The 54,967-nt window shown below is 63.1% G+C and carries 57 protein-coding genes, 1 tRNA gene and 1 pseudogene (1 of these 59 running past the window's edge); 24 read left to right on the plus strand and 35 right to left on the minus strand.

The features are described 5' to 3' along the window. Positions 1–689 carry the beginning of an NCS1 family nucleobase:cation symporter-1 gene (locus tag EJ078_RS29260; protein WP_067319942.1) on the minus strand. Its footprint begins 769 nt before the window's first position, so only the first 689 of its 1,458 coding nucleotides appear in the window; its start codon is at positions 687–689; its stop codon lies off the left edge, out of view. Positions 690–984: 295 nt separating this feature from the next. Between EJ078_RS29260 and EJ078_RS29265 the strand changes: the two genes are divergently transcribed. The 3 genes from EJ078_RS29265 (at position 985) to EJ078_RS29275 (ending at position 3,404) form a co-directional block, all read left to right on the plus strand. After that, positions 985–1,287, plus strand: a complete 303-nt coding sequence (locus EJ078_RS29265; RefSeq protein ID WP_127216968.1) for a DUF982 domain-containing protein — start codon at positions 985–987, stop codon at positions 1,285–1,287. A gap of 346 nt (positions 1,288–1,633) precedes the next feature. Continuing rightward, positions 1,634–2,794 carry a hypothetical protein gene (locus EJ078_RS29270; protein WP_245457215.1) on the plus strand — a complete coding sequence of 387 codons (1,161 nt, stop codon included), beginning with the start codon at positions 1,634–1,636 and terminating at the stop codon, positions 2,792–2,794. Continuing rightward, positions 2,781–3,404 (plus strand): hypothetical protein, encoded by a 624-nt coding sequence (locus EJ078_RS29275; RefSeq protein ID WP_245322431.1) that lies wholly within the window; start codon positions 2,781–2,783, stop codon positions 3,402–3,404. Before EJ078_RS29270 ends, EJ078_RS29275 begins: the two co-directional genes overlap by 14 nt. Before the next feature lie 3 nt (positions 3,405–3,407). Here the strand turns inward: EJ078_RS29275 and EJ078_RS29280 are convergent, their stop codons facing one another. The 5 genes from EJ078_RS29280 to EJ078_RS29295 are packed head-to-tail and all read right to left on the minus strand — an operon-like array spanning position 3,408 to position 5,768. Further along, positions 3,408–3,851 (minus strand): GtrA family protein, encoded by a 444-nt coding sequence (locus tag EJ078_RS29280; RefSeq protein ID WP_127241036.1) that lies wholly within the window; start codon positions 3,849–3,851, stop codon positions 3,408–3,410. Then, positions 3,829–4,521, minus strand: coding sequence for a class I SAM-dependent methyltransferase (locus tag EJ078_RS29285; RefSeq protein ID WP_127216966.1), 693 nt, complete (start codon positions 4,519–4,521; stop codon positions 3,829–3,831). The genes EJ078_RS29280 and EJ078_RS29285 overlap by 23 nt, the downstream gene beginning before the upstream one ends. Beyond that, the gene (locus tag EJ078_RS29290) at positions 4,496–5,200 is read right to left on the minus strand and encodes a hypothetical protein (protein WP_245459006.1); all 705 of its coding nucleotides are present in this window, start codon (positions 5,198–5,200) and stop codon (positions 4,496–4,498) included. Before EJ078_RS29290 ends, EJ078_RS29285 begins: the two co-directional genes overlap by 26 nt. Next, on the minus strand, positions 5,083–5,556 hold the full coding sequence (locus EJ078_RS30615) for a glycosyltransferase (RefSeq protein ID WP_245459009.1): 474 nt from the start codon (positions 5,554–5,556) through the stop codon (positions 5,083–5,085). The genes EJ078_RS29290 and EJ078_RS30615 overlap by 118 nt, the downstream gene beginning before the upstream one ends. 44 nt (positions 5,557–5,600) lie before the next feature. Beyond that, complete coding sequence (locus EJ078_RS29295) at positions 5,601–5,768, minus strand: hypothetical protein (protein WP_208721693.1); 168 nt, start codon at positions 5,766–5,768, stop codon at positions 5,601–5,603. A 217-nt stretch (positions 5,769–5,985) separates the two neighbouring features. Here EJ078_RS29295 and dusA point away from each other — a divergent pair, with 217 nt between their 5' ends. Further along, complete coding sequence (dusA, locus tag EJ078_RS29300) at positions 5,986–6,984, plus strand: tRNA dihydrouridine(20/20a) synthase DusA (RefSeq protein ID WP_127403783.1); 999 nt, start codon at positions 5,986–5,988, stop codon at positions 6,982–6,984. A gap of 95 nt (positions 6,985–7,079) precedes the next feature. Here the strand turns inward: dusA and EJ078_RS29305 are convergent, their stop codons facing one another. Then, complete coding sequence (locus EJ078_RS29305; protein WP_066992721.1) at positions 7,080–7,784, minus strand: TIGR02281 family clan AA aspartic protease; 705 nt, start codon at positions 7,782–7,784, stop codon at positions 7,080–7,082. Between the two features lie 28 nt (positions 7,785–7,812). Continuing rightward, positions 7,813–8,043 carry a DUF1289 domain-containing protein gene (locus EJ078_RS29310; RefSeq protein ID WP_127217299.1) on the minus strand — a complete coding sequence of 77 codons (231 nt, stop codon included), beginning with the start codon at positions 8,041–8,043 and terminating at the stop codon, positions 7,813–7,815. Between the two features lie 162 nt (positions 8,044–8,205). Between EJ078_RS29310 and EJ078_RS29315 the strand changes: the two genes are divergently transcribed. Further along, positions 8,206–9,219 carry a nicotinate-nucleotide--dimethylbenzimidazole phosphoribosyltransferase gene (locus tag EJ078_RS29315; RefSeq protein ID WP_127403784.1) on the plus strand — a complete coding sequence of 338 codons (1,014 nt, stop codon included), beginning with the start codon at positions 8,206–8,208 and terminating at the stop codon, positions 9,217–9,219. Here the strand turns inward: EJ078_RS29315 and EJ078_RS29320 are convergent. Then, positions 9,216–10,736, minus strand: a complete 1,521-nt coding sequence (locus EJ078_RS29320; protein ID WP_127403785.1) for a HAMP domain-containing sensor histidine kinase — start codon at positions 10,734–10,736, stop codon at positions 9,216–9,218. The two genes, EJ078_RS29315 and EJ078_RS29320, sit on opposite strands and share 4 nt — an antisense overlap. A 75-nt stretch (positions 10,737–10,811) precedes the next feature. Between EJ078_RS29320 and EJ078_RS29325 the strand changes: the two genes are divergently transcribed. From EJ078_RS29325 to EJ078_RS29340, 4 genes and pseudogenes are all read left to right on the plus strand, one after another. Continuing rightward, positions 10,812–11,435: a thermonuclease family protein gene (locus EJ078_RS29325; RefSeq protein ID WP_127248258.1), complete on the plus strand. Its 624-nt coding sequence runs from the start codon at positions 10,812–10,814 to the stop codon at positions 11,433–11,435. A gap of 115 nt (positions 11,436–11,550) precedes the next feature. After that, complete coding sequence (locus tag EJ078_RS29330; RefSeq protein ID WP_127217308.1) at positions 11,551–12,162, plus strand: glutathione S-transferase; 612 nt, start codon at positions 11,551–11,553, stop codon at positions 12,160–12,162. Continuing rightward, positions 12,102–12,807 (plus strand): annotated as a pseudogene (locus EJ078_RS29335) (uracil-DNA glycosylase family protein). The gene EJ078_RS29330 and the pseudogene EJ078_RS29335 overlap by 61 nt, the downstream one beginning before the upstream one ends. Before the next feature lie 108 nt (positions 12,808–12,915). Continuing rightward, positions 12,916–13,407, plus strand: coding sequence for an Lrp/AsnC family transcriptional regulator (locus tag EJ078_RS29340; RefSeq protein ID WP_067319982.1), 492 nt, complete (start codon positions 12,916–12,918; stop codon positions 13,405–13,407). Positions 13,408–13,449: 42 nt separating this feature from the next. Here the strand turns inward: EJ078_RS29340 and EJ078_RS29345 are convergent, their stop codons facing one another. From EJ078_RS29345 to moaA, 12 genes are all read right to left on the minus strand, one after another. Then, entirely contained in the window at positions 13,450–14,022 is a 573-nt protein-coding gene (locus EJ078_RS29345) for a DUF3299 domain-containing protein (protein ID WP_127217518.1), read from the minus strand. Between the two features lie 67 nt (positions 14,023–14,089). Continuing rightward, entirely contained in the window at positions 14,090–14,794 is a 705-nt protein-coding gene (locus tag EJ078_RS29350; protein WP_127847382.1) for a DNA alkylation repair protein, read from the minus strand. A gap of 6 nt (positions 14,795–14,800) precedes the next feature. Then, positions 14,801–15,670, minus strand: a complete 870-nt coding sequence (locus EJ078_RS29355; protein ID WP_095800736.1) for an NAD(P)-dependent oxidoreductase — start codon at positions 15,668–15,670, stop codon at positions 14,801–14,803. A gap of 113 nt (positions 15,671–15,783) precedes the next feature. After that, the gene (locus EJ078_RS29360) at positions 15,784–16,608 is read right to left on the minus strand and encodes an ABC transporter permease (protein WP_067319992.1); all 825 of its coding nucleotides are present in this window, start codon (positions 16,606–16,608) and stop codon (positions 15,784–15,786) included. After that, a complete protein-coding gene (locus EJ078_RS29365; RefSeq protein ID WP_127216478.1) occupies positions 16,605–17,321 on the minus strand; it encodes an ABC transporter permease in 717 nt (238 codons plus the stop codon). Before EJ078_RS29365 ends, EJ078_RS29360 begins: the two co-directional genes overlap by 4 nt. Before the next feature lie 79 nt (positions 17,322–17,400). Continuing rightward, positions 17,401–18,186 carry an ABC transporter substrate-binding protein gene (locus EJ078_RS29370; RefSeq protein ID WP_067319995.1) on the minus strand — a complete coding sequence of 262 codons (786 nt, stop codon included), beginning with the start codon at positions 18,184–18,186 and terminating at the stop codon, positions 17,401–17,403. Between the two features lie 152 nt (positions 18,187–18,338). Beyond that, complete coding sequence (gene mobB / locus EJ078_RS29375; protein WP_067319999.1) at positions 18,339–18,854, minus strand: molybdopterin-guanine dinucleotide biosynthesis protein B; 516 nt, start codon at positions 18,852–18,854, stop codon at positions 18,339–18,341. After that, complete coding sequence (mobA, locus tag EJ078_RS29380; RefSeq protein WP_127216479.1) at positions 18,851–19,483, minus strand: molybdenum cofactor guanylyltransferase MobA; 633 nt, start codon at positions 19,481–19,483, stop codon at positions 18,851–18,853. The genes mobB and mobA overlap by 4 nt, the downstream gene beginning before the upstream one ends. A gap of 5 nt (positions 19,484–19,488) precedes the next feature. Continuing rightward, complete coding sequence (locus EJ078_RS29385; protein WP_127216480.1) at positions 19,489–20,409, minus strand: DMT family transporter; 921 nt, start codon at positions 20,407–20,409, stop codon at positions 19,489–19,491. Positions 20,410–20,530: 121 nt separating this feature from the next. Next, the gene (locus EJ078_RS29390; RefSeq protein ID WP_066989872.1) at positions 20,531–20,887 is read right to left on the minus strand and encodes a hypothetical protein; all 357 of its coding nucleotides are present in this window, start codon (positions 20,885–20,887) and stop codon (positions 20,531–20,533) included. A 115-nt stretch (positions 20,888–21,002) separates the two neighbouring features. Then, positions 21,003–21,497, minus strand: coding sequence for a hypothetical protein (locus tag EJ078_RS29395; protein ID WP_127216481.1), 495 nt, complete (start codon positions 21,495–21,497; stop codon positions 21,003–21,005). A 54-nt stretch (positions 21,498–21,551) separates the two neighbouring features. Continuing rightward, the gene (gene moaA / locus EJ078_RS29400; protein WP_095825398.1) at positions 21,552–22,547 is read right to left on the minus strand and encodes a GTP 3',8-cyclase MoaA; all 996 of its coding nucleotides are present in this window, start codon (positions 22,545–22,547) and stop codon (positions 21,552–21,554) included. Positions 22,548–22,740: 193 nt separating this feature from the next. Here moaA and EJ078_RS29405 point away from each other — a divergent pair, with 193 nt between their 5' ends. Next, on the plus strand, positions 22,741–23,094 hold the full coding sequence (locus tag EJ078_RS29405; RefSeq protein WP_066989863.1) for a DUF971 domain-containing protein: 354 nt from the start codon (positions 22,741–22,743) through the stop codon (positions 23,092–23,094). 83 nt (positions 23,095–23,177) lie between these two features. Next, positions 23,178–23,789 (plus strand): pyridoxamine 5'-phosphate oxidase family protein, encoded by a 612-nt coding sequence (locus tag EJ078_RS29410; protein WP_127216482.1) that lies wholly within the window; start codon positions 23,178–23,180, stop codon positions 23,787–23,789. A gap of 18 nt (positions 23,790–23,807) precedes the next feature. Here EJ078_RS29410 and EJ078_RS29415 read toward each other — a convergent pair whose 3' ends face one another. Further along, a complete protein-coding gene (locus EJ078_RS29415; protein ID WP_067320018.1) occupies positions 23,808–24,260 on the minus strand; it encodes a MarR family transcriptional regulator in 453 nt (150 codons plus the stop codon). A 47-nt stretch (positions 24,261–24,307) separates the two neighbouring features. Between EJ078_RS29415 and EJ078_RS29420 the strand changes: the two genes are divergently transcribed. Beyond that, a complete protein-coding gene (locus EJ078_RS29420; protein WP_127325324.1) occupies positions 24,308–25,216 on the plus strand; it encodes an alpha/beta hydrolase in 909 nt (302 codons plus the stop codon). 53 nt (positions 25,217–25,269) lie between these two features. On the opposite strand, the gene EJ078_RS29425 is transcribed toward EJ078_RS29420, so the two are convergent. After that, positions 25,270–25,671, minus strand: a complete 402-nt coding sequence (locus EJ078_RS29425; RefSeq protein ID WP_127216937.1) for a rhodanese-like domain-containing protein — start codon at positions 25,669–25,671, stop codon at positions 25,270–25,272. A 344-nt stretch (positions 25,672–26,015) separates the two neighbouring features. Between EJ078_RS29425 and EJ078_RS29430 the strand changes: the two genes are divergently transcribed. After that, positions 26,016–27,890 carry a murein L,D-transpeptidase gene (locus EJ078_RS29430; protein WP_127216936.1) on the plus strand — a complete coding sequence of 625 codons (1,875 nt, stop codon included), beginning with the start codon at positions 26,016–26,018 and terminating at the stop codon, positions 27,888–27,890. Here EJ078_RS29430 and EJ078_RS29435 read toward each other — a convergent pair. Continuing rightward, a complete protein-coding gene (locus EJ078_RS29435) occupies positions 27,882–28,358 on the minus strand; it encodes a hypothetical protein (protein ID WP_127216935.1) in 477 nt (158 codons plus the stop codon). The genes EJ078_RS29430 and EJ078_RS29435 overlap by 9 nt on opposite strands. 107 nt (positions 28,359–28,465) lie before the next feature. Beyond that, a complete protein-coding gene (locus EJ078_RS29440) occupies positions 28,466–28,723 on the minus strand; it encodes a PepSY domain-containing protein (RefSeq protein ID WP_066989847.1) in 258 nt (85 codons plus the stop codon). Positions 28,724–29,132: 409 nt separating this feature from the next. Here EJ078_RS29440 and EJ078_RS29445 point away from each other — a divergent pair, with 409 nt between their 5' ends. Further along, the gene (locus EJ078_RS29445; RefSeq protein ID WP_067320029.1) at positions 29,133–30,917 is read left to right on the plus strand and encodes an adenylate/guanylate cyclase domain-containing protein; all 1,785 of its coding nucleotides are present in this window, start codon (positions 29,133–29,135) and stop codon (positions 30,915–30,917) included. Between the two features lie 119 nt (positions 30,918–31,036). Next, positions 31,037–35,311, plus strand: a complete 4,275-nt coding sequence (locus EJ078_RS29450) for a cytochrome P450 (protein ID WP_128294501.1) — start codon at positions 31,037–31,039, stop codon at positions 35,309–35,311. Between the two features lie 16 nt (positions 35,312–35,327). Here EJ078_RS29450 and EJ078_RS29455 read toward each other — a convergent pair whose 3' ends face one another. Beyond that, entirely contained in the window at positions 35,328–36,014 is a 687-nt protein-coding gene (locus EJ078_RS29455; RefSeq protein ID WP_095830188.1) for a Crp/Fnr family transcriptional regulator, read from the minus strand. Positions 36,015–36,668: 654 nt separating this feature from the next. On the opposite strand from EJ078_RS29455, the gene EJ078_RS29460 reads away from it, so the two are divergent. After that, positions 36,669–36,839: a hypothetical protein gene (locus tag EJ078_RS29460; RefSeq protein ID WP_164750822.1), complete on the plus strand. Its 171-nt coding sequence runs from the start codon at positions 36,669–36,671 to the stop codon at positions 36,837–36,839. A gap of 85 nt (positions 36,840–36,924) precedes the next feature. Here EJ078_RS29460 and EJ078_RS29465 read toward each other — a convergent pair. After that, positions 36,925–36,999 (minus strand) — tRNA-Val (locus EJ078_RS29465). A gap of 126 nt (positions 37,000–37,125) precedes the next feature. Continuing rightward, complete coding sequence (locus tag EJ078_RS29470; RefSeq protein ID WP_066989841.1) at positions 37,126–37,806, minus strand: phosphoglycolate phosphatase; 681 nt, start codon at positions 37,804–37,806, stop codon at positions 37,126–37,128. 153 nt (positions 37,807–37,959) lie between these two features. Between EJ078_RS29470 and rpiA the strand changes: the two genes are divergently transcribed. The 3 genes from rpiA to gor all read left to right on the plus strand — a co-directional run bounded on the left by rpiA (position 37,960) and on the right by gor (position 40,817). After that, the gene (gene rpiA / locus EJ078_RS29475; protein ID WP_066989839.1) at positions 37,960–38,691 is read left to right on the plus strand and encodes a ribose-5-phosphate isomerase RpiA; all 732 of its coding nucleotides are present in this window, start codon (positions 37,960–37,962) and stop codon (positions 38,689–38,691) included. Next, positions 38,678–39,313 carry a DUF2059 domain-containing protein gene (locus EJ078_RS29480; RefSeq protein WP_127403544.1) on the plus strand — a complete coding sequence of 212 codons (636 nt, stop codon included), beginning with the start codon at positions 38,678–38,680 and terminating at the stop codon, positions 39,311–39,313. Before rpiA ends, EJ078_RS29480 begins: the two co-directional genes overlap by 14 nt. Before the next feature lie 115 nt (positions 39,314–39,428). After that, positions 39,429–40,817 carry a glutathione-disulfide reductase gene (gor, locus tag EJ078_RS29485; protein WP_127217256.1) on the plus strand — a complete coding sequence of 463 codons (1,389 nt, stop codon included), beginning with the start codon at positions 39,429–39,431 and terminating at the stop codon, positions 40,815–40,817. A gap of 52 nt (positions 40,818–40,869) precedes the next feature. Here the strand turns inward: gor and mgtE are convergent, their stop codons facing one another. The 5 genes from mgtE to EJ078_RS29510 form a co-directional block, all read right to left on the minus strand. After that, positions 40,870–42,234 carry a magnesium transporter gene (gene mgtE, locus EJ078_RS29490; protein WP_208720975.1) on the minus strand — a complete coding sequence of 455 codons (1,365 nt, stop codon included), beginning with the start codon at positions 42,232–42,234 and terminating at the stop codon, positions 40,870–40,872. A 368-nt stretch (positions 42,235–42,602) separates the two neighbouring features. Then, complete coding sequence (locus EJ078_RS29495; protein ID WP_164757291.1) at positions 42,603–44,492, minus strand: ABC transporter ATP-binding protein/permease; 1,890 nt, start codon at positions 44,490–44,492, stop codon at positions 42,603–42,605. Positions 44,493–45,009: 517 nt separating this feature from the next. Next, positions 45,010–45,964 (minus strand): IS630 family transposase gene (locus EJ078_RS29500; protein WP_127403542.1). Its coding sequence is split into 2 segments (ribosomal slippage): positions 45,010–45,624 and positions 45,626–45,964, totalling 954 coding nucleotides; the frame shifts between segments, so codons are not numbered across the junction. A gap of 82 nt (positions 45,965–46,046) precedes the next feature. Beyond that, complete coding sequence (locus tag EJ078_RS29505) at positions 46,047–46,727, minus strand: DsbA family protein (protein WP_127217508.1); 681 nt, start codon at positions 46,725–46,727, stop codon at positions 46,047–46,049. A 41-nt stretch (positions 46,728–46,768) separates the two neighbouring features. After that, on the minus strand, positions 46,769–48,589 hold the full coding sequence (locus EJ078_RS29510; RefSeq protein WP_127403541.1) for an extracellular solute-binding protein: 1,821 nt from the start codon (positions 48,587–48,589) through the stop codon (positions 46,769–46,771). A 284-nt stretch (positions 48,590–48,873) separates the two neighbouring features. Between EJ078_RS29510 and EJ078_RS29515 the strand changes: the two genes are divergently transcribed. After that, a complete protein-coding gene (locus EJ078_RS29515; protein WP_095777677.1) occupies positions 48,874–49,503 on the plus strand; it encodes an invasion associated locus B family protein in 630 nt (209 codons plus the stop codon). Between the two features lie 73 nt (positions 49,504–49,576). Here EJ078_RS29515 and hspQ read toward each other — a convergent pair whose 3' ends face one another. Next, positions 49,577–49,900: a heat shock protein HspQ gene (hspQ, locus tag EJ078_RS29520; protein WP_066989816.1), complete on the minus strand. Its 324-nt coding sequence runs from the start codon at positions 49,898–49,900 to the stop codon at positions 49,577–49,579. Between the two features lie 225 nt (positions 49,901–50,125). Further along, entirely contained in the window at positions 50,126–51,337 is a 1,212-nt protein-coding gene (locus tag EJ078_RS29525) for a UbiH/UbiF family hydroxylase (RefSeq protein WP_245322432.1), read from the minus strand. A 98-nt stretch (positions 51,338–51,435) separates the two neighbouring features. Between EJ078_RS29525 and EJ078_RS29530 the strand changes: the two genes are divergently transcribed. From EJ078_RS29530 to EJ078_RS29545, 4 genes are read left to right on the plus strand one after another with little or no spacing between them, the layout of a single operon-like run. Continuing rightward, positions 51,436–52,323 (plus strand): DUF2182 domain-containing protein, encoded by an 888-nt coding sequence (locus EJ078_RS29530; protein WP_127216536.1) that lies wholly within the window; start codon positions 51,436–51,438, stop codon positions 52,321–52,323. 11 nt (positions 52,324–52,334) lie between these two features. Then, positions 52,335–52,949, plus strand: a complete 615-nt coding sequence (locus EJ078_RS29535; RefSeq protein ID WP_066989810.1) for a DUF1326 domain-containing protein — start codon at positions 52,335–52,337, stop codon at positions 52,947–52,949. Then, positions 52,946–53,764 carry a phosphatidylcholine synthase gene (pcsA, locus tag EJ078_RS29540; protein ID WP_066989933.1) on the plus strand — a complete coding sequence of 273 codons (819 nt, stop codon included), beginning with the start codon at positions 52,946–52,948 and terminating at the stop codon, positions 53,762–53,764. Before EJ078_RS29535 ends, pcsA begins: the two co-directional genes overlap by 4 nt. A 41-nt stretch (positions 53,765–53,805) precedes the next feature. Further along, positions 53,806–54,783, plus strand: a complete 978-nt coding sequence (locus EJ078_RS29545) for a quinone oxidoreductase (protein WP_127216537.1) — start codon at positions 53,806–53,808, stop codon at positions 54,781–54,783. The last annotated feature ends 184 nt before the right edge of the window (positions 54,784–54,967 follow it).

Genomic DNA, 54,967 nt, shown 5'->3' on the forward strand with positions numbered 1-54,967 from the left:
CACGAACCCGGCTCGCCTGGCACGCCGGCATCCTTGGTCTTGTCGAGCAGCACGTCCATCGGAATATCGCTGGTGAAGGCGAAGGTGCCCGACTTGACGCAGAGATAGATCGCCAGGATCAGCATCATCACCCAAACGGCGGGTCCGGCCCAGTCCTGGAAGCGCCGCACCGTTTCCATACCCTTCTGGATGATCAAAAGCTGCAGCGCCCATATGACGACGAAGCAGATCACCTCCAGGGTGGAATGGCCGAGCAGATGCGAGGTCCGGTTGAATTCGTCGAACCACTGCAGCCGCGTCAGCAGCGCGACGATTGCGCCCGACGCGGCGGCCGTCTGGGCGCCATACCAGAAGCAGGCGACGACGGCGCGCACCAGCGCCGGAATGTTGGCACCCCAGATGCCGAAGGAGGCGCGCGCAAGCACGGGGTAGGGAACGCCAGTCTTCACGCCGGCATAGCCGACAAGGTTCATCAGGAAGTAGATGATCAGCGAGCCGATGCCGATGGCGATGATGAAGTTGACGAAGCCGCCGCAGAACAGAAAAAGGCTCGCGGCGAGATAATAGCCCCAGAGGCTGTGGACGTCGGAAGTCCAGACGTTGAAGATTGAAAACGGCCCCCAGTTCCTGACTGTTGCCGGAGCCAGATCCTCGTTGTAGAGGTCCGGCGAAGCGCCTTGTATAGTCATTGCAACTGTCCCCTTTTGCAAAACGCGGCGTCCCCGCGTTAACTGGTGAGGGTAAGCCTGACGCTGGGGAACCTACAAGCAATCCATTTGCCGGCTTTGGCCTTAAAGTCATTCAATGAGAATCGCGCTTCTCGTCGCGCCAAAACAGGAATCGCCTTTACTTGAGTCGGCTTGCCAATCGCGCCCTGTCCGGTTCCGAACTTTTTCGACCAGCAACCAAAATTGTGTGGAACCAAACCCCTGGACATGCGTTTATGCGGGTTCGGCCGCTTTGCGGTCGACCGGGAGGATAGTGATGGATCGCTTGCATTTCTTTACCCCAGTGCGGATCGCGCGTGGGCAGGGATACCCCTTGGAGGAAGTCGACAGCGTCTCCGAAGCGATGGTGTTCCTGCGGAAGTGGCCAACGGGGAGGCGCGGCCCCGTTTATCAATGCGCCGTGAATTGCTGCTCGGCAGCTATGGCTGGCAAGATGTCGGCTGAGGAGGCGAGAAAGGCTTTTGTCGGCTTTGCCCGCATCACTCGGATTCTCGACGACGAGATGGCGCTGCCTCTGGGTGGCGTTTCGACGGACAATGTCTACGCTCTAAGGCGCTAGCACGTTCGAATCCTTCGGCAGCATGAGACGTCGGCCTGAGGCCGACGTCTCGGTGGTGTTGTGTGCTTACTGGCACGAGTTGCTTCGTTTCAATTCTCCCTGAAAGAGCGTGTGAGGGAGGCTTCCACCGGGGCCAGCGGCTGGTCGTGTCACACGCCGGGCTGTTCCATCGCCTGCCGGCGGCGCTCTACCGGCAGATTGTCCACCGGATGCCATGCCGGCTGGAATATCGTGCAGCGGAACTAAAAATCCCACCGCCCTTTAGGTATGCAGCGTTGGACCGAGAGGCGTGTTGGCGAGGGATGCCGGCACGACGCGGATGCCATCCGGGCGGTTGGAGGCGGATTTGGCAGTTGATGTGGCGCGTGCGAAGAGCGGCATTCGCCTCACGGTGATCGCGGTGGCGGCAGTGCCGCTGCTGTTTTTGTTGAGCGGTCTTGTCATCCGCTACGCCGCATTCGCATCGGTGTCGCCGGATCCGAGCCTAGCGGCCTATGCCCGCGCCTTCTGCAAATGGGATTGCTCCTGGTATGTCGGCATTTCCGAACAGGGCTATGAGCGTTTTCCCATTCCTGGCCGCAGCAATGTCGGGCGCTGGGGGTTCTTTCCGCTTTATCCGATGCTGGTGGCGGCGGTCCGCACGATTCTGCCCTTCTCCACGATCGCGATTGCGACGGCGGCATCGCTGGCGTGCGGCTATGTCTCGTGCCTGGTGGCATGGCCGCTCATGGACAGGAACATGCGGGCCTATGTGCTTTATTGCGCCTTCCTGCTGAGCGGCCCGTTCTCGTTCTATTTTGCCATCTTCCTCACCGAGCCGCTCTTCGTGCTTTTGACGTCCTGCCTCTTCCTGGCGCTCAAACGCTCGAACCATCTCGCCGCGGGGTTGTCTTGCGCGCTGCTCTCGGCAACGCGGGTCGTCGGCGTGCTGGCCGTGTTCGCGATCGTCATTCGCATGTTTGAGGAGCATCGCGCCAAGGGCGGGTCGGCCATCGGCTTCCCACGCTGGCTGCTCGGCCGGCCGGATCTCATCATCGCCATACTCATCTCGCCCGCCGGCCTGTTCGCCTACATGCTCTACCTTTACGTCACGGTCGGGGACGGCTTTGCCTTCGTGCATGTCCAGCGCGCGTTCGGGCGCGTGGCCGGCAACCCGCTGCTGTTCCTCTGGGCGGGGCTGTCCTATCACCCCGGGGCCGATTGGTGGCCCAGTGCGCCGCAATGGAGCGCGTCGACGGCAATCGTGGGACTGGCGCTGGCGGCGGTGCTCTCGGCGCGCAGGCAAATTGGCGCGGCCCTGTTCTGCGCCATGGCCATCATCCTGCCTTTGACCTCGAATCTGGCTTCGATGGTCCGCTATGTCGTCGGCCTCGCGCCGCTGACGATGCTGACGGCGGTGCTGTTGTCGGGCTCGAAGGCGACATTGGTCGCTGCGCTGATTGTCTTCCTCTTCACCTGCTACTTCATGACCGTGGCCTGGCTTGGAGGCTATCTTGCGCTGGTCTGAGCTGACGGAATCGACCAGGCCGGTAATCCTGGGTGCCGGCTACGCGCTGGCGGGCGCACTTGCGGCAGCCGAGATCGCCATCCTGGCGCTTGCCCTCAGCCCGAATGTCAGCGACGATTACCGCGCCTATTACATCGACAAGACCACCACATGCCTCAACCGGGACGCCGTGGGGCGCTACACGCCAGGCCGGACCGTATCGTTCCGCTCCGACGGCGCCCGGGAAGCAACCACCATGATGGTCTGCGGCTGGTCGGGGCCAGTAGCGGACGGCACCCATTCGCTGGGCGAGAGCTCTCGCCTGCGCCTTACCCTGCCGCCGCTCCGCGACGGGCTTCGGGCAACGCTGGAAATGGCCGCCGTTATTCGCCCGCCGCAGACCTGGCAGAGGATCGTCGTGTCGGCCAATGGGACCGAGGTGTATCGGGGGACGCTGTCGGGCGATGTGGCGACAACTGTGTCCTTCGTCATTCCGCACGCCGTGCTGGCTGGCAAGGCGACACTGGACATGGCCATCGAGTATCCCGACGGCATTCCGCAAAGCGCCGATGCGAGCAACATCTACAACCGCGCCATCAAGCTGAGATCTTTTCGGTTGGACACGCTTTGATCCTCAGGAGGGCCCGTCATCGCGCAGGCGGCGCTCTGCAAAGACCCAGCGATCGAGCACAAGAAGGTTAAGCGCTGGGATGGCCAAGGAAGTGAGGAGAACGGGAACGGCAAGCGGCAGGCCGAATGTCACCGTCAGCAGGTACGGTGCCGCGTAAGCCATAGCGAGGCCAGCAATGGTCAGCAACACGAAACGCGGCGCCTGCGACCGGTGCGAGCCGGCCGACATGAAGGTGAAGGATTTGTGCGCCAGATAGGAAAACAGGGCGGCGGCCGCGTAAGCGGCGAGCGAGGCTTCGACGGGCGCGAGCCCGAGCCAGTTCGATCGGGCAAAGATTGTAGTCAGGACGGCATAGAGGATTGTGGCGACAAGGCCGACCGAAGCGAAGCGCCCTAGGAGCTTCGTGCCGGCGACGCGACGATTCTCAGGCGCGGGCGACACAGGCATACTGCGCTCCGAGCGGCAGCCAAGCGAGCGCGCCTTCCAGCTTCCGGGCAAGCGGCTTGGCCGACGGCAGGAGCAGAAAATGCTCGCAGTGCACGTCGCGGAAGCCCGCCTGCTCAAGCAGCGATGCCGCCTTGCCAGCGCGAAGCAGGACGGCGTCCTTGTCGAACGGACATCTCAACACCGCCATACGGGTCAGCGGGTTGTAGGGATTGTGCTCGATGATGCAGCCAAGTCCGCCTCGCCGAACGACGCGCCGCATCTCGCGGAAGAAATCCAGCCACGACTGAGGCGGCACGTGGTGGACGACGCAACTGGCGAAGGCCAGGTCGAACATGCCATCCGCGTAAGGCAGGCGTGAGGTGTTGCACACGCTGTACGCGACGTGCGGGTTCTCAGCGCTGGCACGCGCGAGTGATTCCTTCGACACGTCGCAGCCGTCGAGTCGATCGAAGACATCGGCGAGATGCGGATGAAGCGAGCCCACGCCGCAACCGACATCGAGCGCGCGCACGCCTGCGCCGCCCCGCCGGAGGTCCTGCTCGAGGACCAGTCGTCGCAGAAGCTCGGCCTTGGCACGCAGGAAGAAATCATGGCGCAGCCCGGAGAACCGGATCGAGCCCTCGACTGCCTCACTGTAGCTGGACCTATAGCTGTCGAAGAGTTCGGACATCCGCCGTGACCCCGTTCCTGGACTTGCGAAACGAAGCGCGCTTGTCGCGGGAGGCGACGCGCATCGGCCGGTCGAAGCCACTCAGCCTTTCGACAACATAGAGCGGGCGCCGTTTGACCTCGGCATGGATGCTGCCGACGTAGAGACCCATCACGCCGGTCATGAAAAGATTGATGCCGATTAGCAGCGACACGATCACCACCGTGGATGTCCAGCCGGCAATCACGCCGGTTTCGAGGATCCAGGCCGCGATGGCGTATGCGCCAAACGCCAGGGCGAGAGCGGAAATGGCCAACCCGGTCAACAGCACCAGTTGCAGAGGCCGCTCCGAAAAACCGATGATGCCATGGATGGCAAGCCGCATCATCTTCCATAACGGGTATTTGGTTTCACCAAGCGTCCGCGCCGGGCGCTCGAACGGCACCGCCGCCTGCTTGAAACCCATCCAGCCGAACATGCCCCTGACGAAGCGGTCGTGCTCCGGCATGCGCTTGAACGTGTCCAGCGCCTTCCGGCCGACGAGGCGGAAGTCTCCGACATCGCGCGGGATCTCGACCGGTGTCATCCTCTCCAGCAGCCGATAGAACAGGCTGGCGGTGACGCGCTTGAACAAGGTTTCGCCCTTGCGGCTGACGCGCCTTGCGTAGACGATCTCGAAGCCGTCCTTCCACTTCGCCACCAGGTCGAGAACGACCTCGGGGGATCCTGCAGGTCAGCGTCCATGACGATGACGGCCTCGCCGGAGGCCGCTTCCATGCCGGCGCTGATGGCGATCTGGTGGCCGAAGTTGCGGGAGAGCTCGATCAGGCGGAAGCTCGGTTCGGCGGCGACCATGCCGCGCAAATAGCTCACGCTTCGATCGCTGCTTCCGTCGTCGACGAAGATGACTTCGGTGTCTCCGTCCAGTTTTGCGGTCAGTGCGCTGATCCGCTCGACCAGCCGGGGCAACACCTCCTCCTCATTGTATATCGGCAGCACCAAAGAGTAGCGTAGGGACGGTGCCCGCGTCCGGATCCGCTGGACAGATTCTTGCATGGGATTGCAATGGAACACCGGCCAGAAAGTTCCATAAGCAGGCGCTAATTGCGGAAGAAATGGCGCTGCTCCTCGCCAAAAAAGGCGCGCAACGTTCGGTTGAAATCTAACCGGGTACCGACAGAAGTCCTTGGATCGAGGATTTTGATGGCCATCTTTTTCAGGCCCGGCGGATGGAGCGCCCACCGGATCGCGAAAGAGCGGCGCTGCATCGTGCGCCGATCTCGGCGTTCCTGCCGCGCAAAAATCTTTCGTGAGATGCCCCGTGACGAACCTGGGCTCTCCAAGAGCCGGATTTTAGTTTAGGGAAGGTGTCCAATTCGTCTGCGCCCCGTGTCCACGGACGCATCGGAAACCGGAAAAACGGCCCGTCCCGTGGGGGAAAAGACCACACACGACGTGGCCCAACATTTTTGAAACAACAAAAAAATGTCGAAGTATCAAGATTTCAGAATAGCCATAGCACCAATGATGGACTGGACGGACCGGCATTGCCGGTTCTTTCACCGTCAGCTGACGCGTCGCACGTTGCTCTACACGGAAATGGTGGTGGCGGACGCAGTCATCCATGGCGCACGCGAGCGCCTGCTCGGCTTCGACGGTGCCGAGCATCCGGTTGCGCTTCAGCTTGGCGGTTCGGATCCGCGAAAGCTTGCCGAAGCGGCGGTGATCGGCGAGGCGTTCGGCTACGACGAAATCAATCTTAATGTCGGCTGTCCGTCCGACCGCGTCCAGTCGGGCACTTTCGGCGCCTGCCTGATGAAGACGCCGGTGCTGGTCGCCGAATGCATCGCGGCGATGAAGGCGGCGGTGACAATCCCCGTCACGGTCAAATGCCGCATCGGCGTCGATGACCAGGACCCCGAACCCGCTCTCGACACGCTCGCAGACGGCGTGCTGACGGCCGGCACCGATGCGCTCTGGGTGCACGCCCGCAAGGCGTGGCTGGAGGGGCTTAGTCCCAAGGAAAACCGCGAGATCCCGCCGCTCGACTATCCGCGCGTCTATCGGCTCAAGACCAGGAAGGCCAACCAATTCATCGGCATCAACGGCGGCATTCAATCCCTTGACGAGGCAGAGGCGCACCTCGCTTATGTCGACGGCGTCATGCTCGGCCGCGCGGCCTATCATACGCCCGGCATCCTCACCGGCATCGATGCCGCATTTTACGGCGAGGCGCCGGTCGCTTTCGACTACGCGGCGCTGATGGACGCCATGGCCGCTTACGCCGCGCGTCACATCGAGAAGGGCGGACGGCTCGGCCATGTCACGCGCCATATGGTCGGGCTGTTCCACGGTCTCCCGGGCGCGCGCCGCTACCGGCAGATTTTGTCCACCGACGCCAACAGACCCGGCGCCGGGCCAGAGGTGCTGAAGACGGCGTTCGCGGCAATAGATTTCGTGGCGGCGGAAACCGAAGCCGCTTGAGGCGGATCGGCGGCAGAGCATTTCACCGTTCCACAGAAACGGCGAACCGCTCCATCCGTTTGTCTAGACGAAATTCGGGGCGGATAAGCGGGAATCTAGTCGCGCAGGATCATCCGGTCACCCCGCACCTCGAAACCCGACAGCGAGCCGATGAAGTTCATGCCGAGCAGGCTTTGCTCGAGCATGCCGGGCGCCGCGACCATCACCGGCATATCCTTGCGCACGATGCCGCCGATCGCCATCTCGTCGGTCCTGACCGTTGCCGCACGCGCCATGCCGTTGGCGGTCGAGACGTCCACGGTGTAGCTGAGCGCCGCTGGGTTGAAGCCGGCCGCCTGGGCGTCCTCCGCCGTCAGCACCGTGCTGGTCGCGCCGGTGTCGACCACCGTGCGCACCGGCCTGCCGTTGACGAGGATTCGCGCCTCGAAATGGCCATTGCCGGCCTTGTCGAGCGTCACGGTGGCACGGCCACTATCGACGCCAAGCGCCAAGGGGCTTCCCGGAACAAGGCCGGCGGTGACGCGGCTGACAACATCCTGCAGCTCGTAGCGGTACTGGTAGCCGGCGATCAGCGCCAGCACGATTGCCGCCCAGACGCCGAAGTTGCGCGCCATGTCACCGAGCGGCCGGCCAGAGCGAATAAGGCTGGCGCCGATTACCGCCACCAGGACTCCAACCCAGATCAGCCTGCTGAAATCGTTGTTCTCGATGCCGAAGGTGCGGCCGGCGGAATCATTCATCATCAGCAGGATCAAGCCGGCGCCGATCACCAGCATGACGACCCAGAACAGGCGATTCATGGCCAGCCCTTTCTTGCAGCCAGCTCTTTCACAACACGCCGCGCTCGCGCGCCATGCGGGCGCGCCGCGTCTCGCGGCGGGGCCGGCGTTCGACCGTCTCCAGCCGCGCCGGCAAATCGGCCATGACTGCACGCCGGACTTCCGGCGTCATCGCGATCCACCCGGCGATCTCATCGCGCGTGCGGCCGCAACCGAAACAGAAGCCGGTTTTCATATCGATGGAACAGACGAGTATGCAGGGAGACTCGATGGCGGTCATGCTGTTCTCTTGCCTTCACTCCACATGGTGCAACCGCAACGCCAATGCAAGCCCTTCGCGATGCGCCGTCGACCGGCGCTTTCGCGGCATTGCCGGGCGGTTGTGCCAGGCGGTGAAGGCGGCTATGCCGCTGGCTGTTCCTGCAAAGAGACCGCATTCGATATGACCGCAAAGCCTTTCGACGATTTCCGCACTCTGCTGGCAACGCTGGCGCCGGCGGACGCCGCCGCCGAAACCCGCGTTCGCACCCTGTTTGCCAAGGCCGACAAGCCGAAAGCTTCGCTTGGCCGGATTGAAGATGTCGCGGCATGGCTCGCCGCTTGGAGCGGGCGTGCGCCGCCGGCCGTCAATCGTCCGCTTGTGGCGATCTTTGCCGGCAACCACGGTGCCGTTCGGCATGGCATTTCGCCGCGGCCGGTTTCGGCGACCGGCAATGCCGTCGAACTCTGCGCCGCCGGAGGTGCAGCGATCAATCAGATCTGCATCGCCAACGATCTCGGCCTGAAGGTCTTCGACCTGGCGCTGGATATTCCGACCGGGGACATCACGGAAGAAGCGGCCCTCGATGAGCGCGGCTGCGCCGCCACCATGGCCTTCGGCATGGAAGCGGTCGCGGGCGGCGCCGATCTTCTTTGTCTTGGCGATCTGGGCGTCGGCAATTCAACCATCGCGGCCGCGCTCAGCGCTGCCCTCTTCGGCGGCAAGGGGTCCGACTGGGTTGGACCTGGATCGGGGGCGGACACGGCGATGATGGCGCGCAAGGCCGAAGCGGTCGACCGGGCGCTTGCTTTCCACGGCGCCGGCCTCGGCGATCCGCTCGAAGCCTTGCGCCGCGTCGGCGGGCGCGAGTTCGCGGCAATCTGCGGCGCCATTCTCGCAGCCCGCATGCAGAAGATTCCTGTGCTGCTCGACGGGTTCGTCGCGACGGCTGCTGCCGCGGTTCTGCACAAAGCCTATCCTTCCGCGATCGACCACTGCCTGCTCGCCAGCCTGTCGCCGGAGCCGGGCCAAGCCAAAGTCGCCGAACGGCTTGGGCTCGAGCCACTGCTCGATTTTGCTGTCAGTCACGGCGAAGGAGTTGGGGCTGGACTTGCCGCCGGTCTCGTCAAGGCCGCGGCGCTCACGAGCTCCGGTATGGCGGCGGCGGTTCGGGTCCAACCGGCGCCCCGGAGCTAACGCCGGCGGGCGGCGACAGCCTTGGTCGGCAGCGCGGGCAATTCCTCCATCACTCGGCTCAGCGGGAAGATGGCGATGGCCTCGGTGCCTTCGCGCAGCTTGGAGTGCAGCTCGAACTCGCCGCCATGCATGTCGAGCAGACCCTGCACGATCGGCAGTCCGAGGCCCGTTCCCTGTTCGGCGCTCTTGATGGCGATCGAGCCCTGGCCGAAGGCGGAAAGCACCACTGGGATTTCCTCTTCCGGTATGCCGGGGCCGTTGTCCTTGACCGAGATGTACTGACCGCCGCCCGCCGTCCAGCCGACGCGCACACGCACTTCGCCGCCCGACGGCGTGAACTTGATGGCGTTGGACAGCAGATTGAGCGCGATCTGCCGGATGGCACGCTCGTCGCCGAACAGGCGCGGCAGCGCGGTCTCGAACTCCTGGATGACGCGGATGTCCTTGTTGCGGGCTCTCAGTTCCATCATATGGCAGCAATCCTCAACGATCGTCACCAGCACCACCGGCTCCTCGTTGAGCTGGTAGCGGCCGGCCTCGATGCGCGACAGGTCGAGGATCTCATTGATCAGATCGAGCAGATGCTGGCCAGATTCGTGCACATCATGCGCGTAATCGCGATAGGTCGGGTTGTTCATCGGCCCGAGCACTTCATTGGCCATCACTTCGGAGAAACCGAGGATGGCGTTGAGCGGCGTCCGGAGCTCATGGCTCATCGAGGCGAGGAAGCGCGACTTCGCCAGATTGGCGTCCTCGGCGCGCCGCCTGGCCTCGTCGGACATGGATTTGGCAGTCTCCACCTCGGCGATCAGCGCGTCCTTCTCGGAGCGGAAGGAGAGCAGCATCCAGGATGACTGGTTGAGATGGCGCGCGACGTAGCCGAAGAAGGGCAGGGCAGCGACCAGAAGCGCCGCCATGATCCCTTCGATCGGCATCCACAGGCGCAGGACGGCATAGACATAGACCGCGACGGGAACGGCGAAGGTCGCCAATAGCGCGCCGCCCAGGGACGATGCCATCACCGCAGTCGTCGCCATGGCGACCAGGAGCACCATGGCCTTGACGACATGGAACTGGTCAACCTGGCATGTGGCGCAGCCCAGCCAGGCGAACCAGGCCCAGCCGAGGCCGCAGAGCGAATGGCCGATCAGGAAATCGCGGCGCGTCTGCACAGGGTCGAGCTCGGCCGCCTCCGTGCGCTCGACGCGTCGCGCCATGAAGGTGACGATCGCGTAGCAAAGCAGCGTGAAGAGAGCCCAGACGGCGACCTGGTTGCCCAGGCCCGCGAAGCGGCCGATGGCCGCCACCACAAGCACAAGCAGAGGAATCGCGGCCGCACTGACCACCATGGCGCGTGCATGCAGCTTGAGCAGCTCGCGGTCGAAATCGAGGCTGCCGGCCTGCTGCGAAAGACGGTCACGCGTCCTGCGCACCGCGCGCGCCACATCGCTGTTGCGATGCGGTTTCCTGCGGTCCACAATGAATTTGTCCGCTGTGTCCGAGCGTAGCAAAGGCATGCAAGTTCAATTTCTGCGCGCAGCGATTTTCAGTTCGTTAAGCTACGTTCGAATGATTAAGAGACTGTTTGCCATATGAGCCGTTCCTGGTCGCGAAGACCGCGCCGGCGCTATGTTCCGCGGCCTCCGCGAAGCCTTTTGCGCAGGCTTCTGGATTACGGGCTGGCCGTGGTCCTGCTTGGCCTGTCCATCCTGGTGGCGGCGCGGCTCGACCGGTTCGAGATGCGACAGGAGCAAGGCACGGCCATCGTCAAGGACGGTGATTCGATCACGCTCGGCGCCGAGCGCATCCGCATGCGCGGCATCGACGCGCCGGAATACACACAGACGTGCCGCAAGGACGGAGCCGACTATGCCTGCGGCAAGCTCGCGCGGCAGTCGCTGGTGCGGCTGATCGCCGACAGGCCGGTCTCCTGCACCGGCTGGCAGCGCGACCGCTACGGCCGGTTGCTCGGCGACTGCAAGGCGGGCGACACGCACCTCAACCGCGCGCAGGTACAGTCCGGATGGGCCGTCGCCTTCGGCGACTTCGAAACCGAGGAGGCCGTCGCCCGGGCTGCCAAGGTGGGCATCTGGGCTGGCTCCTTCGATCAGCCGCAGGACTGGCGCGACAGCCATCACAATCAACCCGTCGAAAGGAAGCACGGCGCACTGGCTTCGCTCGGCGATGCGTTGCGTGAGCTTGTTCGTTTCTGGTGATGCCCGCTTCGGGGGATGCTCTGTTTGCCAACATGTGGTCTTGCCAAACCGCTATGCAGTGGGGCGACATGCATTGCAGCGCGCCCTAAGATGGGCATGAAGATCGGAGACTGGAATGAAGCTGTTCGATGGCGGCCGGGCGCCCAACCCCAGGCGGGTTCGGGTTTTCCTGGCTGAAAAGGGGCTAACCGTCCCTTTGGTGCCCGTGGACATGGGCGCGCTGGAGCATCGCAAGGAGCCGGTGGCGTCGCGCAATGCGCTGCGGCGGCTGCCCGTGCTCGAACTCGACGACGGGACCATCATCACCGAATCCATCGCCATTTGCCGTTATTTCGAGGAGTTGCATCCCGAGCCCGCTCTGTTCGGAACAGGCGCGCTCGGCAAGGCCATGGTGGAGATGTGGCAAAGGCGTCTGGAGCTAAACCTGATGAGCTGCGTGGCCGCCGCGTTCCGGCACATCCATCCGGCAATGAAGGAATGGGAGGTGCCGCAGATCCCGGAATGGGGCGAGGCCAACAAGCCGAAGGCCATCGAGTTCCTGCATCTCCTCGACCGGGAGTTGGCGGATAGGGAATTTGCCGCCGGCGACACCTATTCGGTCGCCGACATCACCGGGCTGATCGCCATCGATTTCATGAAGCCGGCACGCATCAAGGTGCCTGAGGAATGCGGGAATGTGCTGCGCTGGCACGCAGCGCTCTCCAGCCGGCCAAGCGCTGCTGCTTGAGCCTTGTTTTTGGAGAACCCGCCGGACATGAGCGAAGCGCTGGAGAGCCTTGCCGCCAAGGTGCGGGCTTGCCGCATCTGTGTCGAGCAGCCGCGCGGCCGGCCCCTGCCGCATCAGCCGCGCCCGGTGCTTGTGCCTTCGTCGAAGGCCCGCATCCTGCTTGCCGGCCAGGCGCCGGGCACGAAAGTCCACATCTCGGGCATGCCGTTCACCGACGCTTCCGGGGATCGCTTGAGGAACTGGCTCGGCGTCACCCCCGACGAGTTCTACGACACGGAAAAATTCGCCATCGTGCCGATGGGTTTCTGCTTTCCGGGCCAGGACACCAAGGGCGCCGACCTGCCGCCGCGGCGCGAATGCGCCACCGCCTGGCGCGCCGATCTGATGGCGCTGATGCCGCAGATCGATCTGGTGCTGACGATCGGCGGTTATGCGCAGTCCTGGCACATGGGCACGGCGCGTGGGCCGTCGCTGACGGAAACGGTCAGAAATTGGCGCGCTGTCTGGGATGCTGCAGCCGGGCCGAAAGTGCTGCCGCTGCCGCATCCGTCATGGCGAAACACCGGCTGGCTGAAGAAGAATCCGTGGTTTGAAATGGATTTGCTGCCATTCCTGCGCTCGGAAATCCGCTATCGCCTCAATTAGGCATCTTGCAAGAAATCACTCGCTTTTGCCGGCATTGGCAGAATTTCTTTCTTGTGAAAGGGCCTGATAAAAAGGATTATAGCCAAACTATTCCGCTGGAGCCTTCCCATGGACCGCCTAGACAGAAAAATTCTTCGCCTCCTGCAGGAGGACGCGACGCTTGCGGTCGCCGATGTCGCCAAGAAAGTCGGCCTGTCGACCACGCCGTGCTGGCGGCGCATCCAGAAGCTCGAGGAAGAGGGCGTCATCCAGCGGCGCGTGGCCATTCTCGACCATGAGAAGGTCAATGTGCGCGTCACCGTCTTCGTTTCGATCCGCACCAATTCGCACAGCCATGAATGGTTGCGGCGCTTCTCCGAGGTCATCCAGGAATTTCCGGAGGTGGTCGAGTTCTACCGCATGAGCGGCGACGTCGATTACCTCTTGCGCGTCGTGGTGCCCGACATTGCCGCCTACGACGCCTTCTACAAGCGGCTGATCGCCAAGATCGAGATCCGCGACGTGTCGTCCTCGTTTGCCATGGAGCAGATCAAGTACACGACCGAGATCCCGCTCGACTACATGATCCTGGACAAGGAGTCGGGGGCCAACGCGGCCTGAGCACGGCGCTCGCGCTTCCCGCTATGCGCGAAGTTGCGAGACCTAGTTCTTCTTTTTGTTGAGGAAATTCCACGGCGAGTTGACCGGGAGCGTGACGGCGTCCGGCACGCTGTCGACATCAGCCACCTCGGCCTTGCGCACGGTATAGCCGGACTGCACGATCAAGACGCCGTCCAGGATGAAGAGTTGGCTCTTCTCCATGCCGGGCTTCAGCACGCCGGTGACGGAAACCGGCTGGTATGCCTCCGCCATCCTGTAAGGATGCGCCGGCGTTACCAGCACGATCTGGTTCGGCGGCGGCGTCGGCATGTGGCTGCAGGCGCCGGTCCAAGGCACCAGCAGGAACTGGTAGACGAGGTCGCCCTCGCGATCGACCGGCAAGGCGTAGCCGGACAATTGAACGGTCTTGTCCTGCAGATTGAGCGACAGTGTCTCACCGTGATCGGGCAGTTTTGCCGCGATCATCGGCAGGTTGGCGTCCTCGGCGACCGCCTGCGTCGCCGGGCGCAAGTCTTTCCAGAAGATATGCGTGACGTCGGCCGCGGCGTCGGCTCTCGCGGTGGCGAGCATAAGCACGATCGCCAGCGTCGCGCTTGATCTGAAACGCCTGCTCATGGTGGTCATCCTCCGCCAGTCCCATTTCGGAAGCGAGTAAAAGCGTCGTGAGCTTACTTCGCTGAGATCACAGTCGTGTGGTCGCGAGCCGTTCGAGCTGTTTGACATCGGAAAGCTCCTTCACCGCGTCCTTGCCGATCCAGCGTGCCGTCTTGTCGGACGACGCCGCCAGTTTCTCGGCCAGCGCAAGGGCAGGGGCGTGCAGCGCCCTCGACCGCTTGCCGATCTGCCGCAGTGCCCAGTTCACCGCCTTGCGCACGAAGTTGCGCGGATCGCCCGCATGCCTCTCGATCAGCGGCAGAGCAGCGAGGAAGCTCGCGTCCGGCTCCTTCTTCAGATGCACCGCCGCCCAGGCCAGCATGGCAAAGGCGGTGCGGCGGACAAACTCGCGCTCGTCCTTGGCGAATTCCTCGACCAGCTCACGCCAGAACGGTGTTTGGGCGAACAGGTCGGCAACGGTATCGACAATCTCCCAACTGTCGAAATCGGCGGCCCAGCGCCGGCATTGACCGATGTCGAGCTTCTTCGGCTCGCCGGTGAAAGCGGCCATCAATCGCGCTTCGCGAATGTCGGTGTCCCACAAGAGCAGCGACCGTTCCTGGTTCTTCTTCAGCTTGCGCGCCAGCGGCCGCAGATCGGAATTGCCGACGCCCAGCGCGGTTCTCGTGTTGATGCCGAATCGCGCCATGCCGGCGCGGTTTTTCTCGCTGCCGATCGAACGCAGATGGGCGACGATCTCGTCGGCGCTCCAGCTCGGATCGGGCAGGACCATCGCCGTCTATTTTTCCAGGCGGGCGAGCAGCGAGGACGTGTCCCAGCGCCTGCCGCCCATGTCCTGCACGTCCTTGTAGAACTGGTCGACCAGCGCGGTCACTGGCAGCTTGGCGCCGTTGCGGTTGGCCTCGGCGAGGCAGATGCCGAGATCCTTGCGCATCCAGTCGACGGCGAAGCCGAAATCATATTTTCCGGCGTTCATCGTCTTGTGGCGGTTCTCCATCTGCCAGGAGCCGGCAGCGCCCTTGGAGATCACCTCGATGACCTTCTCAATGTCGAGCCCGGCCTTCTTGCCGAAATGGATGCCTTCGGCCAGCCCTTGGACGAGGCCGGCAATGGCAATCTGGTTGATCATCTTGGTGAGCTGGCCGGCGCCCGCGGGTCCCATCAGCCCGACCATGCGGGCATAGGCATCGATGACTGGCCTGGCCTTGTCGAAGGCGGCCTGCTCGCCGCCAACCATGACGGTCAGCACGCCATTCTCGGCGCCCGCCTGGCCGCCCGACACCGGCGCGTCGAGGAAGGAAAAGCCGGCCTTTCCGGCGGCTTCGGCCAGTTCGCGCGCGACTTCGGCCGAGGCTGTCGTGTTGTCGATGAAGACCGAGCCCTTCTTCATCGCGGCGAAGGCGCCGCTGGCGCCGGTCGTCACCGAGCGCAGGTCGTCGTCATTGCCGACGCAGGAGAAGACGAAATCCTTGCCTTCGGCCGCCTCGGCCGGTGTCAGCGCCAGGCTGCCGCCATGCTGGGCGACCCATTGCTCTGCCTTGGCGGTCGTGCGGTTATAGACGGTGATGTCGTGGTGGCCCTTGTTCCTGAGGTGCCCGGCCATCGGATAGCCCATGACGCCAAGACCGAGAAATGCAACCGATGCCATAAGCCTGCCTTCCAACAAGAGATTTCAGTGGCGGAAGGTCTAGGCTATGCGAAAAATTCGTCAAGGCGCGCAAAGCCGCATCGACTGGTGCAGGCCCGTCCGCTGACGACGCTCTATCGTTTGAGGTGAATGGTGATCCGGCGTTCGATCCATTCGACGCCGTGACGCAGGATCTCGACCAGCACCAGGTAGACGATCGCCACCCAGATATAGGCCTGGATGTCGAAAGATTTTGCGTAGGCGAGCTTCGCGTTGCCCATCAGGTCGTAGACGGTGATGATGGCGACAATCGCGGAAGCCTTGATCATCAGGATGAGCTCGTTGCCGTAAGGCCGCAGCGCCACGATGATCGCCTGCGGCATGATCACCTTGCGCAGCGTCTGCAGCTTGTGCAGGCCGAGCGAGGCCGCGCCTTCCCACTGGCCCCGCGGAACGCTTTCGATGGCGCCGCGCAGGATCTCTGCCTGATAGGCGGCGGTGTTGAGCGAAAAGGCAAAGACGCCGCAGTAGAACGCCTCGCGGAAGAACCACCATAGTCCGACGGTTTGCAGCTCGGGGCGGAACGAGCCGATGCCGTAATAGACGAGGTAGGTCTGCACGAGCAGCGGGGTGCCGCGGAAGAAGTAGACGTAGCAATAAGCCAATCCGGAAAGGATGCGGTTCTTGGACATCCGGCCGTAGGCAACCGGCAACGAGAGAATAGCGCCCGCCACCATCGAAACGGAGACCAGCGACAGGGTGGTTGCGAGCCCCTGCAGATAGGCCGGCGCGTATCTGGCGAAGAAATCGGCGTTCCAGGCGTGGACCAGATAGGCCACGATGCCGATGCCGAAAAGGCCCCAGAGGCAGACCAGCGCGTAGCCTATGATGCGCACGCGCGGCCAGCCGCGAGCCCGGGGCGGTGGCCTGTCAACCGCAATAGCCTGGCTGACGCTCATCGAGCCTCCCTCCGCCCGAGCGAGCGCTGGATATAGCCGGTGGCGACCGAGGACAGGATGGCCAGCACAAGGAAGACCACCGCCGCGACACTGTAAAAGAGGAAGGAATGCTTGGTGACGCGCGCCGCGACACCGGCATTGCGCAGGGTTTCCGCTAGGTTGACGACCGACACCAGCGAGGTGTCCTTGAGCAGGCTGAGCCAGCAATTCTCCAGACCGGGGAAGGCGATGCGCAGCAGTTGCGGCAGGATCACCAGGCGCATCGTCTGCCATTTCGAAAGGCCAATGGCGTAGCCGCCCTCATACTGGCCCTTGGGAATGGCGCGAAAGGCGGAGAGAAAGACTTCGCTGGCGTAGGAGGAGAAGATCAGCGCCAGCACGATCATGCCGGCAATGAAGCTGTTCACGTCAATTGTCGCCTCGGGCTCGAACAGGCGGACGACATATTGCAGCAGCAGCGGCATGCCGAAGAAGAACAGGAACAGCGTCACCAGCTCGGGCAGGCCGCGAAAAACAGTGGTGTAGATGTTGGCTGCGAGCCGGAGCGCGGGCTCTTCGTGTTGCTTGGCGAAGGCGACGAAGAACCCGATCGCCAGGCCTATCGGCAATGTCGCAAGCGCCAGCGCGACCGTGACCAGCACACCAGACGCAATGTCGTCACTCCAGCCATCCGGTCCCCAACTGAGAAGTGTCCAAATGCTTTGGGCTGGCATTGGCGGGGCGTGTCTCCGTGGCGATCCCGGAATGGAGGCAGGGCGGCGAGGTGATCCTCACCGCCCTGGGCGCAAATGATCAGGACTCGGCGCCGTAGACGTCGAACTTGAAGTACTTGTCGTTGATTTCCTTGTACTTTCCGCTCTTGCGGATAGCGTCGATAGCGGAATTCAGCTTGTTGACCAGGTCGGTCTCGCCCTTGCGCACGGCAATGCCGGCGCCCGGTCCGAAGATCTCGACCGGCTGCGGCGAGGGCTGGCCGAGGATCTTGCAGCAGGCGCCGTCGGGCGAATCCAGCCACTGCTGCAGCACGACGATGTCGTCCTCGATGGCGTCGAGACGGCCATTGGCGAGATCGGCCTGTTCCTCGGGGCTGCTCGGATAGCCCTTGATCGTGCTGTCGGTGTAGGTCTTCGAGGCATAGTTGAAGTGGGTTGTCGTGGTGGCGACGCCGATCGTCTTGCCGGCGAGGTCCTCCTTGGTGACGCCCTTGAGCGGCGAATCCTTCGGCACGGCGATCGCCGACGGCGTGTTGTAATATTTGTGGGTGAAGTCGACCTTTTCCTGGCGCTCTGGCGTGATCGACATGGAAGCGACGATGGCGTCGAACTTGCCGGCCTGGAGCGCCGGGATGATGCCGTCCCAATCCTGCGCGACGAAGGTGCACTTCACCTTCATTTCGTCGCAGAGGGCCTTGGCGATGTCGATGTCGAAGCCGACCAGCTGGCCGTCCGAGGTCAGGTTGTTGAAGGGCGGGTACGCGCCTTCGGTGCCGATCCTCAGGGTCTTTTCCTGAGCCTGGGCAACGCCAAGTGTCAGCAGCGCGGCCGAAGCGGCAAGCGCGATACGCAGTGCAATACGCATGATAATCCTCTCATATTGTCATGGCCGCTGTCCCGTGCGGCTCTTGTGGGCGGAGCCTTTTTGACCGCCCGCTGCGCGGGATACTCCCACTCTTTGCAAGAAAAAAGCAACTGCAAAACAACAGCAAACGGCAATCGCCGTGTGCCGCTGCGTTACTTGGCTGGACTGACGAGACCGGTCGCGCGCTCGATAAAATCGGCTATCGATTTCGTATCGTCGAGGTTGAAGACGGGCAGCTTTTCGCCTTCGACCGGAAAGTCGGCGGCGACAGCCACGATGTTCGGGTCGTTGATCGAAAGCGGCGTCCGGTCCTTGGCCTCCAGCCGTCTCGCTTCGATTTTTTGGTGTGCTTCGCGCTTGTAGCCTTCGACCAGCACGATGTCCGAGGGCGCCAGCCGCGCCAGGATGTCGTCCAGCGTCGGCTCGTCCTCGTTGCGCAGTTCGTGCATCAATGCCCAGCGCCGGCCGGAGACGACCGCGACCTCCATCGCGCCGGCCTGGCGGTGGCGGAAACTGTCTGTGCCGGGCTTGTCGATGTCGAAGTCATGATGGGCATGCTTGACCGTCGAGACCGTCCAGCCGCGCCGAACCAGTTCGGCGACCAGCTTCTCGGTCAGGGTCGTCTTGCCGGAGTTCTTCCAGCCGGTGATGCCGAACACGCGTCTCATGGCTCAAGTCTTTGCAACAGACGCTCGGCCTCCGCAAGATCGTCGGGCGTGTTGATATTGAAGAACGGGTCGATCCGCTCGCCTCCGGCTTCGAGCATCGGAAACTCCACCTCGACAAAACCATGCCGCTCCATGAAGGCCGAGACCCGTCGATTGTCCTCCTCAACCAGGAAATGGCGCAGCGCATCGCGCAGGCCGAGCGGCCAGAGTGCGAAGGTCGGGTGCCACCTGCCGTCGGAACTGGCGACCGCGATCGCGCCCGGCCGTGCCCGAGCGGCAACGGCCAATCGCTCGACGAGATCGCCAGGGAAGAACGGCGTGTCGCCGGCCGCGCTGACCAGCGACCGGTAGCCCGTGTCCGCTGCCGCCCATTCAAGGCCGGTGAGGATGCCGGCGAGCGGGCCGGCATGGTCCTCTATCGTATCGGCAAGCACCGGAAGGTTGGTGCCGGCAAACCGTGCCGGATCGCCGTTGGCGTTGAGCACCAGCGTGGCCACCTGCAGTGTGAGACGCGCGGCGACATGCTCGATCAGCCTGACCTTGCCCAGCGAAAGCAGCGTCTTGTCGCCGCCGCCCATCCGGCGCGACTGGCCTCCCGCCAGGATGATGCCTGCAACGCTTCGATCCATCGGGCCTATATGCCGTCCGGCGCCATGTCGGGTCCAGCGCTTTCGGCGGCAGGCTGGCGCCTGCCGACGACACGCTCGCGGTAGAGCGCGTAGAGGCCGGAGCCGATGATGATCGCGGCGCCGACGATCATCGGCAGGTCGGGGATATCGCCGAAGATGACGAGGCCGAGCACTATCGACCACAGCAGCGCCGTATAGCGGAAGGGCGCGATGAAGGAGATGTCGCCCGAGCGCATCGCCATGATGATGAACTGATAGCCGATGAGCACGAGCACGGCGGCCAGCGCCAGCAGCGCCGTCGCCTCGGCGGTCATTGGCGTCCAGCCGCCCATCGGCGGGAGCAGCAGCGCACCCAGGATCGTCATGGCCAGCGCAGTCGCGGTCGATACCAGCATGGTCGGGATCGCTTGCGGGATGCGCTTGGTGGCGAGATCGCGCACCGCGCAGCAGGCGACGCTCGCCAGCGCCAGCAACGAATAGGCGCTGAAACCCTCGAAGCCCGGCCGCACGATGATCAGTACGCCGGCAAAGCCGACGGCAATGGCGAGCCAGCGGCGCCAGCCGACGCCCTCGCCGAAGAACAGTGCGGCGCCCATCGTCACCGCCAGCGGCAGCGCCTGCAGAACGGCGGAGACGTTGGCGATCGGCAAATGGGCAAGGGCGATCAGGAACGACACGGTCGCGCCGGCTTCGCCAGCGACACGCAGCGCGACCATCGGCTGCAGCATGGCGCGTGGATCAGCAAGCGCGCCGCGCCGCCAGGCGAGCAGACCGACGAAGAGCGAGGCGAAGGCGCCACGCACCAGCATGACCTGCGCCATGTTCATCGATTCGGAGGAGAATTTGGTGATCGCGTCGTTCAAGGTGAAGCCGATCATGGCCACGACCATGAACAGTGCGCCGCGAAGATTTGGCGAAAGAGGCAAGGGCGCTTCCGGTTATGTTCTCTCGCAAGCGTCTAACAGCCAGCGGCGAGACAGCAACATCAAAGAAATGGGCCACAGGAGGTTCCTGCGGCCCTCAAGATCGGCTGCGTTACTGGAGCGATTATTTCGGCGTCAGCGTCTCGGTGCCGTTGCCGTTCTGGCCGGCGATGGTCCACAGGCCGTGCAACGAGCCGTCCTTCTCCACTTTGTAGACGACGAGGCCGATTTCCTTGCCCATGACGTAGCCGGCGGAAAAGGCATCGTCATTGCGCATGCAAATGCCGTCGGAGGACGAGCCGCCGGTTTTCCAATGGATCGTGCAGGTTGTGTCGCTGGTCAGCGTGATGGTTGCCTCGCCGCCATATTTCGATCCGTCGAAATTGGTGCCGGCGACAGTGTAGGTGCCACCGATCGACTGAGCGGCCGCAGGCACCAAGGCAATCCCGAGCATTGCAAGCGAAGCCAAGAATTTGCGCATGAGAATTCCCCCTGAATGCGAAAAAAATCGCTTCATGAGGCTAGGCCGGAACAAGTCGGCGGTAAATCGGGTGGAAGTCGGCGCGGTGGTTTATTTCCAGTGCGCCGAGCGCAGCTCAAGGGCCGCGCAGGCTGGCGGCGATCGCCCCGGTCAGCGGATCGTATTTCGCCTTACGCGAGGAAGGATACTCGATCCAGACGGTGCGGATGACACCATCCTTTCCGAACAGGCGCCGTTCGTTGAAGACCTTGTCGCCCTTGATGCCGGAAACCACCGCCCAATTCTTCCCGGTCTTGCTGTAAGTGATCTTGTAGCCCGGCCCGGTGTTTGCCTTTTCGTCGGCGACGAAGCCCTTCGGAGTGTCGCTGTCGATGTTATAATTGCCCCAGCAGGTCAGGCTGGCGCCGTCGGGCGCGCTCCATTGCTGCCCATCGCCGTTTTCTGGCTCGGGCAAGCGGTCGCTGAAAATCTCGTCGGGAAAGGTGCAGGACGTGCCGAAGCGCGCATTGACGTAGGTGAACGGCTTTGCGATTGCCGCTGTCGTCGCAATCGTCAGCAACGAGAAGGCGATCACCAAAGGCGCGCCCTGGACGAGATGAACACACTTCATGATGCCCCCAAGGTCCGTGACCGAGGGTGATCCTGCACCAAATCGGAGAAAAAATCAGCCGCCGGTGACGCTCATATGGCGCGATACCGAGGGTCGGCTGGTGCGGCGGTCGATGACGAAATCATGGCCCTTCGGCTTGCGCCCGATCGCCTCGTCTATGGCCTCGCCGACCAGCTCATTGCCTTCGGAGGCGCGCAGCGGCGCTCTCAGGTCGGCGGCGTCCTCCTGGCCGAGGCACATATAGAGCGTGCCGGTGCAAGTCAGCCGGACGCGGTTGCAGCTTTCGCAGAAATTATGCGTCATCGGGGTGATGAAACCGAGCCGACCGCCGGTCTCGGCGACCTGGACATAGCGGGCAGGGCCGCCGGTCTTATAAGGAATGTCGGTCAGCGTGAACTGGCGCTCAAGCGAGGCGCGCAGCAGCGACAGCGGCAGATACTGGTCCGTGCGGTCGGCGTCGATCTCGCCCATCGGCATGGTCTCGATGACCGTCAGATCCATGCCGCGACCATGCGCCCAGCGCAGCATCTCCGGTATTTCAGCGTCGTTGAAGTCGCGCAGCGCCACGGCATTGAGCTTGACCTTCAGGCCTGCCGCTTGCGCGGCGTCGATGCCTTCCATGACCTTGCCGAGATTGCCCCAGCGGGTGATCTGGCGGAATTTGTCGGCATCGAGCGTGTCGAGCGAGACATTGATGCGCTTCACGCCGCAGTCGGCGAGCTCGGCGGCAAAGCGCGACAGCTGCGAGCCGTTGGTGGTGAGCGTCAGCTCTTCCAGCGCGCCGCTCTCAAGATGCCGCGACAGCTGGCGAACTAGGTGCATGATGTTCTTGCGCACCAGCGGCTCGCCGCCGGTCAGCCTCAGCTTCCTGACGCCCTTTTCGATGAAGACGCTGCAGAGCCGGTCGAGCTCCTCGAGCGAGAGCAGATCCTTCTTGGGCAAAAAGGTCATGTCCTCGGCCATGCAATAGGTGCAACGGAAATCGCAGCGGTCGGTAACCGACACGCGCAGATAGCTGATCGTGCGACCGAAGGGGTCGATCATGTCCATTGCAAGCGCTTCCGTGGCCTGAGCAGCGTCGTTATATACGGCTATGTGATACGATCCAACCGCGCATTCAAGATAGAAGCTCTCGATCTTTGGTAACATTCCCCGACCGACATTCTCTGTCGGCTGCCTTCTATCACCTTTTCGCACTGCGCGAACCGGCGTAGGGAAGGGCGCAACGCATATAGGAAGAAACATGACCGCGCCGAAGGAACTCAGGGTCTCGAAGGACCGCAAGCTGCTCACCGTGACCTTTGCCGGGCATCAGCCGTTCGAACTGCCGGCGGAGTTCTTGCGCGTGGCCTCGCCTTCTGCCGAGGTGCAGGGCCATTCGCCGGATCAGCGCGTGACTGTGCCCGGCAAGCGCAATGTCGCGATTCTTAAGATCGAGCCGGTCGGCAACTACGCGGTGCGCATCACCTTCGACGATTTCCACGACACCGGGATCTTCACCTGGAACTATCTTCACACGCTCGGGCATGAAAAAGACGAGCGCTGGAACGCCTACCTTGCCGAGCTGGCCGAGAAGGGCCTCAGCCGCGACCGCTAGCCTGGCGCCAAGACGTTCGATTGGGTGTCGTCAAAGCGTCATGGACATAGAATAGCGCCGGCAAAAGGTCAGGAGGCGAAAAGATGTCGCTCATCACATCGGTCGAACAGCTCGAAGCCCTCTACGGCCTGCCTGGCGAGGCCTCGGTCGTCAAGGAGCTCGACCATGTGATCCCCGAATATGCAGCCTTCATTGAAGCCTCGCCTTTCGTGGCGCTGGCGACCTGCGGGCCGGAGGGGCTGGACTGCTCGCCGCGCGGCGATCTCGCCGGCTTCGTGCGCCTCCTAGACGAAAAAACGCTGATGATGCCCGACAGGCGCGGCAACAACCGCGCCGATTCGCTGAAGAACATTATTCGCGATCCGCGCGTCGGGCTGCTCTTCCTTGTGCCGGGCTCCGGCACGACGCTGCGCGTCAACGGCCGCGCCCATATCACAGCCGATGCCGAGCTTTGCGCGTCCTTCATGGTCGATGGCAAGCCGGCACGGTCGATCACCGTCATCGCCGTCGACGCGGTCTATTTCCAGTGCGCACGCGCCATCGTGCGCTCGGAGCTCTGGAACCCGGCAAAGCATGCCGACCCGAAGTCGCTGCCGACGCCCGGCCAGATCCTCGAGCTCACCAGCCGCAGGAATATCAATGGCGCCGCATATGACAAGGAATGGCCGGAGCGGGCAAAGAAGACCATGTGGTAGCGGCATCGAGAGCGCCGGTCAGGCCTCCTTCAGGACATCGGCGATCTTGCGCATCTGCTCGCCGATCATGTCGCACTGCTCCGGCGTCGACTGGCTCATCGCCTTCTCGATGAGCGCCATATGTACTTTCAGCGCCCGCATCAGCAGGGCCTCGCCGGCTTCGGTGAGGTTCAACCGCAGCACGCGTTTGTCCTTTTCGTCACCCTCTCGACGCAGCAGGCCGCGGGCTTCCAGTTGCGGCAATAGCATCGTGATGTTGGAGCGGCCGACCAAGAGCTTGCGAGCAAGGTCGTGCTGCGACATCCCGGGATGACGGTAGAGGTTCATCAGCACGTCGAGCTGCGCCGGTTTGAGGTCGAGAGGCGCCAGCTTCACCGCCAGCGTGCGCTCCAGCACATGGCAGGCGCGCGCCACCGCAACCCAGTTGCGGAAGCGCGGATTGTCCCAGGGCAGCTCTTGCTTAATGTTCATGTTTGAACTATTATGTTCATGCTTGAACGAATGGTTGGACCGACACTATGGCATCATTTGGATTGAAGGTCATCCGAGGCGTCTTCGGCGCGGCCGAGCATGTCGCGCCGCGTCTCAGTGGCCGCGCCGCGTTCGAATTGTTCTGCCGCACGGCAAACGTCAAGGCCTTGAGCGATGGCGAGCGCCGCGCAGTCGAGCGCGCTGCGGGTTTCATGGCCGAGGCGCGCCATCACCGGCTGAAGACGAAGGCGGATTGCGTTGCGGTGCATGAGTTCCGGCCGGGGCCGGGCAGGGGCTCCCGCGGCACCGTGCTTGTCATCCATGGCTGGCGCTCGCGCACCGAATATATGCGAACTCTGATCGATGGGTTTCGCGACGCCGGCTACAAGGTGGTCTCGCTTGACCTGCCGGGCCACGGCCATTCGCTCGGGCGACATCTCAATATGGTGACCGCGGTCGACGCCGTGCGAGTCGCAGGCGAATGGTTCGGCCCGTTTGCCGCTGCCGTCGGCCATTCCTTCGGCGGCGCCGTCGCCGCCAATGCGGTTGCCGCTTCGGTGAAAGGCATGCCGCCGCTTGCGGCCGAGAAACTGGTTCTAATCGCGGCGCCGAGCTCGCTGCCGGCGATCTTCGACGATTTCAGCCACCGGCTCAATGTCGGGCCGCGCTCCCGGGTCGCCATGGCGGATCGGGTGAAGCATTTGTCGGGACGGCCGCTCAGCGATTTCACGGGCGACCGCCAGCTCGCCGAGGCTCCGGTGCCGACGCTGATCATCCATGCGCCGGACGACCGCGAAGTCCATGCCGATCACGCAAAACGATATGCGGGAGCCGGCGATCATGTGAGCTTGCATTGGGCCGAAGGGCTTGGCCACCGCCGCATCCTTGCCGACAAGGATGTCGTCGCGCGCGCCGTGGGCTTCGTCGCCGAGGAACGGCAACCGGCGCTGCATTGAAAATGACTGCGGGAGACGCCTGCTGGCGTCTTCCGTCCGTAGTTGCGAATGGCTCAGTCGGCCTTCTTCTTCTGCCCTGGCTCGACCGGCAGGCCGGCAGCCTTCCAGGCTGTGTAGCCGCCAAGGATGTGTTTGACCGGGGCGAGACCCATGTCCTGCGCCGTCTTGGTCGCCAGCGCCGACCGCCAGCCGCCGGCGCAGAAGAAGACGAAGGTCTTGCCGGAGGCGAAGAACGGCTTGTGGTAAGGGCTTTCGGGGTCGATCCAGAATTCGAGCATACCGCGCGTCACATGCTTGGCGCCGGGAATCTTGCCGTCGCGCTCGACCTCGCGGAGGTCACGTAGGTCGACGAAGATGGTGCCGTCATCCTCCAGCAGCCCGGCAGCTTCCTCAGGCGAAACCACCTCGATCTCGGCATTCGCTTCGTCGAGAAGTTCGCGATATCCCTTCTTCACTGCGCATCCTCCAGGCCATGGCTCGCGCCCGCCGGAATTTCGATCACAAAGACTGCTGTTTGTCACGGGCCGATGTTTGTCAGGAGGGAAGGTCGGCCATGGTCGCCAAGGCCGCACAGCGCCAACGCCTGATTGTTACCGAGGCGTCTGAAACCGGGAGCCGCCCTGCCGCATTGTGTCTCACACGGATGTGAAACTGTTCTGCAACACGGTCGCGAAAATTTATGGAAGCTTAACGGAATCAGTATGAATCGGTACAGTCGCGCATTACATCCGCCATGCGGAGGGCGGGACCGTCTAGCGGCGCGGAACGGGAAACCGGTTTCAACCGGTGCGGGTGAAGCATGAAAATCCTCGGGAACAAAATGGCCGTCATGCCGATCGCGATCGCGACGGCGCTTGCCTTCGGCCAGCAGCCGGCGAGCGCGCAGGGGCTGTTCGACATGCTGTTCGGCGGCGGCATCCGGCACAATTCCCAAGGAGAATTTCCGCCGCCGCCGAAGCCGCGCAAGGTGCAGCCTGGCACAGGCGGTAGCATCAGGATCAGCAGCCCGACCTACAATACCTACAGGGCCGACAAGCTTGTGCGCGTCGACTTCAAGTCGCTGCTGCCCGCTCCGCCGCCCGCGACCGCGCAAGATGCTGCCTTTGTGCCCTCCGTAACCGGAAGCGCGTTCCGCGACGCGCTGGCGGGCCTGAGCGATTATGAACTCTTTGCCGAGCCCGATATCGCCAAGGCGCTCATCGCCTACTATTCGGCCAATCCGGATTTCATCTGGGTGACAGGGGATGCACCCAACAGCAGGGCGCAGGATGCCGTGCGGGTGCTTGGCGGAGCGGCGAGCTATGGCCTGACGCCTGCCGATTATTCCGTCGATGTTCCTGCGGCGGCCACGAATGCCGCCTTGCCCGAAGCGCGGACCAAGGAACTGGTTCGCTTCGAGATGGCGCTATCGGCGCGCGTGCTGCGCTACGCCCATGACGCCCAGAGCGGCCGAGTCGATCCGAACCGCATGACCGGCTATTACGATTTTCCGGGCAAGCCGCTCGATCTCGAAGGCGTGCTGAAGACGCTGGCGCACACGCGAGAGGTGCGCACCTATCTCGAATCGCGGCACCCGCAGAACCCTGAATATCAGGCGCTGCGCGTCGAGTTGGAGTCGCTCCAGGCAAGCGAGGAGAACGAGATCGTCGTCGATCCGAAGCTGCTCCTGAAGCCCGGTGAAAGCAGCCCGGAACTGCCCAAGCTTTTGACTTTGATCGCGCGCAACCTCGATGACGAGATGGGCGGTGACTTTGGCGAGACCCTCGCCCGGCTCGGCAAGAGCGAGGTTTACGATCCTGAACTGGTGCCAGTGATCAAGGCGGTGCAGAAGCGGGCCGGCATGAAGGGCGACGGCGTCATCGGCCCGCGCACCGTCGCCTCGCTCGCCGGAACGTCCAAGGCCGACAAGGTCGAGAAGGTCATGGCGGCGCTTGAAGAGCTGCGCTGGCTCCCCTCCGATCTTGGCAGCCCGCGCGTCTTCATCAACCAGCCGGCCTTCACCGCAAGCTACATCGACAACGGCGAGGAGAAGCTGAAGACCCGCGTGGTCATCGGCAAGGTCACCAACCAGACCGCATTTTTCTACAACCAGATCAAGCAGGTCGACTTCCACCCCTATTGGGGCGTGCCGCAGTCGATCATCGTCAACGAGATGCTGCCGAGGCTGCGCAGCGATCCGGGCTATCTGGACCGCGCCGGCTATGAGGTGACGGATTCCAGCGGCAGGCGAGTTCCCTCTGCGGCGGTGGACTGGGGCGCCTACGGTGCCAAAATCCCGTTCAGCGTGCGCCAGCAGCCGAGCGAGGCCAATGCGCTTGGCGAGTTGAAGATCCTCTTCCCCAACAAGCACGCCATCTACATGCACGACACGCCGCAGAAGTCGTTCTTCGGGCGCGACATGCGCGCGCTGAGCCATGGCTGCATACGCCTGCAGGATCCGCGCGGCATGGCGGCCGCTGTGCTCGGCACGTCGGTCGACGACATCGCCGAGAAGCTGAAGCATGGTCATTCGACCGAGAATGTCACGCGCGTCATCCCGGTCTATGTCGCCTATTTCACCGCTTGGCCGGACATGTCCGGCAAGGTCGAATATTTCGACGACGTCTACGATCGCGATTCGAAGCTGATGCAGGCGCTGGATGCGACCGAAGCGGTGCGCGCACCGTCAACCTAAGCGCTCGATGAGCGGGCGCCTGAAACCGGCGTCACGTCCGGCAATGAGCCAATAAACGAAACCGGCCACCAGCCCGGCCGCGAGGATGATGCCAAGGTCGGCCCAGCGTTCCGGATCGTGCGGCGCGTCCGGCGAAAGCAGCATGAAACCGGCGGCCGCAACCACGCCGCCGAACAGCATATGCAGCCAGAAGCTCCGCAACGAGAAGACCTCGGCGATAAGCGCAAAGATGAGAGTCTGCATGCCGGTCGCCACGATCGTCAGGAAATAGACGAACATGCCAAGCGGCGGCACGACCAGCACGGCGACGGGCGTGAACTGCATCAGCTCGAAATAGCTTGGGGCGTTGGGCAGCGAGCTCAGCGCTGCATAGATCGCGACCAACGCGACCAATCCGACGAGCACCGCGATCAGATAGCCGGCGAGCACCATCAGGATGCGCTTCAGAACGTAGCCAACCATTGCCATGCACCCCCGTGCCCGCAATCATGGCGCGCAGTCAGCCATCAAACGTGCATCGACGCAAGTCTCGGATAGGGAGGCGCCGGCCCAGCTGCGGGCGGCCGTATCAGGCGTTACTTCGGTTCGCCGGTGACCGGATCGTAGGTGATTTCGACCTTGGCCTTGTCGGTCGTGTAATAGGTAACGGTATAGCCGTCGCTGCTCCAGCCGACCTCCTTGATATATTGGAAGTCGCTCCGCTTCTCGACCTTGGTCAGGATTTCCGAGAGCTTCTTGGCATTTTGCGGCGGCAGCGCTTGCGCTTCGGCCGCGAAAGCCGACCCGCCGACAAGGAAAAACGCGATACCGCTTGCCAAAAGAACACCGCGCATGACTGCCCTCAATCTCTCGTGGTGGCATGAACGCGCTGACAACTCGAATCCTGGCCCGTTGGTTCCGCCAACGGGCCGCAACGCCTTGCTCCACAGTTGGTCCGTCACGGCCGGCGCTACCTCTATTCGCGAAAGCTTAAATAAGTAAAACGGCGTGAATCCAACAAGTAAGGAGGCTTCTGCAACATCGGACTTCAGGTAACGAACGACTAACCATGGCTTGCGCCGAAACCGCCTTCCATTAGCTGTTCGTGGTAGAGCTTTTGGCCAGACCCTGTTAGAGTCCCGGACCAACAGGGTGGCAACGGCGCGCCGAGCCTGCCGGGGATCTTCCATCGGCAAACGGCGAAGTTTTTTGGGAGCGGAAGTCGCCTGTTCTGGACCGAAAACAGGGACCGGGGGCTCAACCATGGCTGAACGGAACTATACCCGTCAGCTTGCGACAATCATTTCTATCGACGCCGTTGGTTTTTCGCGGCTGATGGGCATCGACGACGAGCGCGCCGTCGCGGCCTTCGAGGAAAGGCGCGATATCATCACCGACAGTTGCGGCGCCTTTGGCGGCCGCACGTTTGGCGTTGCCGGCGACAGCATCATGGCCGAATTCGGCAATCCAATCGAAGCCTTGCGCGCGGCGTTCGATTTCCAGGACCGGATCATGGCGCTCAATGCCTCGGCCGCGGATGAGATGCGCATGCCGTTCCGGGCCGGGATCAACACCGGAGACGTCATCGTCCGCGAGGGCCGCCTCTATGGCGACGACGTCAACATTGCCGCGCGCCTGCAGGAATTCGCTCCGCATGACGGTCTAGCCATCTCAGAGACGACCTGGCACCACGTGAAGGACAAGACGGCCGCGGTTTTCACCGACCTTGGCGAGTTCATGCTCAAGAACATCGCCCTGCCTGTACGTGTGCTGATCGCCGGACGCGGCGGCAACGGCGCGGCGATTGCTGCGCCCCTGGCCGCCATCCCTACCGCTCCCGTCCATGACAGACTCGCATCGAAGGGCCCGCCGGCAATCGCGGTGCTGCCGTTTCACGGCAGCAACGGAGGCGAGCCTGACGTCGGCTACATGGCCGACGGCATTGCGGAAGACATCATCTACGGCCTGTCCAACACCCGCTGGCTCTCGGTGATCGCGAAGGGCTCCAGCTTCCAGTTTCGCGACGACCAGCTCGGAACCAGGCTCATCGGCAATGCGCTTGGCGCGCGCTACATCGTCGGCGGCACGCTGGCGCGCCACAGCGGGCAGATACGCCTCAACGCCTCGCTGACCGACACGTCGAACGGGCGCCTGGTCTGGTCGCAGCGCTTCGACCGCGACCTCATCGACATCTTCAGGCTGCGCGACCAGATCGGCAGCGAGATCGTTTCGATCCTCGACAAGGAGGTCGACCGAGCCGAACAGGTGCGCACCTTCCAGGTGCCGTGGGAAAGCCTCGAGACCTGGCAGCTGGTGCGGCGAGGCCGCTGGCACATGAACAGGCGCACGCGCAAAGACACCGAGATCGCGCTCGAATTCTTCGAGAAGGCTTACCAAGAAGATCCGAATTCCAGCGCCGTGCTGAACGAGCTGGCATGGTGGTATTTCTGGCGGGCATGGCTGCGCTTCGGCGACAGCGACGACCTGGCCAAGGTCGAAGAATTTGCGCGCAAGTCGCTCTTGATGGACAGCCTCGACGCGCGGCCGCACGCCTATCTCGGGGCGGCCGACATCATGCGCGGCCAGCCGGCATCGGCGGCGGAGCATCTGGCCGAGGCGATCCACATCAATCCGAGCTTTGCCTTCGCCCGCTCGGCAATGGGCAGCGCGCGGCTGCTGCTTGGCGATGCCGCCGGCGCGATCCCGTTCTTCCTGGATACCGAGCGGCTGAGCCCGTTCGACCTCTACCGCTTTCACAATCTGGGCGAGCTGGCTGCCGCATACTGTTTGGTCGAGGACTGGCCGGCCGCAATTGCGGTTGCCGATCGCTCGCTCAACCTTTCGCCGGGCTATTTCTACGCCAGGTTCCTCAAAATCGGCGCCTTGATGCGGAGCGGCCGTCTTGAGGAGGCCGAACGCGAACGCGCCATTCTGGCAACCAGGCATCCCGATTTTTCTGAGCAGCGGATTCGCTGGATACCGTTCGTCGATCCTGCGAAGAACAACTTCCTGATCGCGAATTTCGGCCAGGCCAAGTCCATCGCATGATTGCTGGAACCGAACACCGATGATTGTGAAAAAAATCACATACGCCGGACCGAACCAAACCTAGGCCAGACAATAGCCGGCATCGCAGTGACGTGGACAGCCGGGGGGCTCGAGCGCGCATGATCAAGTTGAAGTATTTCGCTGCTGTCCGCGCTGCGCAGAAGAGCCAGCGCCCTGTCGCCGAAATGCCGCCCTTCGATATCGACCGGCTCCGCGCCAAGGGGCTTGCGTCCCGTATCGCCGGCTTCCTTTTCAACGACCCGCGCTGGCTGCTGGCGCTGCTGCGCCGCTTCTGGCCGAACCTGGCCTTCGGCAATTTCCTGCTTGTCACCAAAGGCGTCGATGTGCGCGACATTTTGGAGCGCGGCGACGAGTTCGAGACGCCGTACGGACCGGAAATGGCGGAACTGGCCAGGGGATCGAACTTCATCCTCGGCATGCAGGACGGGGCCGCCTACCGGCAAATGAAATCGGCCGTGCTGAGCGCCTTTCCGCCGGCGGAAGTCGAAGCCGCCGTCAGGCCGATCGCCGAGCGTCATTCGCGCGACGTCATGACCCGGGCCAGCCCCGGCTTCGACGCCATCGGCGGGCTGATGAAGATCGTTCCGGTACGCATCTGTCGCGACTATTTCGGCCTCGAGATCGACGATGAAACCGAATTCGCCGACTGGTCGATCGCGCTCAGCGCGCTGTTCTTTTCCGATCCGACAGCGAGCCCAACGACACGTCAGCTCGCGATCGTCGGCGGCGATCGTCTGATCAAGGTCATCGACCGCTCGATTGCCGCGATCAGGGAAAGGGGAGGGAAGGACGAACGGCCACTGGCGCGCCTAGTCGCGCTCATGGATCAAGGGCGCCTATCGCAGCCCGATATCCATTCGATCATGCTCGGCATGATTGCCGGCTTCGTTCCGACCAATGTGCTTGCCGGCGGCAATTGCCTGGACGTCATCCTGTCGCGGTCAGATGCAAGGCAGGCTGTCGACGCAGCCATTGCAGCGGGCGATACCGGCAAACTCGATAGGGCGATCCTGGAAGCCATGCGCTTCAAGCCGATCTGGGTCGGCCCGTGGCGCTACACCGCCCGTGACGCGGTCATCGGCCAGGGCACCCGGCGAGAGCGCCTTGTGAAGGCCGGAACGGTCGTCATGCCGGCGACCCTTTCCGCCATGTTCGATCCGGAAATCGTGCAAAGGCCAAACGAATTCGACACCTCGCGGCCTTATCGCGATTACATGGTGTTCGGCCACGGCATTCATCTGTGCATCGGGGCCGAGATCGCCCGCATTCAGATCGGCGAATGCGTTCGCGCCCTGTTCAGCAAGCCCAAGCTCCGCCGCGCGCGCGGCAGAGCCGGCAAGATGGTCAATGTCGGCGCCTATCCGGCCAGCCTCAAGGTCGATTTCGAGCGCTCGCCGCTTTGCCGCACAGTCGACCAGTCGATGGTCACCGTGGTTTGCCCGATCAGGCGTGCGGTGCCGCTGGATGCCGTGCGCGACAAGGTCGGCGCACTTGGCAACCCGGCGATCGACGAGGTGGGCAATGCGCTCGACAATGTCGGCACGGTCCACTTCGCCAGCCTGGCTGTCGCCGCCACCGGCAGGGACGAGAAATTGGACCTCGAGACGGGCGCGCTCGTCCTCGAAATCTCCGGCGACGGCAGCACCGACGATGTCATCGGTGCCATCACGCAGGCCATAGGCCACCGGCTGCGGCCGATCTTCAGGGCCGTATGCGGTCTGCCCGACGACGCTTCGCTGCAGGACTTCCTGAAGAAGCATCACATCGAGATCTCGCCGTCCTTCGGCAGCACGGCAGGGCTGGTTTTTTCCGGAACGCCTGGCCATTCGGTGCGCCGCATCCTGGCCGAGGCAGAGCTCGCCGACAGCGTGCGCGAGATCGTCGAAAAGCCGCGCGCGGGTACTGGCAACGCCCTTGCTGTGCTCACCGAGGCGCGCCGGCATGCCCAGTCGCTAGGAAAGTTCGGCTGGGCCTTCGAGCCGGCTGAGAGCCTGCTGGAGCGGCCTCCGGGCCGCTGGTGGCGAGCCTTGACGACGACGCTGCTTGCGCCGGCTGTGCTCGCCACCGTCGCGATCGTCATACTTGCCTGCTGGCGCATGACCTATGTGCTCGTGTTCGGCAATCCGCACGGTGTCACCTTCACCAACGTCGCAATTGCCGGCACCGCGCTTCTGCTGGCGGTGCTGGGGCTGCTCGCGATAGCCCTGCTGTTCATCGGCTTGTGCTTCCTCAGCCTGCGGCGCCTTGAGGACAAGGACCGGCCGCAGAGCACGCCGATCGATCTCGGCGCGCTGGACAGGATCCTCGCCAATGAGGACCACTGCGCGCAAAACCATCTCACCGCGATATCGACGATGAAGGCCGGCACCTTGCGGCGGCTGGCGCTAAGGCTTTCCTTCTACCTGATCTCGATATCGGCGCAGAAGGTGTTCAAGCCGGGGTTCCTCGCCACCATAAACGCCATTCACTTCGCCCGCTGGGTGCTGCTGCCGGGCACCGACAAGCTGATGTTCTTCTCCAACTATGGCGGCAGCTGGGAAAGCTATCTCGAGGACTTCATCGCCAAGGCCTCAGAGGGCCTGACCGGCGTATGGAGCAACACGGAAGGCTACCCGCGCACGCGTTGGCTCTTCCTCGACGGCGCGCGCGACGGGGACCGCTTCAAGCGCTGGGCGCGGCGTCAGCAGGTGCCGACGCTGTTCTGGTACTCTGCCTATCCGCATCTCAACACCGCGCGCATCCGTATCAACTCGAAGATCCGGCGCGGCATTGCTTCCGCCACCGGCAGCGAGGCCCGCAACTGGGTGAGCCTGTTCGGCTCGCTGCAGCGGCCGCAGGCAAGGCCGGCTGCAACCGTCGGCCGTGAACCGGCGCCTTCGCCCGTGGAAGAACTGGAAGCCGGCGAGATCCAATCCATTTTCTTCGGCCCGTTCGGCGCGCTTGGCCACGCGCATATGCTGGCGATCCGGGTGCCGGAAGAACTGCCGGCCATGCAACGCAGAGCGTGGCTGGACTTCGTCATCGACAAGACCAGTTTCGGCGACGGCGTGCCGGCCGGACGCGCCATGACGGTGGCCTTCGGTCCCGACGGTTTGCGCCGTCTTGGGCTGAAGGGCGGCGTCGACGACGATCCGCTGGACACATTCCCAGCTGCCTTTCGCCACGGCATGGGCAATCCAGAGCGCAGCCGCATCCTCGACGACACCGGCCCCGATGCGCCTGACAAATGGCAGTGGGGTTCGGCCACGGCGCCGGTCGACGCAGTCGTCATCTGCTACGCCGCGGAGCCGGCGGTACTGAAGGGGGAGGTTGCGGCCGCGAAGCGAAAGACGACAGGCGCAGGGATGAAGATCGTTGCCGAATTGCCGCTTGTCGTGAACCGCGAGCCAAAGAAGGACGGTGGGACAACGCAACATGCTGGCAACGACGGCAAGCCGGAGCGCGCCCGCGCCTACGAGCATTTCGGCTTTGCCGACGGCGTCTCGCAGCCGATCGTCAGGGGTACGTCGCGCGCCAGCAAGGGTGCCGCGCCGATGCACCTGGTCGCGCCGGGCGAGTTCCTGTTCGGCTATCGCGACGAGCATGGGTTCTATCCAGCCTCGCCCTCCGTCCGGGCAGCACAGGATCGGACCGGCATCCTGTCTCAGGTGCGGCGCAACCGGCAGATCCCCGGTCAGCCCCCGCCGCCACGCGATTTCGGCCGCAACGGCTCGTTCCTGGTCGTGCGCCAGTTCGAGCAGCATGTCGAGTTGTTCGATGACTACTGCAAGCATGCCGCCGCGCGGGCTGCGCGCGAGACCGGCGACAACGCCATCACGCCGCGCTGGGTCGCGGCCAAGATGCTCGGCCGCTGGCAGGACGGCAGTTCGCTGGTGCGCAACCCCGATGGCCGCCCGGGTCGTGGCGTCGACAACGACTTCGGGCTCGGCGCCGAGGACCCGCAGGGGCATCGCTGTCCGCTCGGCTCCCATATACGCCGTTCCAATCCGCGCGACTCGCTTGGCGAGGATCGCGAGACGCAGATCAGGATCGGCAAGCGCCACCGCATCCTGCGCGTCGGCCGCACCTATGAGAAGAAGGACCGCAGCGGGAAGGTCGAGAAGGGGCTTCTCTTCATGTGCCTCAACGCCGACATCGAACGCCAATACGAGTTCATTCAGCAGACGTGGGTCTCGTCGAGCTCGTTCCAAGGCCTTGTCGGTGAAAAGGATCCGACGATCGGCGCGCGCGACGGCGGCGGCCGGTTCTCGATTCCGTCCTGGGAAAAGGTGACAGTGCTCAGGGACATGCCGCAATTCGTCACCACGAAAGGCGGCGGCTACTTCTTCATGCCGAGCCGGTCCGCGCTGCGCTACCTGATTTCGCGGCTCTGATTCGGGTCAGAATCGTTCAGTCGTCGTCCTGCGAAGCGGCGATGTGGTTCAGCGCGGCGGCATTGGTGATGCGCAGCCCGCCGCGTTTAATGTCGATCATGTGCCGGTTGCGCCAGTCGTTGAGCGTCTTGTTGACCGACTCGCGCGTCGCGCCGAGGAATTCGCCGAGTTCCGATTGCGAAATCGGGATCCAGCCGGCGGGGTCGGCCATGACGCCGCTGAGGAACACCAGCCGTTTCGCCAGCCGGGCCTCGATGCCGAAGAAGGCCTGGTCGCCGAGTTCGCCGCTGACCCAGCGCAGCCGCGTGCACAACAGCTCGATCATGGCGCGCGCCAGCGGTGGATTTTTTTCAATGCGATCAAAGAGTTGCGCGCGACTGAGGGAAACCAGCTCGCATGCGGTGAGACAGATGGCGGTTGCCGTGCGCGGGCGTCCGTCGAGCGCGCCGATCTCGCCGATCAGGCTGCGCGACAGCTCGATATTGGCCACCAGCTTCTGCCCGCCCGGTGAATAGAGCGAAATCTCGACCGTGCCGCTCATCACGCCGTAGATGCGGTCGGATGCGTCCTCCTGGACGAACAGGTGCTGACCGGCGGCATAACGTTCGACCTTGCAGCCGCCGAACAGCAAATCGAACTGGCGCGGATCGATCCGCGCCAGACGCGGCAGGGTGCTCCTGTCGTCTGCGCTGGCTGTGGACATGATGCGGTTCCGCCTCTCGTTGAGCGGAAATTGTATGACAAGTGCATGCTCGATCAAGGCCTGTCTCCTTTGGTGCGATTGCGGCAACACACGACGGCCTTTGCAGATCGGGCGCCAGACGTGCGCTGCCGGCATCAAATTGTCCGGCAACTGTCCCTTGCAGCGGGAAACCGGAGCGCGCTGGCGAACGCGAACCGAACTACGAAACGCCGTTCGCGCGCGTGGCGGGAGGCGACCGACGCGCGCGAACAGCAAATCTGAAAATGGCTAGGTGATCGAAACTCCCTGCCGAGCTTTCAGGCCCGGAGGCCGTTGGAGCCCATGCATTGAAGCAGAAGCCAGTACCACCGGTGCAATATCTGTGCGCGATGCCTCCGCGGCGTATGTGAAGGCGATCACAGAAGCGTCGCTATTGTCCAGCAGCGGCTTGCCGCCACCCTGCATGGACCAGGCCGACGACCCCGACCGAACTCAGCGCCTTCGAATGCAATGTCGGCAACAAGGGCAGCGGCCCGGCTGTCGACACCGCCCGCAGCAGGCACCACACTGCGGCAGTGCTTCAAAAGGCAATTGCGGAAAATCGAAAACCGATCTATGGAGCACGCGGCTGATTGAGGGCGGCTATCCATCCTATTTGCATAGGTTCGCTGCCCCATGCCCGATAACTTCTCGCGTGTAATCGCATTTCTTGCCGTGGTTATGGCCCTGCTGTTTGCCGGGCTGCATTTCCAACAGGGCAACATCATAGCCACGCTCTACTTCATGACCGGCGCCATTCTGGTGACGGGAGTAACGCATTTGAATGTGCGCCGAGGCCTGATCTAAGCGGCCTCCCGGACGCGAGCTGCCCCGCTGCACGAAATTGAAGAGGTTCATCGCGGCCGGATCATCCAACTTTCGGGAAGTTGGATGGTGGGCGATGCAGGGATTGAACCTGCGACCCCACCCGTGTGAAGGGTGTGCTCTCCCGCTGAGCTAATCGCCCGCTCGTTGCCCGAAGGCCGAAGCGAGCCGCGATATAAGGGAGGCGGGTGCGCGAAGTCAAGGCAATGTGCCGACGTTATCCTGCGGACCGATTTCGGGTTCCTGCCGGCTCGATCTGGGCAGGCGCTCAGCGCGCCGCCGCGATCAGACGCTGGGCCAATTCCGGCGTCAGCGTGTCGAAATGCGAGATCACCAGCGTCGGTTCGAACTCGCGCACATGACGATCCGTATAGCCGAAATCGACCGCCACCACCGGAATACCGGCCGCCTTGGCGGTGTCGATGTCGGTCTGCGAATCGCCGACCATCAGGGCGTTGTGCGGATCGCCGCCAGCCAGTTTGATGGTTTCGGTCAGATGGCGCGGGTCGGGTTTGCGGAAGGCAAAAGTGTCCTGGCCGCAGATCGCGGCAAAGTATTTGTCGAGACCGAGCGCGCCGATCAGCGTCGCCGAATTCGCTTCATACTTGTTGGTGCAAACCGCCATCAGATAACCGGCGGCCTGGAAGTGGTCGAGAGCCGCGACCACGCCGGGATAGGGGCGGGACTTGCCTGGAATGTTGATCGTGTAGTGGTCCAGGAAAAGCTTCAGCAGCCGGTCGTGCTCTTCCGCCATCAGCGCCTTGTTTTGCGCCGCATGCGCGCGTTCGATCATCACGCGGCCGCCATGGCCGACGTAGCGCTTGAAGCCGGCTTGGTCGACCGCGGCAAGCTCCGCGGCCGCCAGGCTGTGGTTGAGGCTGTCGAGCAGATCCGGCGCAGTGTCGATGAGCGTCCCGTCGAGGTCGAACACGATGATCGGTCGGGTCATGGCCAGTCCTGAATGATTGAGGTTCCGCAGCCGATACAAGCTGGGCGGTGGTCAAGCAAGCCGCCTCCATCGGTCCACAGGCAGAGCCTTTGACGGGACAGGCAAAAATGCTAGGAGGCGCGCCAAACCATGGAAATCGGGGACAGGAGCGGCATGGACGCAAGGCAGATGAAGGTCGAGGCCGCGCGTGCGGCGCTCGCCCATGTCAGCAGCGGCATGCGGCTCGGCATCGGCACGGGCACGACCGCCGACGAGTTCGTCCGGCTGCTCGCCGAAAAGGTCGCGACCGGCCTCAGCGTCATCGGCGTGCCCACATCCGAGCGCACCGCGGCACTCTGCCGCGAGCTTGGCGTGCCGCTGTCGACGCTCGAGGAAACGCCGGAGCTCGACCTCACCATCGACGGCGCCGACGAGATCGATCCCGCGCTGACGTTGATCAAGGGCGGCGGCGGGGCGCTGCTGCGCGAGAAGATCGTCGCGGCGGCGTCGCAGCGCATGATCGTGATTGCCGACCAGTCCAAGATGGTCGAGACGCTCGGCCGTTTCCCGCTGCCGATCGAGGTCAACAAGTTCGGCCTGCGCGCCACCGAGATCGCGGTCGGCGCGGCGGCGGCAAGCCTCGGCCTTGCCGGCCCGGTGACATTGAGGATGACGGGGGAGCAGCCATTTGTTACAGACGGCGGCCACTTTATCCTCGATGCATCTTTTGGCCGCATTCCGGATACAAGAGCGCTTTCGAATGCTCTCTTCGCCATTCCAGGCGTTGTCGAGCACGGTCTATTCATCGGGCTGGCGTCAACCGCCGTCATCGCCGGCGGCGACGGCATCCAAACCGTCCATGCCGCCCGAAAACCAGGGAGTTCTATCGACCATGATGTTGCATAAACGGGTTCGCCGCCTTTCGACCATTCTGGCGGCCTCAGCGGTGCTTGCGCTGTCCTCGCCGGCGTTTTCGCAGGATATCAGCGAATCGCATCTGAAGGCCGCACGGGCCGCAGTTGCGGCTATCCACGCCACCGACCCGTTCGACAATATCCTGCCGCAGGCGGCGGCCGCGCTTGAGAACCAGCTGATCCAGAAGAATCCCGACATGCAGGAACTGATCGGCAAGACGGTCACCGAAAAGGCGATGGGCTTGGCGGCGCGCCGCGCCGACCTGGAGAAGGAGGCGGCGCTCGCCTACGCCAAGGTGTTTTCCGAAAAGGACCTCAACGATATCGCCACTTTCTACAGCTCGGAAGCCGGCAAGAAGCTGCTCGACAGCGGCCCGGCGGTCACGCGCGACCTGGTGAAGGCGGCCGACATTTGGCAGAACGGGGTCGCCCGCGACCTCGCCCAGCAGGTCGGCGAAACGCTCGCCGCCGCCGCAAAGGCCGCGGCTCCGGCCAAGCCTGCGAAGGATGCGACCGCTCCTGCCGACGGCTCCGCTCCTGCCGATAATTCGGCGCCTGCAGACGACCAGGCTCCTGCCGACAACTCGCCCCCTGCCGACAATTCGCAGAACTGATCCGTTTCAAGCGGCCGACGGCCGACTTGACCAGAAGAGCTCGGATTTCCGGGCTTTTCTTTTGCCTGCTGTCCGCCTACCTGTGACACATTTCCATTGCGCAGGAGTCCTTTCGATGGCCGGTTACGACTATGATCTCTTCGTCATCGGCGGCGGCTCCGGCGGGGTGAGGGCGGCCCGTGTGGCTGCCTCGCTCGGCAAGCGCGTCGCCATTGCCGAGGAGTATCGCTATGGCGGTACTTGCGTCATCCGCGGCTGCGTGCCGAAGAAACTTTATGTCTATGCCTCGCAATTCCCCGAACATTTCGCCGATGCCGCCGGCTATGGCTGGATGGTGCCCGAGGCAAGCTTCGACTGGCCGACGCTGGTCGCCAACAAGGACAGGGAGATCGCCAGGCTGGAGGCGATCTACAAGAGGAATGTCGAAGGTGCGGGCGGCGAGGCCTTCCACTCGCGCGCCGTGCTGGTCGATCCGCATTCCGTCTATCTCACTGCCGAAGACCGCACCGTCAGCGCCGACCAGATCCTGATCGCCACGGGCGGCCGTCCGGCTCCGCACCCGGCGCTTTCCGGCCACGAATATTGCATCTTCTCCAACGAAGCCTTCGATCTCAAGGAATTGCCGAAGGCGATCATGATCGAGGGCGGCGGCTATATCGCCGTCGAATTCGCCAACATCTTTCATGGACTGGGCGTCGACACCACGCTGGTCTACCGTGGCCAAGAAATTCTTTCGCGCTTCGATATGGACCTTCGCCGCTCGCTGCACGAGACAATGGAGAAGAAGGGGATCAGGATCCTCTGCCGTTCGATCTCGGAATGGGTGCGCAAGACCGCTGAGGGCAGACTGGACGTGCTGCTCTCCAGTGGCCAGACGCTGACCGTCGACCAGGTCATGCTGGCGATCGGCCGCATCCCGAACACGGAGAATATGGGACTCGAAGGCATCGGCATGGAGCTCGGCAAGACCGGCGCGATCATCGTCGATGAATTTTCCCGCACCAGCATCGACAATATCTGGGCGATCGGCGACGTCACCCACCGCGTGCAACTGACGCCGGTGGCCATCCACGAAGCGATGTGTTTCATCGAGACAGCCTTCAAAGGCAATCCGACAGCGCCAGACCATGATACCATTCCGACGGCCGTGTTTTCGCAGCCCGAGATCGGCACCGTTGGCCTATCCGAGGACGAGGCCGTCAAGCGCTTCCCCGACATCGAGATCCATCGCGCGTCTTTCCGTCCCATGCGGCACACGCTGTCGGGCCGTGACGAAAAGATGCTGATGAAGCTGGTGGTCGACGGCGCGTCGCGGAAAGTGCTCGGCGCCCATATCCTGGGACCGGACGCCGGCGAGATGGCGCAGCTGCTCGGCATTCCGCTGAAGGCGGGGCTGAGCAAGGACGATTTCGACCGCACCATGGCCGTCCACCCGACAGCGGCGGAGGAGCTGGTCACCATGTACAAGCCGACCTATCGCGTGAAGAACGGCGAGCGCGTTTGAAGCCAAGCCGGGAAGGCGCCGCCGGCCATGCCGACGGCGCGAAGCTTCTTGGCTAGAGGAGCGTGCCGCGCAGGATCACCAGAGCCACCGAGAAATAGATCACCAGCCCGGTGACATCGACCAGCGTGGCGACGAACGGTGCCGAGGCGCTTGCCGGATCGAAGCCGATGCGCTTCAGCGCGAAAGGCAGCATCGATCCCGACAGCGAGCCGAAGGTCACGATGCCGACCAGCGCCGCGCCCACCGTTGCCGCGATCAGCATCCAATGCGGGCCATAGTCGTAGAAGCCGAAATACTGCCAGAGCGCGATGCGGCAGATGCCGACTATGCCGAGGATCGAGCCGAGCACCAAACCGGTCGGCAACTCGCGCAAGGCGACACGCCACCAGTCGCGAAGGCCGATCTCGCGCAGTGCCAGCGCGCGGATGACGAGCGAGGTCGCCTGCGAGCCGGAATTGCCGCCCGAGCTCATGATCAGCGGGATGAAGAGGGTGAGCACGATCGCCTTCTCCAACTCGCCCTCGTAGCTCTGCATGGCGTTCGCCGTGAGCATCTCGCTGAGGAACAGTGCGCATAGCCAGCCGGCCCGCTTCTGGATCATGGCGAGAAAGCCCATCTTCATATAGGGCTCGTCCAGCGCCTCCATGCCGCCGAAACGATGAACGTCTTCGGTCGTTTCCTCGACCATGGTGTCGATGATGTCGTCGATGGTGGCGATGCCGAGGATCTTGCCGTGATCCACAACCGGCAGGGCGAGCAGATCGTATTTGGAGATCGTCTGCGCCAGCGTTTCGCGATCGGTCAGCGGCGTGACCGTGACCGGCATGCGATCCGGCGCCACCGACAGGATCGAGTCCTGAGGCTCGCCGGTGATCAGCCGGCGCAAGCCCGTCGCCCGCAGCAGGAGCTGCGTGTCCTTGTCGGTGATGTAGATCGCATAGACGGTCTCGCGCGTCCGCTCGACTTTGCGGATGTAGTCGAGCGTGCGGCCGACGGTCCAGTCCGAAGGCACGCTGACGAACTCGGTCGTCATGATCGAGGCGGCGCTGCCCTCGGGATAACCGAGAATCGAAAGCAGCGTCGCGCGCAGCGGTGGGGCAAGCGCGCCAAGCAGTTCCGAGCGCGCAGGCTCAACGAGCTCGCGCAGGATGTCGGCTGCGCGGTCGACCGACATGGCGGTGAGCAGCTTGCCTGCTTTCGCGCGCGGCAGGGCTGCGGCGAGTTCCGGCGCGCTTTCGAGCTCCGGCTGGTCGAAGATTTCGACCAGCCGCTCGAACGGCACCGCGCAGAGCAGCTCGATGGCGGTCTCGCGAGGCTCGCGGTTAAGGGCTTCGACGACGTCGGCGGCGTGGTCGTTGGCAAGAACGCGGGCAACGGCGACCGCTTCGTCGTCCAATACGGATGCGAATTCATTCATGGCTCACTCCTTGCCGTCCGGCAGGACGTGAGCCGTCAGGTCACGTCAAGGCGGACGGCGGTTGCGTTCGACTGTGACTGTCGCCAGGCATGGCGGGTTTGACCTTTCTGCTCGCGGGGTAGCGCATGACTCCCCGAAAAATCGGCTCCGATTTCGGAAAGGCGCATGCGCAATTCTAAGATTCTACAGCGACCGCGTCCGAAGGACGCGTGCCGCAGGTTGGAAACCTGCGAGCGGGCGCAACATAGGAGCGCGTTTTGCCGAGTCAATCGCGAAGAGCGCTGAAAATGAGCGAAGCGTTGCCGGATCGCGAGACTGTGATCGACAGTGGCCGCTGCCGAGGCGACGGACCAGGGCTGGGCTGATTGCTATTTCTGCTTGAGCCGCCGGAAGCGCAACCATTTGTCCTCGGCCGGCCGGGGCTGCGCGAGGATCGTCGTGAGCTCGCGCGGCAGAGCGGGAGCGAGCGGCTTCTTGGTCGCCACGCCATCGGAGATCGCCACGACGCTATGATAGAATTCCTCTCCGGAAAGCGACCGCGGCGGAACGGCCTCGTGCATCACGCTGATCACGGTTACATCGGGGCAATTGACCTTGATCGCTTCGTGGAAGGCGATCTTGCCTTCGGGGTCGAGCGCGCCGGTCGCTTCGTCGAGGAAGAGCAGTCCCGGCTGCTGCAAGATGATGCGGGCGACCACCAGCTTCTGCTTCTGCCCGCCCGACAGGACCTGATCCCAGAGCTTGCCTTCGCGGCTCTCATCGGCCAGGTGGCCGATGAATTCGCCGAGCCCGGCCTTGTGCAGGGCGGCCGCCACCAGCACGTCGGTGTGATCGTTTTCCGAACCCGGCAGACAGACGAGCTGCTTCAGCGAGACCTGCTGCAGCTTGACCTCCTGGGCGGCATAGAAGCTCGTCACCCCTTCCGGGAACACGATGGTGCCGCGGCCATAGGGCCACAGACCATTGATTGCCTTGATCAGCGAGGTCTTGCCGCAGCCGGACTCACCCTTGAGGAATGTCCACTCGCCGCGGCGGAAGCGCAGGTTGGCGGCGCTCAGGAAGGGCGTCGCATCCTCGCCCTGATGCGCCAGCTCCAGCTTCTGGATGGTCAGGCCGAAGACGGGATTTTGCGTGGCATAGCTGAAGTCCGAGCGGCCGGTCTGGCGATAGAACTCCTGCGGCTGCTGGACGTTCTCGATGGCGCTGGCGAGCTCGGTCACACGCTGGCTGTTGGCTCTAAGCGTGGCGATCGCGGGCATGACATGGATGAACCACGAACATTGGCTGATCAGCTGCGCGACCATTTCGGAGCCGGTTATGTAGCCCTTGAGATCGAAGCCGTTGTGAATGAAGGGCACGAGACCGGGTCCGTAGGAAACGATGCGGGCGCCGATGAAATTGTAGATCAGCTCGAACGACATGTAGCTGGTGTTGACGACGTTCAGCCGCCCCCAGGTCTTGTCGATGTCGACATAGAGCTTGTCGTGCATCGTCTTCTGCACATCCTCGCCGTGTGAGGCGGCGACGTGGAAGCTGCGGCGCAGGAAGGTCGTCAATTCGCTGCGATAGCTGCCCTCGGCCTGTTGCATGCGGATGTTGAGACGTTCGAGCAGGCCGCCGAGCTTCACCGCAATCCAGGTGTTGAGCGGCACGTAGGTCGCGACCGCCAGGAAGGCGAGCACGGCGCTGCCATAGCTGCCGAGGAACTCCAGCCCTTTGACCTCCACCGAGGCCCCGATCAAATTCTCGCCGACGAAATAAAGCGAGGTCGCCACACCCAGCACGCCCATGGCGAGGCCGATGGCGCCGCCCGTCATGTCCTTGATCGATTCCTGGATGCGCTGGTCCATGTTGTCGGGAGCGACGATACCGCCTGCAACCGAGCCATGCTGGGCATGGAAATGGGTATGGTTGCCGTCGAGCAGCGCCCGGTTGAATTGGCTGTTCAGCCAGCCCCGCCATTTGCGATGCAAGGTTGCGGAAACGAGATTGCGCACTCCGGTGAAGCCGGCGTCCTTGAGCACGACCAACAGCACCAATATGCCGGCATTGGTCAGAAGCGCCTGGAGCGGATTGATATTGGCGGCGTCGTGGAAGAAGGCGATCGAATTCACCAGCTCGCCCGATGCCACGGCAAACCACACGCCGGCCTTGCTGGAGAGCGCTGTCAGCAGCGCGATGACGAGGGTGAGGGTCCAGGCTTCCTTCCACCGGTCGGAGAACCAGTAGGCTCGCATCAGCCCCCAGAATGTGCGCATCGACGATACCGGCGTCAGAGGCGAGGGCCTTGCCGGCTCGCTGGATGTTTGCTCCGGTATTGTACGTCGCGGTCTACCGACCCGAATCACGATCCCGCCCGAACCTTTCCTGTTTTGTTACACATGGTAACACCAATTGATCATTTTCCATTAATTTTCTTCCTCCGAATGGGAACAGGGTTACCGGCCGTGGCATGAAGGCAACAGAAAAGCTTTGCCGGCTGATATCTATCGGAGGGGAATTCGTATTTTGTTTCAGCCGTTTGGGAACAGAGTTTCGGCTGGAAAGGACTTTCCCTAGGGGAAGCCAAAAACACGGTTTTGTGAAGGGATATTCAGCCCGATGCTCGGCTGGTCCACGGGTTGAGGGGCTCGAAAAGTCCCTTCAGGAGACCTGGGCTACCTCGAATCAACCGCCGTAGACCGCGGGAATCTCTCTCAGCAGTCATCACGGGCTTCCGCGTCGGCTAGGCGGAGGGGTGATGCGAACTTGGTCTAGGTCTAGAGCGGCGGATTTTCATGTGAGTCCATAGCCTGCGGCAGTGAAGTAGTTTCTGCATTCTGTTAGGGAGAACAGATTGCAGATATCGCCGATGGCCTGCCACAGAGCGTCGATGGTTCTGATGGCCTTTGCGCGCAGATGCGCCTTGAGCTTGGCGAAGGCCATTTCGATCGGGTTGAGATCCGGACTGTAGGGCGGCAGGAAGAGCAGCCATGCGCCTCTGGCCCTGATGGCTGCCTCGGCGGCTGGACTCTTGTGGGCGGCGAGGTTGTCAAGGATGACGACATCGCCCCTTGCCAACGTCGGAGCGAGCTGCGTTTCGACGTAGGTCTCGAAGATGCGCCGGTTCATCGGCGCGTCGACGACGAAAGGGGCGGTAAGCCCATGGCAGCGCAGCCCGGCGATGAAGGTCTGCGTCTTCCAATGTCCAAACGGTGCCTTTGAGCGCAACCGCCGACCCTTCAGGCAGCGACCGCGCAAGCGCGTCATCTTCGTCGTGGTTCCGGTCTCGTCGATAAACACCAGCCGATGTGGCTCAAGCCGCATCCGCGGCTGGCGTTTGGCCCGCCACTCCTGGCGCGCCTTGCTGATGTCGGGTCGATCTTGCTCGCTGGCCAGCAGCGTTTTTTTTGAAGCGGTAGCCGTTCCTGATGAGCCAACGTGAGATCGAGGCGGGAGCGACTTGGACGCCTGCAGCAATAACCAGTTGGGCGGCAAGCTCCGGCATGGTGATGCCGTCCTTCTCGGCCACACAACCAAGCAGGAACGCACGATGCGGATCGAGCTTGGAATGGCGGCGGCCACCACTGGCTTTGGGCGCCAGGCTCTCGGTCTCTCGATAGTTCCTCATCAGGATAACGACGAACGAAACCGACACCTCAAAATGTGCCGCCGCCGCACGCCGAGAATGGCCCGCCTCGACAAACCGCACAACACGTTCACGCAAATCGAGCGAATAGGGCTTGGGCATAGCAAATCACCTCCACAAGGAAGTGAATCACAAACCTTACATCAGCGGAATCCTTCGCGATTCAATCTGATGGTCCGACGCTCTAGCCCGCCGTTTCGAGCTCACCGCGCGCCTTGGCCGCAGCGACCTGGCGGATTGCATCGGCCAGCGTGTCGGCATCCTGCGCGCCCATCACGGCATATTTGGCTTCGAGCAGGAAACAGGGCACGCCGGTGATGCCCATGCGCGAGGCGGTGGCGATTTCGTTGCGCACCGCCTCGACATCGGCATCCGTCGGCAGCAGCGTCTGGACCACGGAGCCGTCCATGCCGGCTTCGCGGGCGGCTTCGGTTAGGACGGCATGGTCGCCGAGATTGGCGCCTTCCTCGAAATTCAGCTGGAAGAGGCGTCGCACCAGCCGGTTCTGCACGTCCTCGCCGGCAGGCCCCGCCCAACGGATAACGCGGTGGGCGTCCAGCGTGTTGGGAGCGACCTTGATGGCGCCGAAGGCGAAATGGATCCCTTCCGCCTCGCCGAGCGGCTCAATGCGCGCATGGATCTGCTGGATGCGTTCCTCGCTGCCGAATTTGCCCAGCATGTATTCGCGGCGATCCATGCCACCTTGCGGAATGGTCGGATCGAGCTGGAACGGCCGCCAGCGCACGTGCACGTCGATATCGCCGGCAGCGGCGATCGCCCTGTCCAGCCGCTTCTGGCCGATGAAGCACCAGGGACAGACGACATCCGACACCACATCGATGGTGATCGAGTTCTCCGCGCTCATGCTCGTCTCCTTGCTTGGTCGGTGTCAGGCGGGGGATCGCGTCAGTTGGGCTTTCGCCACCATGTCGGCAGCTGATAGCCGAATATGGGCGTCTTTTGCGGATGTTCCAGGTAGCTCCAGTAAGCCAGCCACTGCTGCGTGTTGTATTGCATGGGCACCATGTAGTTGCCCGATATCAGCAGCCGATCGAGAACGCGCACCGCAGCGACATAGTCTTCCTTCGTGCGGGCATTCAGCATCGCGTTGATCGCCGCGTCGACCGCGGGATCGGCGACGCCGGCCAGGTTGAATGAACCCTCCTGCTTGGCGGCGACGGATCCCCAGCGCCCCACCTGCTCGCTGCCGGGCGAGAGCGAATTGTTGAAACCGCTTGTGCCGATCAGCACCTCGAAGTCGAAGCGCTGCTTGCGCGATTGGATTTGATCGCCGTCGAGGCCGCGGATGGTTACATCGATGCCGATCTTCTCCAGCGTGCGCTGATAGAGAGCCGCAAGCCGCTCCTCGTCCTGCGATGACGTCATGATCTCGAAGCCGAAGGGATTGCCTTCAGGGTCGAGCATCCGGCCGTCCTCTACGTGATAGCCAGCGCTTTTCAGGAGCTCGAAAGCCGCTCGCAGCACCTTGCGGTCTTGGCCGGAGCCGTCGGTGACCGGCGGCCGCCAGGTGCCGTCCATCACCTCGGCAGGGACGCGGCCGGGGTAGGGGGCAAGCAGCGCCTTCTCCCGCTCGTCGGCGGGATGGCCGAGCGCGGACAGCTCGGAGTTCTGCCAGAAGCTCATGGTGCGATTGAACTTGCCGGCGAACAGGTTTTTGTTGGCCCATTCGAAGTCGTAGAGCATGCCGAGGGCGCGCCGCACGACCGGATTGGAAAACTTCGGCAGCCTGGTGTTGAACAGGAAGCCCGTCACCACGGGAGGAATACCGGTGTCGAAATATTCCTGCTTCACATCACCCTTGCGAAAGGCCGGGAAGTCGATATCGCGGTCGCGCTTGACCGGATCGGTCTCGTCGTCGAGGGCGCAGATGCCTTTCTTGAACGCTTCCGTCTTGGCGTTGGCATTGAGAAAATACTCAATGGTGATCTGGTCGAAATTGTCGAAGCCGCGCTTCGATGAGATGTCCTTGCCCCAATAATTGGGATTGCGCTTGAACACGATGCGCTGCCCAGGCTGCACCTTGTCCACGGTATAGGGGCCGCTGCCGATCAGCGGCTTCAGCGTGGTCTTGTCGAAAGTCTCCTTGTCGAAGGCGTGCTTGGGGATGATCGGCGTCAGCGCGACGATCAGCGGAAATTCGCGATTGGCCTTTTCGTTGAAGGTGAACTTCACGCTGTGGTCGCCGGTCTTCTCCAGCCTGGCAATCATGCTCATGCGATCGCTGTAAGGCGGGCGGCCCTTGTCCTTGAAGACATCGTAGGTGAACAGCACGTCCTCCGGCGTCACAGGCTGGCCGTCCGACCATTTGGCCTTGGGATCGAGGTGGAACTCGATGCTCTTGCGACCCGGGTCCATGTCGGCGCTGTCGGCGAGCAGGCCGTAGAGGCTGAAGGGCTCGTTGTAGTTGCGCTGCATCAACGGCTCGAAGACCAGGTTGCCGTAGACCGTGTCGATCATGCCGCGCGCGGTGGTGCGCAGGCTCTTCAGGATGAAGGGGTTGAGATTGTCGAAACTGCCGACGACGCAATAGGTGACGCTGCCGCCCTTCGGCGCATCGGGATTGACGTAGTCGAAATGCGTATAGTCCGCAGGCAGCGCCGGCTCGCCCTGCATGGCGATGCCGTGCTTCGGTTCCGACAAAGCCGGAAGCAGCGAGAGGGCCAGAAACGAGGTCGCGGCGATCAGCCGAACGAGAACGCGGTCCATGACCGTCTCCTTGCCGGGCAGCTTGGTGATTCGACATGCACCCTAGAGCATTTCGCTCCCCGATTGAATCGGCGCACGCCTGTCGCTTGGTTCAGTCGGTGCATCGCCGATGGAGGTTTGTCCAGGGCAGGAGAAGCGGCAAGAAAACGCGGAAACCGGGCTGGATTCAGCGCCGCTGGCAGTGTAACACGCGCTCCGAAGTCATGCTGTTGCCTCATTTGGGCAACAGGTAGCGGGACCACACGGCAGGAAGAAGCCGGTCCCCGGGATCATTTGAGAGGAAAGTGCACCATATGACGAGCAACGCGTATCGCCTTTCGGTGCTGGCCGCAGGCGTGGTCGGCGTTCTGGGCGCCGGGCTTTTCACCGCTTCCGCCCAGCAGCCGCCGCAGATTCCGCAGGGCTGGTTCAAGGCCTGCACCAAGCAGGAAGACGTCGACATCTGCAACGTGCAGAACATCGTCACCGCCGGCAATGGCCAGCTCGTCACCGGCGTCAGCCTGATCGAGCTCAAGGGCAAAGTGAACCGTAAGGTGTTCCAGGTGACGGTGCCGACCGGCCGTCTCGTTCCTCCGGGCATCGGCCTGCAGATCGATTCCGGCAAGGCGCAGAAGCTCGACTATGTGATCTGCTTCCCGGATCGCTGCGTGGCCGAAGTGCCGCTGACCGACCAGCTTGTCGCGTCCTTCAAGAAGGGCCAGCAGATCACGCTCACCTCGGTCAATTTCCAGAACCAGCCGAACCCGATCAAGGTTGCGCTGACGGGCTTTAGCGGCGCCTATGACGGCCCGCCGCTGCAGCAGTCGGACATCGAGGACCGCCAAAAGAAGCTGCAGGACTTCGTCGCCAAGAACAACCAGGACTTCGCCAAGAAGCTTAAGGAAGAGCAGGACAAGGCGAAGACCGCCAACTGATTGTTGGAGCGTTTCTCAAGCATGCAAGAAGCGGGGCAGGCGCCCCGCTTTTTTGTTGTCGCTTGTTCAGCCGTCAGTGTTTCGAGTGACCTTTCGGCTCGTAGCGCCCGTCGGGCAGCTTGTCGAACATCTCGCCGATCTGCGGGTGGCGCACCGGCTCGCCCGACCGGTCCTCGAGCAGGTTCTGCTCGGATACATAAGCGATGTACTCTGTCTCGGAGTTCTCGGCGAGAAGGTGATAGAAAGGCTGGTCCTTGCTTGGACGCATGTCCGCCGGGATCGCTTCATACCATTCTTCGGTGTTGGCGAATTGCGGATCGACGTCGAAGATCACGCCACGGAACGGAAACAGCCGGTGGCGAACAACTTGTCCGATCGCGAATTTGGCCGTCTTCATCGCACTCACCACTTCGGTCCCGAGGCGCCGCAGCGGCTTGCGCGCACAGGGCGCCTAAGGTCTTGAATCTACACGTCACGCGCTCAAAAATCGACCCCGACTTTCGGCTTGGTACGATTTGGCGCAGACGTTGCTCCAATGCAATGCTTTACCGACGCCCTGGCCACCAAGCTACCTATCGGCAGGCGCAATGCTCGGCCGAAAGCGGTAGTTTGCAAATGTGCCTCAGCGCGCGGCCTGTTTCCTGAAGCCGCCGGCGAGCGCCCGAAAACCGCTTCCCGGCCGCAGGCCTTCGCGCATGAAGAAGGCGCGCAGCGGCGCGAAGCTGCCCAGCACGTTGAGGCCGGCGCTGCGCGCAAGCTGCGCCGGGAGCATGTCGGACAGCAGTGACATGTTGAGCAAGTTCACCGCACTGCTGCGCGCCAGGATGTCCGGACGGCGCCGCGTGTCGTAGGCGGCAAGGCTCAGCCTCGACCCGGGATCGTCGCGATTTTCGCTGGCGATTCCAATTAGATCGTCGATATCCCTGATGCCGAGATTGAGGCCTTGTGCCCCGATCGGCGGGAAGACATGAGCAGCCTCGCCGACAAGCGCCACACGGTTTTGCGCGAACCGACCAGGCGAGGCCGCCGAAAGCGGGTAGACTTGGCGGCCGGGCTCGACCGAGACCCGGCCGAGCATGGACTGCATTTGCTCTTCGACCCGAACAGACAGCATGGCATCGTCGAGCGCGGCCAGTTCCTGTGCCGTTTCCGGCTTCACCACCCAGACGAGACTGGAGCGCTTGCCCGGCAGCGGCACCTGCGTGAACGGCCCGGTCTCGGTATGGAATTCAGTTGAGATGAAGCCATGCTCGCTGCGATGGCTGAAATTGAGAACGAGCGCCGACTGAGGATAGGGTCGGGCGGAGGCCCTGATGCCGGCGGCCTCGCGCGCCGGCGACAGGCGCCCGTCGGCGGCAACCGCCAGCGATGCCGAGACCTCACTGCCATCGGCGAGGCTCGCATGTGCGTGGTCGGCGTCGAGCCGCCAGGCATCGACCATCGACTTTCGCCACTCAATGCCGGGATTTGCGGCGACCTTCTTGGCAAGCACCGGGATCAGGATTTTGTTCGGCAGGTTGAGCCCGAACTGCTCCTCGCCGATTTCGCTGGCGCGGAAGGTGACGGTCGGGCTGCGGATCAGCCGGCGCGTTGCGTCGACGATGCGCATCATTTTCAGCGGCGCCGCCTGCGGTCTGAGTTCGTCCAGCACACCCAGCCGGTCGAGCACCTTGAGAGCAGGGTTCATAAGGGCGGTGGTGCGGCCATCGCCGCCGGCGGCCTCGGGGCCAGCCAACGTTACGGCAAAGCCTGCCTCGGCAAAGCCGAGTGTCGCGATCAGGCCGGCCGGGCCGCTGCCGGCGATCAATATGCGAACTTTGTCACTCTGCTCCACGCCAGGCTTCCATGTTGATGGCGGCCCGTCGGCCTGCATGCGGTATAGGGCAGATCGGCGGGCTTGATCAACGCGGCGATTCGGCCCATTCGATTGGCATGAGCGCCCAGGAGCACGATTTCCGCCATCTCGACCGCGCCGGCCGCGCCACGGCGGGACTGGCGCGCAGCCCCCGCCTTGCCGTGATGCTCACTATCGGTGCGGGCGTCGTGCTTGCCTGGTGGATTCTCGCTGCCATGGCTATTCGCGGCGCCGAAAGCCGCGTTGCCGGCGGCGCTCCGGGCGATGCGCTGCTGAAGAACCTGCCGCCATTGCCGCTGCCGGATTTCCTCGACCGGTTCTTCGCTTTGTGCCTTGCGCCGGCGCCGCTTTCAGGCTCGTTGTCGGCGTCGGCGCTCGTCCTGATGTGGTTCGTAATGGCGGTGGCGACGATGCTGCCCTCGGCGGCGCCGATGATCCGCACCTATTGCGAGATTGCCGATACCGCTCGGATCAAGGGAGAGCCCGTCGCCCATCCGCTGGTTCTGGTGATGGGATTTCTCGCGACTTGGCTTGCCGCCTCAGTGGCGTTCGCCGCGCTGACGCTCATAATCTATGGCTTTGTCGCCGCGGGACAGGTGCTCGATCCTGTCGTCGGGGTTGCCGGGGCCGCCGCCTTGGCGATTGCCGGCCTCTATCAGTTCAGCGGCTTGAAGCAGGCGTGCCTCAAGAGGTGCCGCAACCCGTTCTCGATCCTGTTCGCCAACTGGAGCGCGAAGCCGGGGCGTGTCTTTCGCATGGGGGTGGAGCAGGGCGTCTGGTGTCTCGGCTGTTGCTGGGCGCTGATGCTGGTCATGTTCGCCGTGGGCGCGATGAACATCTTCTGGATGGCGCTGATCAGCCTGTTCGCTCTGATCGAAAAACAGACCGCGGGCAGGGTGGCCGGCCAGGTTTCCGGTGCGATACTGCTTGTGTGGGCCGCCGCCCTGCTATTAGTTTCCGCGTGAGGGAGATTTCGATGGCCGATCAGAGCTGGGCGATGAAGGGAGAGCTGGTACTCTCCTGCAATTGCACGGTTTTCTGCCCCTGCGTTCTGTCGCTCGGCAGCCATCCGCCGACCGAAGGCTATTGCCAGACGTGGGCCGGGTTCCGCATCGACGCCGGCCATTTCGGCGAGGTCGATCTTTCCGGCCTTAATCTTGGTCTGGTCATGGAAATCCCGGGCTATATGAGCCGCGGCAACTGGAGCGCCGGCCTGTTCATCGACAAGCGCGCCTCCATCTATGCCGTGAAGGCCCTGACGAAAATCTTCACCGGCAAGGCGGGCGGGACCACTTCGCTACTGTCGATTCTTGTTGGAAACTTCCTTGGCGTGGAACAGGTGCCGATCACCTATGAGACGCGTGATAGGACGCGCGTTTTCCAGATACCGCGGATTATCGACGGCGCGGTGACGCCGATACCCGGCAAGGACCGCGACAAAGACACCGTCATTACCAATTCCGAATACTGGATCGCACCGGAAATCATCGTGGCGAAGTCGGACAAGAGCAAGATGCGCGCCTTCGGCCGCAATTGGAATTTCGCCGGCCGTTCGGCCGAGATATGCAAGCTGGATTGGCGAGGCCCGTGAGCAAGAACACAGCGGCCCGGAATGCGGCCAAGAAAATCGCGGAGCGGATTCCGCGGCCGAAGAAGAAAGTGACGTGGCCGCAGGCGCGGGCTTTTTCCGTGCACCTGCTGACTGCGTCCGGCTCGTTCCTCGCCTTCCTGTCGCTGGTGGCGGCGAGCGAGGGACGTTGGACGGCAATGTTCTGGTGGCTCGGGCTGGCGCTCTTCGTCGACGGCATCGACGGCCCGATCGCCAGGAAGCTCGAAGTCAAGGAGATCCTGCCGACATGGTCGGGCGAGCTCCTCGACAACATCATCGACTACGTGACCTACGTGCTTATTCCGGCCTTCGCGCTCTACCAGCGCGGCTTGATGGGCGAGAACCTGTCGTTCCTGTCGGCGGCGATCATCGTCGTCTCCAGCGCGATCTACTACGCCGACACCGGCATGAAGACGAAGGAGAACTTCTTCAAGGGGTTCCCGGTCGTCTGGAACATGGTGGTGTTCACGCTCTTTGTCATCGAGCCGGGGCAGTGGGTTTCCTTCGCCGTGGTCGTGGTCGCCGGTATTCTCACCTTCCTGCCGATCAACTTCATCCATCCGGTACGGGTGGTGCGGCTCAGGCCGATCAATCTCGGCATGACGCTGTTATGGTGCGCCTTCGGCGCGCTTGCATTGGCACAGGCCGCACTTGCCTCGTTCTATGACAAGATCGGGGTTCTGAGCGAGCAGGTCAGCATCTTCACCAAGGCCGGCATTACGGTTACCGGGCTCTATCTCGCCTGCATCGGGGGCATCATGCAGATGTTCCCCAATCTTGGCGCCAGGAAATCCTGACTCGATACCCACCTTCCGTCCTTTTCCGAGAAAGTTGAGCAATGTCCAAAGCGATCCGCATTCACGCCCATGGCGGCCCCGAGGTCCTGACCTATGAGGATTCAGATCCCGGCCAGCCAGGCGCCGGGCAGATTCTGATCAGGCATACCGCGATCGGACTCAACTTCATCGACATCTACCATCGCTCGGGCCTCTACGCGCCGCCCGGCGGCTTTCCGCTGGTCCCGGGCGGCGAGGCGGCGGGCGTGGTGCTGGCCGTTGGCGCCGGCGTCGACTGGCTGCAGCCCGGCGATCGCATCGCCTATGCAGTCAATGTCGGCGCCTATTCGGAAGAACGCGTGATCGCCGCCGACCGCGTGGTAAAGGTGCCGAACGGCATCAGCGACGAGCAGGCGGCGGCCATGATGCTGAAAGGCATGACGGCCGAATATCTGCTGCGCCGCACCTTTAAGGTGAGGGCGGGCGACACGATCCTCTACCATGCCGCGGCCGGCGGTGTCGGCCTGATCCTGGGCCAATGGGCAAAGCATCTCGGCGCGACGGTGATCGGCACGGCGAGCTCCGTCGACAAGGTCGAGCTCGCCAAGGCACATGGCTTCGACCATGTCATCAATTACAAGGAGCAGGATTTCGTCGCCGGCGTCGCCGCCATTACCGGCGGCAAAAAGTGCGACGTCGTCTATGATTCCGTCGGCAACGACACTTTTCCCGCTTCGCTCGACTGCCTGAGGCCGCTTGGCATGTTTGTCAGCTTCGGCCAGTCGTCCGGGCCGATCCCGCCTTTCCCGATGTCGCTTCTGGCGCAGAAAGGCTCGCTCTATGCGACCCGCCCGACAATCTTCGTCTACAACGCCAAACGCGAGGACCTTGTGGCCTCGGCGCAAGCGCTGTTCGAGGTAGTGCTGAGCGGCGCCGTCGAGATCAAGATCAACCAGCGCTACGCGCTGAAGGACGCGGCACAAGCGCAGTCCGATCTCGAGGGCCGCAAGACGACGGGCACAACCATCCTCATCCCCTAAGCCGGCTGCCTTGTTTTTCAGCGCCTTGCCGCGCCTCAAGGCAGTGGTTTCCCCGACAAGCTTACTGGTTTCCCTCTTGCCCTGAACAGGCCTATCTTACCCCTTGAGTTTCCGCTGGAATTCTTGAAGCTCTTTCAAGTTGCGTGCCGCTTTCCGACCGAAGCCGGCCGCGCATACGATACCA

Origin of the sequence: Mesorhizobium sp. M1A.F.Ca.IN.022.06.1.1 (assembly GCF_003952605.1) — a bacterium.
In the GTDB taxonomy this organism is placed as follows: domain Bacteria; phylum Pseudomonadota; class Alphaproteobacteria; order Rhizobiales; family Rhizobiaceae; genus Mesorhizobium.

What these genes read in the sequence shown, in the direction of transcription:
- EJ078_RS29265 (WP_127216968.1), top strand. Translation starts at nt 985, where the DNA reads ATGGATCGCTTGCATTTCTTTACCCCAGTGCGGATCGCGCGTGGGCAG.
- EJ078_RS29280 (WP_127241036.1), bottom strand. Translation starts at nt 3,851, where the DNA reads ATGCCTGTGTCGCCCGCGCCTGAGAATCGTCGCGTCGCCGGCACGAAG.
- EJ078_RS29285 (WP_127216966.1), bottom strand. Translation starts at nt 4,521, where the DNA reads ATGTCCGAACTCTTCGACAGCTATAGGTCCAGCTACAGTGAGGCAGTC.
- EJ078_RS30615 (WP_245459009.1), bottom strand. Translation starts at nt 5,556, where the DNA reads ATGCAAGAATCTGTCCAGCGGATCCGGACGCGGGCACCGTCCCTACGC.
- EJ078_RS29295 (WP_208721693.1), bottom strand. Translation starts at nt 5,768, where the DNA reads ATGCAGCGCCGCTCTTTCGCGATCCGGTGGGCGCTCCATCCGCCGGGC.
- dusA (WP_127403783.1), top strand. Translation starts at nt 5,986, where the DNA reads ATGTCGAAGTATCAAGATTTCAGAATAGCCATAGCACCAATGATGGAC.
- EJ078_RS29305 (WP_066992721.1), bottom strand. Translation starts at nt 7,784, where the DNA reads ATGAATCGCCTGTTCTGGGTCGTCATGCTGGTGATCGGCGCCGGCTTG.
- EJ078_RS29310 (WP_127217299.1), bottom strand. Translation starts at nt 8,043, where the DNA reads ATGACCGCCATCGAGTCTCCCTGCATACTCGTCTGTTCCATCGATATG.
- EJ078_RS29315 (WP_127403784.1), top strand. Translation starts at nt 8,206, where the DNA reads ATGACCGCAAAGCCTTTCGACGATTTCCGCACTCTGCTGGCAACGCTG.
- EJ078_RS29320 (WP_127403785.1), bottom strand. Translation starts at nt 10,736, where the DNA reads ATGCCTTTGCTACGCTCGGACACAGCGGACAAATTCATTGTGGACCGC.
- EJ078_RS29325 (WP_127248258.1), top strand. Translation starts at nt 10,812, where the DNA reads ATGAGCCGTTCCTGGTCGCGAAGACCGCGCCGGCGCTATGTTCCGCGG.
- EJ078_RS29330 (WP_127217308.1), top strand. Translation starts at nt 11,551, where the DNA reads ATGAAGCTGTTCGATGGCGGCCGGGCGCCCAACCCCAGGCGGGTTCGG.
- EJ078_RS29340 (WP_067319982.1), top strand. Translation starts at nt 12,916, where the DNA reads ATGGACCGCCTAGACAGAAAAATTCTTCGCCTCCTGCAGGAGGACGCG.
- EJ078_RS29345 (WP_127217518.1), bottom strand. Translation starts at nt 14,022, where the DNA reads ATGAGCAGGCGTTTCAGATCAAGCGCGACGCTGGCGATCGTGCTTATG.
- EJ078_RS29350 (WP_127847382.1), bottom strand. Translation starts at nt 14,794, where the DNA reads ATGGTCCTGCCCGATCCGAGCTGGAGCGCCGACGAGATCGTCGCCCAT.
- EJ078_RS29355 (WP_095800736.1), bottom strand. Translation starts at nt 15,670, where the DNA reads ATGGCATCGGTTGCATTTCTCGGTCTTGGCGTCATGGGCTATCCGATG.
- EJ078_RS29360 (WP_067319992.1), bottom strand. Translation starts at nt 16,608, where the DNA reads ATGAGCGTCAGCCAGGCTATTGCGGTTGACAGGCCACCGCCCCGGGCT.
- EJ078_RS29365 (WP_127216478.1), bottom strand. Translation starts at nt 17,321, where the DNA reads ATGCCAGCCCAAAGCATTTGGACACTTCTCAGTTGGGGACCGGATGGC.
- EJ078_RS29370 (WP_067319995.1), bottom strand. Translation starts at nt 18,186, where the DNA reads ATGCGTATTGCACTGCGTATCGCGCTTGCCGCTTCGGCCGCGCTGCTG.
- mobB (WP_067319999.1), bottom strand. Translation starts at nt 18,854, where the DNA reads ATGAGACGCGTGTTCGGCATCACCGGCTGGAAGAACTCCGGCAAGACG.
- mobA (WP_127216479.1), bottom strand. Translation starts at nt 19,483, where the DNA reads ATGGATCGAAGCGTTGCAGGCATCATCCTGGCGGGAGGCCAGTCGCGC.
- EJ078_RS29390 (WP_066989872.1), bottom strand. Translation starts at nt 20,887, where the DNA reads ATGCGCAAATTCTTGGCTTCGCTTGCAATGCTCGGGATTGCCTTGGTG.
- EJ078_RS29395 (WP_127216481.1), bottom strand. Translation starts at nt 21,497, where the DNA reads ATGAAGTGTGTTCATCTCGTCCAGGGCGCGCCTTTGGTGATCGCCTTC.
- moaA (WP_095825398.1), bottom strand. Translation starts at nt 22,547, where the DNA reads ATGGACATGATCGACCCCTTCGGTCGCACGATCAGCTATCTGCGCGTG.
- EJ078_RS29405 (WP_066989863.1), top strand. Translation starts at nt 22,741, where the DNA reads ATGACCGCGCCGAAGGAACTCAGGGTCTCGAAGGACCGCAAGCTGCTC.
- EJ078_RS29410 (WP_127216482.1), top strand. Translation starts at nt 23,178, where the DNA reads ATGTCGCTCATCACATCGGTCGAACAGCTCGAAGCCCTCTACGGCCTG.
- EJ078_RS29415 (WP_067320018.1), bottom strand. Translation starts at nt 24,260, where the DNA reads ATGAACATTAAGCAAGAGCTGCCCTGGGACAATCCGCGCTTCCGCAAC.
- EJ078_RS29420 (WP_127325324.1), top strand. Translation starts at nt 24,308, where the DNA reads ATGGCATCATTTGGATTGAAGGTCATCCGAGGCGTCTTCGGCGCGGCC.
- EJ078_RS29430 (WP_127216936.1), top strand. Translation starts at nt 26,016, where the DNA reads ATGAAAATCCTCGGGAACAAAATGGCCGTCATGCCGATCGCGATCGCG.
- EJ078_RS29435 (WP_127216935.1), bottom strand. Translation starts at nt 28,358, where the DNA reads ATGGCAATGGTTGGCTACGTTCTGAAGCGCATCCTGATGGTGCTCGCC.
- EJ078_RS29440 (WP_066989847.1), bottom strand. Translation starts at nt 28,723, where the DNA reads ATGCGCGGTGTTCTTTTGGCAAGCGGTATCGCGTTTTTCCTTGTCGGC.
- EJ078_RS29445 (WP_067320029.1), top strand. Translation starts at nt 29,133, where the DNA reads ATGGCTGAACGGAACTATACCCGTCAGCTTGCGACAATCATTTCTATC.
- EJ078_RS29450 (WP_128294501.1), top strand. Translation starts at nt 31,037, where the DNA reads ATGATCAAGTTGAAGTATTTCGCTGCTGTCCGCGCTGCGCAGAAGAGC.
- EJ078_RS29455 (WP_095830188.1), bottom strand. Translation starts at nt 36,014, where the DNA reads ATGTCCACAGCCAGCGCAGACGACAGGAGCACCCTGCCGCGTCTGGCG.
- EJ078_RS29460 (WP_164750822.1), top strand. Translation starts at nt 36,669, where the DNA reads ATGCCCGATAACTTCTCGCGTGTAATCGCATTTCTTGCCGTGGTTATG.
- EJ078_RS29470 (WP_066989841.1), bottom strand. Translation starts at nt 37,806, where the DNA reads ATGACCCGACCGATCATCGTGTTCGACCTCGACGGGACGCTCATCGAC.
- rpiA (WP_066989839.1), top strand. Translation starts at nt 37,960, where the DNA reads ATGGACGCAAGGCAGATGAAGGTCGAGGCCGCGCGTGCGGCGCTCGCC.
- EJ078_RS29480 (WP_127403544.1), top strand. Translation starts at nt 38,678, where the DNA reads ATGATGTTGCATAAACGGGTTCGCCGCCTTTCGACCATTCTGGCGGCC.
- gor (WP_127217256.1), top strand. Translation starts at nt 39,429, where the DNA reads ATGGCCGGTTACGACTATGATCTCTTCGTCATCGGCGGCGGCTCCGGC.
- mgtE (WP_208720975.1), bottom strand. Translation starts at nt 42,234, where the DNA reads ATGAATGAATTCGCATCCGTATTGGACGACGAAGCGGTCGCCGTTGCC.
- EJ078_RS29495 (WP_164757291.1), bottom strand. Translation starts at nt 44,492, where the DNA reads ATGCGCACATTCTGGGGGCTGATGCGAGCCTACTGGTTCTCCGACCGG.
- EJ078_RS29505 (WP_127217508.1), bottom strand. Translation starts at nt 46,727, where the DNA reads ATGAGCGCGGAGAACTCGATCACCATCGATGTGGTGTCGGATGTCGTC.
- EJ078_RS29510 (WP_127403541.1), bottom strand. Translation starts at nt 48,589, where the DNA reads ATGGACCGCGTTCTCGTTCGGCTGATCGCCGCGACCTCGTTTCTGGCC.
- hspQ (WP_066989816.1), bottom strand. Translation starts at nt 49,900, where the DNA reads ATGAAGACGGCCAAATTCGCGATCGGACAAGTTGTTCGCCACCGGCTG.
- EJ078_RS29530 (WP_127216536.1), top strand. Translation starts at nt 51,436, where the DNA reads ATGAGCGCCCAGGAGCACGATTTCCGCCATCTCGACCGCGCCGGCCGC.
- EJ078_RS29535 (WP_066989810.1), top strand. Translation starts at nt 52,335, where the DNA reads ATGGCCGATCAGAGCTGGGCGATGAAGGGAGAGCTGGTACTCTCCTGC.
- EJ078_RS29545 (WP_127216537.1), top strand. Translation starts at nt 53,806, where the DNA reads ATGTCCAAAGCGATCCGCATTCACGCCCATGGCGGCCCCGAGGTCCTG.